Raw genomic sequence first — 56,717 nt, forward strand, 5'->3', positions numbered from 1 at the left:
GGTCAATTAATGATTACTCTCCTACTCGATTTATTTCAACATATAAACTAGACCGACGATGACTAAGACTAATAAAATCGCGTCTACTCCAATCATTAATGCACGACGGTTTGCTTGTTCACCTTGTGCTTTCAAACGTTTGTACATGAGATAGTTTGGTACAAGGTTGATGATAAGGAGCACTATGATAATAATAATTAAGGTAAGCTTCACTCTGATTCTCCTTTATGATCCTTTGATAAATAATCCCAGAGAAAGGCAATGACAATACCAAGTACTAGGCCAAGGCCTACTCCAAGTTTCATATGATTTGTAAAGTGTCCGATAACAATACCGAGTATAACGGTAATCGGTAATACAATCCCGACTTTCATTTTTTTAGCTGGAGAAGTCAATGCGCTAAACAAAGCGACATAGCATACACCGAATACCGCAGCAGCAATTACCGACATAATTAAAGTATGTGTCAGCGATTCTTGACTGGCTGAGCGGTTTAAGAAAAAGAATAACGCACCAAATATAAATGTATATAATAGTCCGCGTAAAACTAATTGTTTAGACAATGTTGACGTCTCCTTTCAATTCAGTTCACTCAAATTATAACATAGTATATTGGTGCGTCGTATGCATATTAAAGCTCGTTCTTAAATTGTTTATGGTCATTCAAGTAAGCATAGAATAGACCGATGATTAATCCGCCGCCGATATAGTTACCGATGAATGCAGCTATGATATTGATGACTGCAGGCCAGAAGTGTAAAACATCTGATTGGTAAATAGCGCCGCCGATAAATAGACATGCGTTGTAAACAACGTGTTCGTAACCCATGAATGCGAAGATAGCAACCCCAAACATCATCACAAACATTTTTGCTAGAATGTCTTCAATTTGCATCGCAATAACTAATGAGATATTGATAAAGAAGTTGGCAAAAATTGCTTTAGCTAATATTTGAGTAAAGTCAGCTGTCATTGTTTTGTGATGTAGCAAGACTTCTAATTGTTTCATCATTTCTGGTGTAACGACATCACTGAAACGTAAGATAATAAAGAAGGCTAGGGCACCTAACATATTACCGATGAAACATAACATAAAGATTTGGAAAGCGCGCCATGGCGAAATAACTTTATAATATAAACCCACTGTGAAATACATAAAGTTACTTGTCAGGAGTTCTGAATTGGTAAAAAGAATCAGTACTAAGGCAAAGCTGAAGGCAACTGATCCGACGATGTTGATAATTCCTGTGTTGATTTCTCCTGTGTGTACTTCTTGTACAAAACCAGCTTTAATGGCTAATACAAAGACTGCAATAATACTGATAATAAAACCTGCCATCATGGCACGTAATAAATAGCGCTTAAAATAAGTCGCTTGTAAGACGTCTTTAGTTTGGATAGTTTTAACAACTTCTTTAACCCATTTACGTCCATAAAATACATTATCCCAACGGATATATTTTTCACTGTTCATTCCTAAAAAAACTCCTCGCTCTAGCAAAATGTTTAATATTAATTCAGGCTGAGAGGGTTATCTCATTTTCTGTAATGCATATAGTATAATCGCATTTCTTATTTTTGTGAATACTTTCACATAAACTTTTTTCATAAATATGACTGTCTCGTGAAAATTATTGAAATACTGCATTTGTATATAAAACAGTGATTGTGTCAAAAAGACAATTGTCTCTATGTACATGACAAAGAATCAGAAAATTATCAAAAGTACATTGCGCTTTTATAAAACTCCGTGCTATAATGTTCAAATAAAATGTATTTACTAAATGGACACTGTTCATTGTGTGTGTTTTAGGAATACAATATTTTATTTGAGTGCGAAATGCATTAAAATGCGCGATGACTGCTTTTGTTGTATTTTAGGAAAAAATAAATGAAAGCGCATACATAAAAGTGTAATTTTTATGTTTTCATCTAGAAATTTTATAGTATAATAGCCTCAATGGGCTTGAAAAGTTACAAATCGATAGCAAAAAGAAACATTGTTAAATTTTTCGCAATCTTTTAAATTTTAGTAAATTGGGACGCTGAAATAGAAAGAGAGAATGGGGCAGCTATCGATAACTTGTAATAGGGCCTGGAAATCATGAAAGAGAAGGGGTATTTTCTAATGGAAGAAACTCAATTACACAGGGGATTAAGTTCTAGACAGATTCAAATGATCGCACTCGGTGGTACCATCGGCGTTGGTTTATTTATGGGTGCGACAAGTACAATTAAATGGACAGGACCATCTGTTATTTTTGCTTATTTAATTGTTGGACTATTTTTATTTTTAGTAATGCGTGCAATGGGAGAAATGGTTTACTTACATCCTACTACAGGTTCATTTGCAAACTTCGCAAGTGACTATATTCATCCAGTAGCAGGATATTTAACAGCCTGGAGTAACATATTCCAGTGGGTTGTAGTTGGTATGAGTGAAGTTATCGCAGTCGGAGAATACATGAGATATTGGTTCCCAGAACTTCCAGATTGGATTCCTGGTGTTATCGTTATTGTATTATTAGCTTCAGCGAACTTAGTATCAGTTAAAGCGTTCGGTGAGTTTGAATTCTGGTTCGCGATGATCAAGATTGTCACTATTGTTTTAATGATTATTGCTGGTTTCGGATTGATTTTCTTCGGACTTGGTAACGGCGGAAATGCCATCGGTTTATCTAACTTATGGTCACACGGCGGTTTCCTTCCTAACGGTTGGCTTGGCTTCTTCTTTGCTTTATCAATCGTTGTAGGTTCTTATCAAGGTGTAGAATTAATCGGTATCACAGCAGGGGAAACTAAAAATCCTCAAAAGAATATTAAAAAAGCAGTTAACGGTGTTATCTGGCGTATTTTAATCTTCTATATCGGAGCTATCTTCGTTATTGTAACTGTTTATCCATGGGATCAACTTGGTACAATCGGTAGTCCATTCGTAGCAACATTCGCGAAAGTCGGTATTACAATTGCAGCTGGTTTAATCAACTTCGTAGTATTAACAGCCGCAATGTCAGGATGTAACTCAGGTATCTTCAGTGCGAGCCGTATGATTTATACATTGGCACAACACAAACAATTACCTAGATTCTTCTTGAAAGTAATGAAAAATGGTGTACCTGTGTACACAGTACTTGCGATTTCAATTGGTATCTTTATCGGTGTTATCTTAAACGTTATCTTACCTTTATTCATTAAAGGTGCAGACAGTATTTTCGTATATGTTTATAGTGCATCAATCTTACCTGGTATGATTCCTTGGTTTATGATTTTAATCAGTCATATCCGCTTCAGACGCCTTCATCCTGAAGAAGTCCAAGGTCATCCATTCAAAATGCCAGGCGGAGCACCAGCAAGTTATGCGACTATTATTTTCTTAATTATCGTATTAATCGGTATGTTGCTTAATAAAGAAACAGTTGTATCAGTTGTTATCGGATTCTTATTCTTAGGTTTCATGACAGCGTTCTACTTCATCAGAGGATACGACAAATTACCTTACAAAGATCAACATTTAGAATAATATAAGACAAATGAAAAAGAGTTGGGCGTTATGCTCAACTCTTTTTTAATGTTCAAATTTAATTTTAGAAAGATGTTTCTTATAGTTGTTTAAAGCCATTTTAGATTGCGTAATTGTATCTAACGCATTTGAAAAGTCCATAGACAAATAACGGTAATACAGCACATTGATAGTAAAGAGCTGGGCTGTCAGAGAAGTAGTAGCCGCCATACGAAACTCATTTTCTTCTGATTCGCTGTAAATCAAATCAATATCACTATAGCGTGTCATCGGATTATGATGTGTACCCATTAAGGTAATCAGGCACAAATGATAATCCGACGCAACACGTGCAATGGCTTCGAGTTCATTGTGTTCACCGCTATTAGAAATTAAGAATAATGTATCACGGGCGTCATGGGTTGCAATTAAACTGATTAACGCGTGTACACTTTCAACGCATTGTGCATTTAAACCAACCTTAGATAGTTTCTGTGTTAAATCTAATGCTGAAACAAAGGAAGCACCAAAGCCAAATAAGAAGATGGTACGTGAACGTTTCAACCTGATACAGACTTGTTCAATCTTCTGTTCATCAACTTCATCTGAAACTCTGCATAATGTTTGAGTGCTGCGTGACAACATTTTGCGTTTAATAGAATCAATCGATTCATTCGGTTGTAATTCAATAGGTTGGGGTTTTGTACGTTTGGAAAGGTATTTTGATACTTCCGTTTTTAATTCTTGAAAGCCGCCATCTGTTACTTTGTAACCGAAGCGGACGACCGAAGAAGGACTGGTATTGGTGCTGTTCGCTAAATCTAAAGTTGTCATATCAATGACTTTTTGTGGTCGTTTTAAAATAAAGTCTGCGATTTTTTTCTCGCTTTTAGTTAAAACATTATATTTTGTTTCTAGTTTAAATAGTATGTTTGTCATCATAATCACCTGCTCTATGAAAAAACAAAGCTGCTTTTTCATTTGTTTTGTAAATCATAGATAGCAGTAAACAGAACCCTTAGTTGCTACAGTTTACTTTGATTATTGTTTGTACGCCTATTAAAGCACGACTCAGACAAACCGACAGTCTCCCAATTATCAGTTCATCTTTATAATGGTTTCTAGTGTACTATAGGATGACAGCTAACACAATTGAGAATTTTAAAAACAACACTCACTAGTATTATCATACCTAACTGATAAAGATTTAAACGATTAACGTTAAAATATTAAAAAATTAGTCAATAATTGAGTGTGAGGTTAAAAGAAAAAGCAAGTGATGAATGGGTTTTTGCCACGTTTTGATCATCACATTTGTATTGCCAGTGTTAAGGATTACTAACGGCTGCAAGATTAATTTGGCTAATAAGTCACAGTAGCGTTGTGTAATAAAAGAAGGGTGTGTTTCAACTAAGCTTTGTGCTTTGTGATAATATGCTTGTAGATATGTTGTGATATCATTTGCAGTCTGTTCAGCAGGCTTCTGTTGATTTAAAGTTATATAGTGATGATAGGTGTCGCTTAAAGTAATCAAATGAATCAGTTGTGCGTAAATATCTGTTTCAATGGTTTGTTTTGTCATTACTAATCATTCCTTAAAAGATAAATTTAATTTGTGATTTGAAAGCCGATAACTTAAGATAAATGCATGAGAAGTTAAATTTTGTATAGAGGAGCATCTTATGGAGTTAAAAAATAATAAGCCAGCATGGAGAGATTTAACGTTAATTCCGATTGGTTTTGTTTTAATCTTTCTATTTACTTTTTTAGAAACGTTAATAGCAGCCAATTTTAATGTACCGATGACCGTTGAAACATTAATTCCAATTTCAGCTATAGGTCAAATCAATACATATATCGCACTTTTAATTATTTACTATTATTTTCACTATAGTGAAATGCCTATGAAATTGTCGTCAGGATGGCATTATGTTAAGAAACATTGGTTGTTCTTGTTAATTATGCTGCTGATCGCAATGGGAGGAGAAACACTCTACAATTATTTGGTTTCGTTCTTGCCTGAAAATTTACAGTATACAGAAACACAAAATGAACAGGAATTAGAATTATTGTTCAGAAATCCGGCATTTTTACCTTTCACATTTATTTTTGTAGTAATTATAGGTCCTGTTGTTGAAGAATTATTCTTCCGTACCATTTTGATTGGAGAGTTAGGGAAGAAGTTGAATTATATTGTCATGGCGATTATTTCGGTTATCGGCTTTGCGTTGATTCATGTCACAGGAGCCGAATCTCCATTTGAAATCGGGTCCTATTTAATTATGGCAATTGTTATTGTTTATGTATATTTCAAATCAGGTAAAAATACTGCAGCTACTATCGCAATTCACATCGCGAATAATTTCGTTTCTTTTATCATCACAATTTTATATCTATAATAAAAAAATCCAACTGAGGTGTATCCCTTAGTTGGATTTTAAAAATTGTTGATAATTATAGATAGTAATATCGTGAGTCTTTAATGTTTTATGGAATGAATAAGAGATGTCTTGAATCGCTTGAATCGGTATTTCTTTTGTATGTCCATGACCAATATCGAAAATAACGACACGCCATTCAGCTTTGCGACATATCAATCCGATAAAGATGACATTTTCAGTATAGGTCTCACTTTCCAAATCATATTCGACTAACATCACATTACGCTCTGCGCAATAAATTAATAAGTCTGAAAAGATTTGCGGTATTGTCTCGTTTGGGTTAGATTCAAATTTAATGTAGCGATCCATGCGTTTTAACAAACGTCTGATATGTGTTGCTGGCTGATTGAGACATTTCTTGATAATTTGTGCAATTTCTTTTTTATAAGGTAAACTAGAATAAGATTGACTCTCGTTTAATGTCATAAATAAAGCTAGCATTTGTGCTTCGTTTAATTCGAGTTGAATCGGTGCAGGATGGCTTTGAATCTGGTATCCGCCGAGCATGCCTTGTTTTGCGATAATTTGGACACCTTGTTTTTCAAGATCTTGGATATCTCTTAATATCGTACGCTTTGAAACTTTAAGTGTTTTCGCAAGTTGTGCTGCAGTGAGTTGATGGTTGGTTTCAATTGCCTGAACAAGTTTATTTTGACGTTCTATTTTATTCAATTAAGCCACCTCCGATATATTACATATTACAATCATTATATCATATCTCTTAAAATTTGATGTTTTTAGGTAATGTACTTGTAGAAAAAATTAAAAAAAGTCGAAAAAATTTCAAGTAAACGCTTACATTTTATAAAATTATGTGCTAAACTATCATTAGTAACTAGGAGATAGCACTTAGTGAACAAAGGGGTAATGATAAATCATGTCGTGTGATTTATTAGAACGTGCGAATCACTAGTTAATTAACATCTTCAATATTATTACTTACTTTCCTTTCTATGCCGACTAGTTAAGCTAGTCGGTTTTTTTATTGATTATAAAGTCGTTAACAGTTCATTTGTGTTCCATGCTAGAATGAAAACATACATAAGAAAAATAAAGGATGAGGTGTGTAATTTGAATCGTAATCAACTGCTTCAATTAGACCAAGCAATCAGACACTGGTTGAAAGGGTTGGATGATATTATTCCTAAACTGATTGCGGATATGCATACAGAAACAAAAGCAAATCAGTTTGATTTAGTAACCAATGTAGATCAAATGATTCAAGATCAATTTGACGCATTTTTAAAAGAACATTACCCAAGTCATGAACTTTTCGCTGAAGAAAAAAATAATGATTTAGTAGATGCGAAACATGGCGATGTTTGGATAATGGATCCGATTGACGGTACTGCGAATTTAGTAAAACAAAAAACAGATTATTGTATTATCTTAAGCTATTTCTCTGAAGGTCAACCGATGCTTGCTTACATTTATGATTATCCGCACCATACACTTTATAAAGCCATCAGAGATGAAGGTGCATTTGAAAATGAAGTACGTATGCCTAAGGTTCCTTCTTTAGATATCAGTGAAATGATTCTGTCGTATAATCCATATGTTTTAAATGATCATACACAAGCAGATTTAAAAGCGGCAGCATTCAGTTATCGATTAATCGGGGCTTGCGGATTAGATTCTTTACGCGTGATGAAAGGTCAATTCGGAGCACACATTAATACAAATGCGAAACCGTGGGATATTTCTGCACAGTTTTTATTTGCGAAAGAACTTGATTTGAAAATGACGAATCTTGATAATGAACCAATTGATTTTGCGGTTGGCGGACCGTTTATTATTAGTAATAAAGGGTGTCATGAAGCGGTCCTTGAAATATTAAATCAAAAAGGCGGTTATCAAGTTAATAAAATAACTAAGACTTAAGCACCATGTTAGTTAAAATCAACTATAATATAATGGATTGAAATGAAAGATGAGGAGTGGTTGGGTGAAGAGAACAGATAAACCTGGTCGTAAAATGGGACTTGTACCAAAAATATTATTATGGGCATTTGGAATTTTAGTAATACTTGCGCTTATTGCAGCAATCTACTTAGCAATTAAGATTTTTGCGGTTGGCGGAAAGATTCATAACCCTCTAGACAGAGACAAATCAGAATTACGAAAAGAAAAAGTAGATTTAAACAAAGGTGATCCATTCACAATTGCTTTATTTGGTGTGGATAGTAATGAAAAACGTCAAAGTGAAGGGGACGGACAACGTTCTGACTCAATCATGGTGTTATCTATTAATCCAGATAAAAAGACAACTGAAATTGTCAGTATCCCACGTGATACACAAGCTGAAATTGTCGGGCATGATTCAGTAGAGAAAATTAATCATGCTTATGCGTATGGTGGTCCGGATATGGCTGTGAAATCACTTGAGAAATTGTTGGATGTACCGATTGATCATTATGCGACAGTTGATATGGATGGCATCAAAGGTATGGTCGATGAAATCGGCGGTGTAGATGTTATCAGTAATGCGACATTTAGTTATAGTGGTTACAGCTTTGTGAAAGGCGAAAAAACACATTTAGATGGTGACAAAGCTTTAGCGTTTATCCGTTCACGTAAAGAAGAAGGTGCAGGCGGTGACTTCGGTCGTCAAGAGCGTCAACAATTAGTGTTACGTGGTATTGCGAATGAATTAACAAGTGTGAAGTCACTAACGAACTTTAATGGTGTGACGGATCAAATCAAAGAGAATGTTACAACTGACCTATCTCTAGGTGAATTAAATACAGTCCGTTCTAAATATCAAAAAGCAAATGAAAATATGAACCGTTTAGAACTACAAGGCGGTGGAGGTATTCAAAGTGATGGCGTTTATTACTTTGTACCTGATGAAAGTTCATTGAATAACGTTTCAAATGCGCTAAGACAAAATTTAGAATTATAAATGAAATGCCGAGGCAGGGTTAATCTTTGTCTTGGTATTATTTTACCCTAAAATTTAAAATTGTATATAAATAAAATACATGTTTTGGGGTAATGATAAACAGAGGGGGAATTTTTTATGACAAATAATAATAAAGATCAAAATAAAGTAGATGAAAAAGAAGTACAAGATGTATCTGAAATGGTTGATGAAGGCGGCTTAGGTGCAGATAATTATTATGGCATCAATGAATTCCAACCGAATGGCAACACTGTAGAAGTTGGAATTGATCAATTCAAATTGAAAGTCAGCGAATATAATGATGCTGATTTAGTCAATTCATTAATTGCACATGCAGATGCAAACCATAATGAAGAAAAATTTGATGAAGCTATCAATATTATTAAACAAGAAGTATTAGGTAGATTACACGATAAGTAAGCAAAATACCGGCATGTGATATGTCGGTATTTTTTAAAAGAAAGTTTAAACTAATTCGTCTATGAAATAGAGTAATACATTATGTTAAATCCTTTAAATCGGCACCAAAAAAAGAGATTCATGAATAAAAAGTTTAATATGTCAACTTTAGAGAGAATATATAAGTATGGGACTTAACATTTAACTTTAAAAGTAATAGAATTAGTAATAAGACTATTTTTTATTGCGTGGGGCAAAAAAAGACTAGTCTTCAATATTTACGGAATATATAAAATAAATAGAGGTTTAGGAAATGAGTTGAATCTTTAGAGGCTGAATGTTTCTAAAGGAAGTGAGATGCAACCGCAAACTTCGTTGCATTGTTCATCTAAAGATTGCTTAATTTCAATAGATATTAATGTTGATACATACATTCGTATCTGTGACGTAAGCGTGACATCGGGGATTTCATGCGACTCTTATACTGTTCTTTTGACCCTCATCAATCAGAATGCAGTATACCTGTCGGTATGTCATCAGCTTAAACACATTTGCAAGACCTCAGAATATAGGGGTGATTACATGCAAGAACATCTTGTCCTTACATTAGACGGGAAAGACTATCTTGTGGAACCAGGTACGAATCTTCTCCAGTTTATTAAATCTAGAGATACATTTGTGCCGTCAATCTGTTATAACGAATCATTAGGGCCGATTGAAACTTGTGATACATGTGCAGTAGAAATCGACGGAAAGATTGCACGTGCATGCGGCACAACAATTGATCGACCAATGGTCGTTAATACGACAAACAGCGATGTTAAAGCATCTCAAAAAGAAGCTTTAGATCGTATTTTAGAAAAGCACATTCTGTATTGTACAGTATGTGACTACAACAACGGTGATTGTGAAATCCATAATACAATGGATGAATTCGGTGTTCAGGAACAATCATATGAATATAAAGACAAAGGTTACGAGAAAGACTTCGGTCCTTTCTATCGTTATGACCCAAGTCAATGTATTCTTTGCGGTCGTTGTGTAGAAGTTTGTCAAGACGTTCAAGTCAATGAAACATTATCAATCGACTGGGAACGTGAACAACCACGTGTTATCTGGGATAACGACGTATCAATCAACGAATCATCATGTGTATCTTGCGGACAATGTGCGACTGTATGTCCATGTAACGCAATGATGGAAAACCACATGGTGGGTGAAGCAGGTTACATGACTGATACTGAACCAGGTACATTAGCAGACATGATTGACTTAACTAAGAAAGCAGAACCAGGTTATGGTCCATTATTCGCAATTTCAGATTCAGAATCTGCATTACGCGAAGAACGTATTGAGAAAACGAAAACAGTATGTACATACTGTGGTGTGGGATGCTCATTTGATGTATGGACGAAAGACCGTGAAATTCTTAAAGTTCAACCGCAACATGATTCACCAGCTAACCGTATTTCATCTTGTGTGAAAGGTAAATTCGGTTGGGACTTCGTCAACTCTGAAGAACGTTTAACGAAACCTTTAGTACGTAAAGGTGACGAATTCGTTGAAGTAGAGTGGGAAGAAGCATTGAACGTAATTAGCGAAAACTTCTTACGTATCAAAGAAGCTAAAGGTTCAGATGCATTATCATTCATTGCATCATCTAAAGGTACAATTGAAGAATCTTACTTGATGCAAAAATTAGCACGTCAAATGGGTACAAATAACGTCGATAACTGTTCACGTTATTGTCAAGCACCCGCAACGAAAGGTTTATTCAGAACTGTCGGTCACGGTGGTGACTCAGGTTCAGCGGATGATTTAATGAAAGCAGGCATGGTGGTATTAGTAGGTACAAACACTGCTGAAGCTCACCCAGTTATTGCTTCTAAAATCAAACGTGGACATAAATTATTCGGTAACAAACTTCATGTATTCGACATTCGTCGTCATGAAATGGCTGAACGTGCAGACAAATTCTATCAACCAAAACCAGGTACTGACTTGGCATGGTTAGCTGCAGTTACGAAATACATTATCGATAACGACCTTCACGATAAAGCATTTATCGATGAGTGGGTAGATCACTTCGATGAGTACTACAAATCATTAGCACCATTCACATTAGAATTTGCGGAAGAAACAACAGGTATTCCTAAAGATGACTTGATTCACTTCGCACATGAAATGGTTGATTCTAATGGCGTATGTATCGCTTGGGCGATGGGTGTTACTCAACAAGACATCGGTAGTGATACAAGTACTGCAATCTCTAACTTGTTATTAGTAACAGGTAACTATAGAAGAGAAGGTACAGGTGCTTATCCATTACGTGGTCACAACAACGTACAAGGTTGTAGTGATGGCGGTAGTATGCCGGATAAATTCCCTGGTTACCAAGATGTAACTGACGATGAAGTACGTGCGAAATTCGAAAAAGCATGGGGTATGGAATTACCAGCTATTGCTGGACGTGATAACCATCAAATGATGGAAGGCATCCATAACGATGAAATCGACGCAATGTACATCTATGGTGAAGACACTGGTATCGTAGATGCAAACATCAACTTTGTACAAGCAGCGCTTGAAAAAGTCGACTTCTTAGTCGTTCAAGATGCATTCTTGACACAAACAGCACGTTTCGCAAACGTTGTTTTACCAGCTAGTCCTTCACTTGAAAAAGAAGGTACTTTCGCAAATACAGAACGTCGTATTCAACGTTTATATCAAGCAATGAAACCATTAGGCGACTCAAAACCTGACTGGGAAATCATTCAATTGATCGCAAACAAAGTTGGATTAGACTGGAACTACTCACATCCAAGTGAAATCATGGATGAAATGGCAAGCTTAACACCATTATTCGCTGGTGTAAGATATGACCGTTTAGAAGGTTACAATTCATTACAATGGCCTGTACATGAAGATGGAACAGATGAACCTACTTTATACTTAGACGGGTTCAACTTCCCTAATAAACGTGCCAAATTATATCCATTAACATTCGACAACTTCTTCAAAGAAGATGAAGAATATGATATCCATGTTAACAATGGTCGTATCCTAGAACACTTCCATGAAGGTAATATGACTTACCAAGTGCCTGGTATCAAATACAAAGTGCCGAATGTTTACGTTGAAATCTCACCAGAACTTGCGGAAGACCGCGGTATTCATGAAGGTGCAGATGTTAGATTAGTTTCTTCAACAGGTCAAGTTGAATTAGTTGTTCACATTACTGACCGTGTTAAAGGTAAAGAAATCTATATTCCGATGAATAATAACGCTGACGAAGATGGTACTGCAGGTGCAGTCAATATGCTGACAAACAGTGACGTTGACAAAGACACAGATACACCATCTTACAAACGTACATCAGCACGTATGGAAGTTATTACACGTAGAGGTAAGTCACCACTTAACCCTTCTAACTTCCGTGTGAATACAGAACGTAACCCGCAATACAGTGTTCAAGTTCAGAAAAAATGGGCACGTCCAGACTACGTGTTCCCAGGAAATCAGGTGAGACACGATGGCTGAAAACATTAGAAAAATCAAACGTATGGAAATTTCACATGAAGAGCAAAAAGCGAAAGATCTTGCAGAGGTTACTGATGCCATTTCAGAAAACAAAGATGTCATCATCAAAGCGATCCGTTTAATGCGTGTCTTAGATGATGCGAAAATCTTAGACGCTGGTATCGGCGCAGTTGAAAAACGTGGCTTCATTACAAACAAGATCACAAAAGAGTTGAATAAAGAGCAATATACTGGCTTATTAAACAACTTAGCACCACTTGTATTCATGCTTGGTAAAGTGGATGTAGCAGGTACAGAAGAAATGTTGCTTAAGTTGAACAAAGGACTTAAAAATGCGAATGCTGCAAGTCCAAATCAACGTACAACAATTTCTAGCTTAGTCGGCTTATTGAAAGACGATGAAGCAAACAGAAGTATTACGTATTTCGTAAACTTATTAAAAGGAATGTCACGCGAAGATTAAGCGTCATTCTATAAGAGCTGTTCTTTTTAGAACGGCTCTTTTTTTACATACAGAATCTATCTGCCGACGCTGTCAGAAATATGATAAACTTTAATAGAATTTAGATGTAGATGATAGAAAGAAGGTGTTGACGATTAACCCGAACATATTAAAAGCTTTAGCACTGATTTCAAATTTATTTGTCGTGCTTGGTTTTATTTTTTTGATTATGATGAAAGCCGTGCTTGCGATTACCATGTTTGCGATCGGTTTAATTATCAGTTTAATGATGTTTAATGTTTTATTCCGTGACAGAACAGGAATGAAGATAATTATCAATCTCTCTTTTACAATTGTGATGATTGTGATCATTGCAGCATACTTTATGTTGAAATAGAAAAAATACATGAGGAGTTCGCATAATGAATCGTAAAGTAAAAACGCGTATTTTCAGGCTGTTTGTCGGCTTAATTCTTTTAACTTTTATTATTCTATTTATCATTAATGAAACGAATTGGTTCAGCAATGATAAGAATTATACATTTGATGAAGCTGTTCAACTTCAAACTTCAAAAGGTGTATTGAATACGAAAGAAAACAATGGTCAATTTGTGAATGCATCTAAAGCAGATGTTGAACAAGCTATGGCAATTAAAAGACAGAATCATAATATCAGTTATATGGATATTTCAGAGCCTGTCTCAATGGATGAAAAAGAAGTGAATCAATTATTAAAAGGCAAAGGCGTGCTTGAAAATAAAGGGGACGCATTTTTAAAGGCACAAGATAAATATGATGTGAATGTTATTTATCTCGTCAGCCATGCATTAGTAGAAACAGGACATGGACGTTCTGAATTATCGAAAGGCATTAAGTTTAAAGGAAAAACATATTATAATTTTTATGGAATCGGTGCGTTTGATGAAGACGCAATGAAGCATGGCCATAGTTATGCGAAAAAGCAGAAGTGGACGTCACCAGAACGTGCAATTATGGGCGGTGCACGTTTTGTACGAGAAGACTTCTTCGATAAAGGACAAATTTCACTTTATCAAATGCGTTGGAATCCTAGCAATCCTGGTCAGCATCAATATGCGAGTGACATCGGTTGGGATCAAAATATTGCAGGTATGATGGATACGTATTATCAAAAATATGGTATTAAAAAAGATGATATTCGTAAAAACTTCTATAAATAACCAAAGAGGGCAGCAGCCCTCTTTTTTAAGCTATCCGGCTAGATACATAGGAAATAGGGAATATGATAGAATAAATAGGAAGTGTTAAAAAGAGGTGGATTATTGAGATGAAAATAGCAATTGTCGGCGGCGGCATTGGCGGACTCACCGCAGCTGCCTTATTACATGAACAAGATCACGAAATACATGTATTTGAACAACAAGATGAAATCAAAGAAATCGGTGCAGGTATCGGCATCGGTGGTAATGTATTAGACAAACTCGGCAATCATGATATGGCAAAAGGAATTAAAAATGCAGGACAAGTCATCAAAGAAATGGAAATTTTAGATGACAAAGGACATGTATTAAATAAAGCAGTGATGAAAAAAGGAACAGTTAATTTAACACTGCCAAGACAAGCTTTATTAGATGTTATCGCATCTTATGTTCCAAAAGAATTAATCCATACAGGAACTAAAATCGTGAAACTCGTACAAAACAGTTCGAAAGTTACTTTAACAACTGCACAAGGTGATACACATTACTTTGATTTATGTATCGGTGCAGATGGCGTACATTCAATTATTCGCGGACAAGTAAACCCTAAAGCCACTGTTAACTACCAAGGCTATACATGCTTCAGAGGAATGGTCGACGATGTAACTTTGAATGATCCGCATACAGCGAAAGAGTTTTGGGGTGCTAAAGGTCGTGTAGGGATTGTACCGATGTTAAATAACCAAGCGTATTGGTTTATTGCGGTTAATGCAAAAGAAAACGATCCTAAATTTAAAGAATTCACGAAACCTTATATTCAAGCATATTACAATAACTATCCAAATGAGGTCAGACGTATTCTAGACCAACAAAGTGAAACGGGTATTTTACACCATAATATTTACGATTTAACACCGCTTCAATCCTTCGTCTATGGTCGCACATTATTACTAGGTGATGCAGCTCATGCGACAACACCGAATATGGGACAAGGTGCAGGACAAGCGATGGAAGATGCGATTGTGTTAGCAAATTGCTTAAATACTTATGATTTCAGAGAAGCTTTAGCACGTTATGATGCGTTACGTGTGAAACATACTGCAAAAGTGATTAAACGTTCTCGCAGTATCGGTAAAAAAGCACAATATCAAAATGGCTTGATGATTGGCTTGCGCAACTTTGTGTTGAAACGCACACCGTCTAAATTGATTTCAAATCAAGCGAAATTCTTATACAAAACGAAATCTGTATAAACAACCAACATCGTTTAAAACGATAAAATAAAGAAATAAAAAAATGAGGTCTGGGATATTTTCCCAGGCCTCATTTTACTTAAGTGTAAATATCTTATTTAACGTTATTTACAACATATTGTGGTGCTTTGTTGTCTTTTAAGACATCTACTGTGTTATTTGCGACAATTTCAGCCATACCGTCACGTGCTTCAAATGTAGCGTTACCGATATGCGGCGTAATCACGACATTATCTAGTGATTTCAAGTCTTCAGTGATTTTCGGTTCGAATTCATAAACGTCTAACGCTGCACCTTCGATGACTTTGTCTTTCAATGCATCAGCAAGTGCTTGTTCGTTTACAATCGGACCACGCGCAGCATTAACTAAATAAGCTGTCGGTTTCATTTGTTTGAATTGTTCTGTATCGAACAAGTGGTGCAATTCTGGTTTGTAAGCAGCGTTGATTGTGATAAAGTCTGATTCTTTTAATAATGTGTCAAAATCAACGTATTTCGCACCTAATTCTTTTTCTTTATCTTCTTTACGATGTGGACCTGTATAAAGGATATCCATATCGAATGCTTTCGCACGTTTAGCGACTGCATAACCGATATTACCTAAACCGAAGATACCGATAGTTTTACCTGATACTTCACGTCCTCTGAAGAATAATGGTGCCCAACCATCGAATCCTTTCGTACGTGATAACTGATCACCTTCAGCAATACGACGTGCCACTGCAAGAACTAACGCAAATGTTAATTCTGCTGTTGAGCGTGTTGAAACGCCAGGTGTGTTTGTCACATAGATGCCTTTAGATTCAGCATATTCAATATCTACATTATTAAAGCCGGCACCGTAGTTTGCGATCACTTTTAAGTTTTCGCCTGCTGCGATGACGTCTTTATCTACGTTTGTAGATAAAATACTGATTAATGCATCCGCATCTTTCACGCCATTTTTTAATGTTTCTTGATCCACAACTCCTGGACCATCGTACATATCGACTTCGATATTATTCTTTTCTAGAATATCAAGTCCTACTTGTGGGATAGGGCCTGCAATATAGACCTTAGCCATACAAAACACTCCCTTTCTTAGTTTATATATCAATTATATTAAAAGGAAGAAGGAGAAACAATGAATACACCGTAAGCGTATGCATGACTATGAAATGAGTTTTAACCCAACAGAAGAAACGACAATTAAGCCGATACAAAGAATACGCCAGATATTTTTGGATTCATTATAAAATATCATACTGATAATTGCACCGCCGCCAGTTCCAATACCTGTCCAAATCGCATAAGCCGTTCCCATCGGGATGGAATTCATAGCGAGTGATAAAATACTGAAACTGAAGATAAAGGCGATACCTAATAACACAATATAAAATTTCTTGCCTGTTCGATTCAATTCATTTAAAAGAATCACGCCAAGAATTTCAAAACAGCCTGCGATAAATAAATATAACCATGCCATCAGTGTGAGCCCTCGCTTTCTGTTTCATCTGTTGATAGTTTCAGTCCAAGAATACCAATCAATAATAAGATGATGAAAAAGAGTTTGGTAAAGCTAAAGGGGTCGCCATAGACCACCATATCTAAAATAATGGTGCCCACTGTACCGATACCTACGAAAATCGCATAAGCCGTTCCCACAGGCAATGATTTACAAGCATTGATTACTAATGCGAAACTGATCGCAATCATAATTAAAGTCAGTCCCCAACTGAGCACTGAATCTGCATTTTTAATACAATTGACCCAAATAATTTCTACTAAGCCAGCTAAAATGACTTTAAACCAGCGCATACACACGCCTCCTTCTTCTTAATTCAGCACTGTCTATTTTCTCAAATTACACACAGAGAAACAATGAATGTGTTTATGAAAAAAGCATCAAAAAAACACACAACGCTGTGGTTGTGTGTGATTAGTTGAAGAAGCGGATAGATAGCGGGATTAGGTATTCCTCGCCATTATATGCTTTGACAGCCGCTATGACTGAGAATACAATGCTCAATATACCGAGAACCGGTAATATTATCATACCAATTAATACGATGCATAAAACTAATGCTACAATCGTCCATATCGTATAAGAAATAACGAAATTAAAATAGTTTTTAGCTGTCTTATTTACAAAATAAGATTCACTGCCTTTGGTTAACCAAATAATTAAGGGTCCGATAATAGTTGTAAAAAAGCTGAGTATATAAATTAAACACGCGAATAAACGTGCATCTTCTGTTGGAAATTGTTGATAGACTTCAGTGTGCTCGGTGACTTGTTCAGGTGAATGTTCCTTAGTCATAGCGCTCCTCCGATATTTAAGATTACTTTAAATATAGCAATAATTGAGTTTAAATGAAACACAATCGGAAAAACTTCAATATTTTTTACCATTTTGGACACCTAACAATAACAATAAATAAAGAGAAGTAGGGTATGAAATATATAGACGTTATTGTTAATAAGTAGCTAACAAATTTTTATTTTATTATTTGTCTAATCATGTTACGATAACTATAATACACTATTTGATGGTCGCAGAAAGCTGTAACTGTGCGTGTTCTAGCATACACAAGTCTCACAAGTTTTCTGTTTTATTTTTCTTTAAGACGGTTAAATAGAATAAATAATATTTTCACACTTCGAGAGACCGTACATCACTTTATTTCTAGCAATAAAGCTATTGTACGGTCTCTCATAATCATGACTAAACAAAGAAAGAAGGTATGAAGCATGAAAATAGCAATTATTGGTTCAGGTAACGGTGCTGTCACAGCAGCCGTTGATATGACAAGCAAGGGCCACGATGTCAAATTGTATTGCCGTAACGCTTCTATCGAAAAGTTCGATAAAGCGATTGAACAAGGCGGTTTCCACTTCAATAATGAAGGTGAAGAAAGCTTTGTGAAATTTACACAAGTCAGCGATGACATCGAAGAGGTTATACAAGATGCAGAAATTATTCAAATGATTATTCCATCAACATTTATTGAATATTATGCACGTATTATGGCGCCGTTCGTTAAGGATGAACAAATTATATTCTTCAACATGGCAGCTGCTATGGGTTCAGCACGATTCCTTAACATATTAGAAGATGAATATATCGATGTATGCCCACGTTTTTGTGAAGCAAACACATTAACGTATGGTACGCGTGTTGACTTTGAAGAGGGTATTGTTGATCTATCTTTAAATGTACGTAAAGTCTATTTCACTTCTTATATTCAAGAACATTTAAGTGAAGACTTTGAAATTGTTGAAAAGATTTATCCTCAAATTATTAAAGAAGAAAACTTATGGAAAACAAACTTAGAAAATGGTAACCCAGAAGTGCACCCAGGACCTACTTTATTAAACGTTGGACGTATTGATTACTCTGGAGACTTCTCATTATATAAAGAAGGGATTACTAAACATACGGTTCGTTTACTGCATGCGGTAGAGCTTGAGCGTCTGTCACTTGGCCGTCGTTTAGGATTCGAACTGCAAACAGCAAAAGAAGCACGTATTCAACGTGGTTATTTAGAAAGAGATCGTGAAGATGAACCGTTAAATCGTCTGTTTAACGAAAGTCCTGTTTTCTCACAAATTCCAGGGCCAAATCACGTGAAGAATCGTTATTTAACTGAAGATATTGCATTCGGTTTAGTCTTATGGTCTAGCTTAGGGCGTGAAATTGGGGTAGAAACGCCGAATATTGATGCGATTATCGTCATAGCTTCTACAATTTTAGAACGTGATTTCTTTGAAGAGGGTCTGACAATCGACGAGTTAGGCAGAGATAAAGTTGGATTAGATTAACAATTAAATAAAGGGGGACATATTATGAAGAGAATGCCGACATTACTTGAATCCATTTCAACCATCGTTGTGATGATGTTATTAGTTATTGTTGGATTTGTGGTATTTGGAATTCCAGTACAACCATTATTAATTCTTTCAGCGGCTTATGCGTCAGTAATTGCCTGGCGTGTAGGATTACGTTGGAAAGATTTAGAAGAGGGGATTACACAGCGGCTGAGTACAGCGATGCCTACGATTTATATTATTTTATGCGTAGGGATTGTAGTTGGGACATGGATGTATTCTGGAACCGTACCTGCTCTGATTTATTATGGATTAAAATTGTTGAATCCAAGTTATTTCTTGGTCTCTGCGTTTTTAATTTCAGCGATAACGTCTATGGCCACTGGAACCGCTTGGGGTTCTGCATCAACAGCAGGAATCGCGTTAATTGCGATTGCACATCAATTACATATTGATGCGGGTATGGCTGCAGGTGCAATTATTGCAGGTGCAGTTTTCGGTGATAAGTTATCACCACTCTCTGATACAACAAACTTAGCGGCAATGGTCACGAACGTGAACATTTTTGCCCATATTAAAGCGATGTTATGGACGACGATTCCTGCGTCGATTATCGGTATGATAGTTTGGTTCTTTGCGGGATTAAATCATAAATCGAGTGCGGATAAAAGCCAAATCAATGCATTATTACGTCAACTCGAAAATGTATATCATATTAATTTCAGTGTATGGATTCCAGCGATTGTTATCATCGCATGTTTATTATTCCGCTTCTCAACCGTACCGGCTATGTTAGTTTCATGTGTGGCAGCGATCTTTGTCGGCGCACTGAATCATGGCTTTAATTTTACAGATGGTTTTAAAGCTGCGTTTGACGGTTTTAAACCAGATATGATTGTCCATCAAGTCAATTTAAATGATAAAGCGACGACTTTGCTTGAGCAAGGCGGCATGATGAGTATGACGCAAGTCATTGTGACAATCTTCTGCGGCTATGCGTTTGCGGGTATTGTCGAAAAATCAGGTTGTTTAACAGTGATGTTGAACACAATTAAAGATAAAGTCACTTCACCAGGTACATTAATTTTAGTTACAGTAATATCTGGTTTGATTATGGTATTAGCAGCAGGAGTAGCATCTGTTGTGATTATCGTAGTAGGTATGTTGTTATATGATATGTATGACGAGATGAAGCTGTCTCGTACAAACTTATCACGTACACTTGAAGACTCAGGTACGATGATTATTCCATTGATCCCTTGGGGCACATCAGGAATTTATTATACGCAACAATTAGGTGTAAACGTCTATTCTTACTTTATTTGGACGGTACCATGTTATTTATGTGTGATTTTCGCTATATTCTACGCCTTTACTGGCTGGTCAGTGAAAAAGGTGAAATCACCAGACACAACACATTATACACAGCACGGTTAAAGATGAACTGTCTCGCTTTTTAAAGTGAGGCAGTTTTTCTTTGACTTTTTACAATTTTTCAGATTTTACACATTAAACGCGTGAATCCAGGGTATAACATACTAATGGTGGAACAATTATAGTTATCTAAGAAGGATTAATTGCAATTCCAATCATTATCATTAAAAAAATAATATTTATTAGGTTTAGTTGTGTACTAAAACGGTTATTAAATATACATGAATGAGGTGATTCCATGCTATATGTAGTAATACTTGTAGCGATATTACTATTGTGTCTAGGAATTCATCGATACTTCAATTTAGATAATTTAACTGTAAAATATCCTTCTATTATCTATTTAGTAATCAGCTTTATATTGTATTTTGTAGCGATTTTGCAATATAGAGTTGATTCTTCTATGTCGGAATTTTTAGCACATGAAATGTTAATGACGTCTATCTTCGGGCTATTAATATTTTGGACATTATCCCAAACTAACAAAACAAAAGATACTGTTGTTTATACAGTAATGATATTAATCTTATCTCTTATTGAGGTTATGACTACGAGTCCTCAGCTTGGGATTAATGCCACAGTAGAAATGTTTGTGGTACGTATTGTCCTAACAGCCGGTATGGCCATAGGTTTAGGAGGCTATGTTCTTTATAGACAACTTAAACGACCCGTATCAGAAAGCTTCCCATTATTATATGTGTTAGCTTTCGCATTCTGGATTATGATCGCATATTGGTTATAACGTAGTAAATAGATAGAAAAGCCGGCAGGCTTAGGTGTAAATTCCTAAGTCGCCGGCTTCTTTGTTATGCGTATAAGTTAGTGGCAGGATAAGCAATAGAAATAAAAAAAGGGTATAAAAAAACCAACTGATTGTAGCTGATCAGTTGGCTTATATCGTAAATTTATTAATTAGTGGATGTAGTTGTATCCGCCTGCTTGGCTAGCTGAGATTGTACGTGTAGTTACAACGCCAGGACCTTGACCGTAGTTCATTTCTGAAACGTTTACTGAACCGTCGCTGTTTACACTTTCAACGTATGCAACGTGACCGAAAGCACCTTGGCTAGTTTGTAAGATTGCGCCAGCTGATGGGTTGTTGTTTACAGTGTAACCTGAAGCTGCTGCTGCGTTAGCCCAGTTATTAGCGTTGCCCCAAGTTGAACCGATTTTACCGCCAACTTTGTCGAATACGTAGTAAGTACATTGACCTACAGTGTATAAGTTAGCACCTGATGATGAACGGTTAGCGAATGTGTTAGTGCTTGTTTTTGGTGCTGAAGTAGTTGTTACTTTAACGTTGTTGTCTGATGTTAAGTATGAAGCACCTAAACCGCCAGTACGTGGAGCAGTTGCTTGTGTATTGTAGCTAGTGTAGTTTGTATAGTTATTGTTAGCTGTGTTGTTGTTATTGTATTGAGCGTAAGTACCATAGTAGTTATTGAATTGATTAGATTTGTTCCAGTTACCTTCCCAAGTGTAGTGGTAGTTACCATCTTGATCAATTGTATATGAGTAGCTGTAAGAATAAGGATCGTTTGAGTTGTATCCGTTATTTTGTGCAGCGTCTGCATCGTGATTAGATAAAGTTAAAGCAGCGATTCCTAAACCTGCTGTAGCGATTGTAGTAGTAGCGATTTTATTCATGATAAAATATCCTCCTAAAGATAATAAGCTAAATTATTTTTTAAGTCTCGTGACTGGATTAACATTTACTAAATTTCATAATTTGTTTTGTTTGTTTCGTTCTCTTAACGACAAGACTTACTCTACCAAAAAAAATTGCACTTGTGTGGTTTGTTATCGTTTTGTAATTTAGTTCTAATAATTATGTATTTGGATGTAATAAGCATGAAAGTAGGACTATAGTCTTAGAATGTTGATGTTATCGCATTTTTAACATTTTTAATTATTTGTAAAGGCTTTTCATATTACAGTCTTGTAATATAACAGAAAACTTTGAAACATAATTTCTAATGAATAAATGTTGCTTTGTAGTTAATATGACGGAGATTTATTTTTAAAATTCTGTCGAATAGATAGTCATCTAATTAAATACAATAGGTGGATGTTAACTATTAACTTTATGTAAAGTTAGGCTTTTCTTCATTAAATGGAAGTTTTTATCTCTTTGTTCAGCTCGAGTTGAAAGTATTGACTTAAGGAAAGAACAGATGTATTATTTAAGTATAAAAATTATACCTAAAGAGGTGAAAAAAGTGAAACTCGAAATTGGAATGACATCCTTTGCAGACAACACTGATATTTATACAGAAAACGGCATTCAAGAAAAATTAACAGCAGCAGAACGTATTAGAAACATCGTAGAAGAAATCCAACTTGCTGATGAAGTAGGGCTGGATGTATATGGATTAGGTGAACATCATCGTTCAGATTATGCAGTTTCAGATCCTGTGACTGTACTTGCGGCAGCAGCGACAACAACGAAACGTATTAAACTTTCATCGGCAGTAACGGTTTTATCATCAGATGATCCAGTACGTGTCTATGAACGTTTTGCGACATTGGATGCAGTATCTAACGGACGTGCTGAAATTATGGTAGGGCGCGGTTCGTTTATCGAATCTTTCCCATTATTCGGTTACAACCTTGATGATTACGATCAATTGTTTATTGAGAAGTTGGAATTATTGAAACGTATCAATCAACATGAGATTGTTAAATGGGAAGGCGGTTTGCGTCCAGCAATTAACAACTTAGGTGTATATCCTAGAGCAGTGCAAGAGGAAATTCCAATTTGGCTCGCAACAGGAGGCACACCAGAGTCTTCTATGAGAGCTGCAGAGTTCGGTTTACCGATTACCTACGCGATTATCGGTGGTAATCCTAGACGTTTCAAACGTAATATTGCAGTGTATCGTGCAGTTGCTGAAAACAGAGGTTATCGCGCAGAAGATATGCCGGTTGCAGTACATTCTTGGGGTTATATCGCAGAGACTGATGAAGCGGCACAACGTGAGTTTTACGCGCCGACTAAAGTCGCACATGATATCATCGCCAGAGAACGTAATTGGCCGCCATACGATCAAGCGCATTTCCAACGTGAAATCAGCGATGAAGGTGCAATGTTTGTAGGAAGTCCGGAAACAGTCGCAAAGAAAATGATTAAAGTAATCGAAGAATTGAACTTGAATCGTTTCATGATTCACCTGCCAGTAGGGTCTATGCCACATGACCGTGTAATGCATGCAATTAAATTATACGGAGAAAGGGTAAAACCTATTGTAGAGGAATATTTTAATAATAAATAAAGGAGATTGTATTATGTTATTACGTTATTTAAACAATATTAAAATCGCTAAGGAATTATTACAGGCTTCAGAGCCAAAATTAAAAGGTGACGCAGGTATGAAAGATACTTTCGCAAATGTGTTCGGCCTTGATTCTAAATGGGTAACAGTTGCAGGTACTTTAGAAGCAGCAAGTGGTTTAATCTATTTACTAAGCTTCGGCAACAAAAAAATGACAAATGTTGCTTCATTATTAGCAGTAGGTGTTTTAGGTGTTGCAGCTTACAAACACTACGAAGCAGGTCATGGTAAAGAAGGCGCTAAACACGCAACTGACTTATTGAAATTAGCTGCATTATCTTCAGCTGATACAATTTGCAGTAAAAAATAATAAATAATCAGTGTATATATGAATAAGGCTCAATCACAAAACTGTGGTTGAGCCTTTTTATTATGCTTGAGTATAACGTTTTAAATGTTTGGCAGTTAAGGTATCTGTTTGTAGGAAGTCTTTAGGCAAGCCGCTGAATAAGATTTGTCCTCCTTCTAAACCTGGACCTGGTCCGACATCAATGAGCCAATCCGCTTCACACATCATGGATAAGTTATGTTCAATCAGAATCACTGTATTCCCAGCTTCAATTAAATCATTGAAGCGTTTCAATAGTAGAGGAATGTCTTCTTCATGTAAACCTGTTGTCGGCTCATCAAAGATATAAACATAATCAGTTGTCGGTTCGACTAAATGCTGACTTAATTTAACGCGCTGAATCTCACCGCCAGATAAGGTGTCTAGCGGTTGACCGAGTGCCATATAATTTAATCCAGTTTGGCTTAATGACTCTAATGCATCTTCAATTTCTTGATGCCCTTTAAAGAATTCTAAACCTTCATCTACAGTTAAGTTTAAAACATCCGCAATATTATAACCGTTAACTGTTGCTTCTAATACTTCAGGTTTATAGCGTTTACCATGACACACTTCACAAGTCTGAGAAAAATCAGCCATAAAGGCTAGTTCAGTTTTAATATAACCTTTACCGCCGCAATTGGGGCATGCACCTTTAGAATTATAGCTGAACATCGCTTTGCTTAATCCGGTTTGTTGGCTGAAGAATTTTCGTACTTGATCAAAGACACCTAAATAAGTCAGTAGATTAGAACGGCTTGAACCTTGAACTGCTTTTTGATCAACAAAGATAGTGTGTTCATTATCTTCAAATCCTTTTTTGACCAAAGTACTTTTACCAGAACCTGCGACACCTGTCATAACCGTCATGACTTGTTTAGGTAAATCAACCGTGACATCTTTTAAATTATTTTCTGTAATTGGTCCGAGATGGAAATATCCTGCAGGTTGACGCACGTCATTTTTAAGGTGATGTGGTTTTCTTAACGCATGACCTGTCGCTGTATCAGATTCTAATAATGCTGGATAATCTCCTTCAAATGTAATTTCTCCACCATTCTTACCAGAACCTGGTCCCATATCAATGACATAATCCGCTTCTTTAATAACATCAGGATCATGTTCAACAATTAAAACAGTATTGCCTTTTTCTTTAAGTGATTGTAAAATAATATTGATTTTTTGTATATCTTCAGGATGCAAACCAACACTGGGTTCATCAATAATATAAACTAAATCAGATAAAGGACTATTTAAATGACGGATTAATTTAAGACGTTGTGCTTCTCCACCAGAAAGTGTTGTTGTGACACGGTCGAGTGTTAGATAGCTTAATCCTATGAAATCTAGGGCTTCAAGTTGTTTTCGAAGCGGCGCAATAATAAATTCTGCAGTTGGTTGATTCAATTGATCTAAAAAAGCCAAGTTCTCTTTAATTGTCATTTTAGTAAAATCAGAAATATTATAGCCATTGATTTTACAACTTAATACCTTTTGATTTAGTCTTTGTCCTTCACAAACAGGACATGTTTTAGTGGTAACGACGTGTTTTAAATGGCGTGCATAACGTTTTTTCGCAAAAGTTTTATCGCCTAAAAAGATACGGCTGAAACGCGGAATCAATCCCACATATTTCGCAGTTTTTCTCCATTCTTTCGGTGGATTTTTAAGCTTTGTCGGCTGTTGATATAAAAATAAATCAAGTTCTTCTTTGGTAAAGTCTTTTAACTTTTTGTCATTATCAAACAAACCGCTGTCGCGATATGCTTTTCCTCTTTCTTTATCCGGACCGAAAGAAGGGAAGTCGATGGCACCTTCATTTAATGACTTATCCCAATCTAACAATTCATCTAAATTAATTGATTCAATGTAACCTAAACCTTCACATTCTTTGCACATGCCTGATGGGCTGTTGAATGAAAAAACATCAGAATAACCTACAAAAGGTGTGCCGATACGTGACCATAATAAACGCACAGATGCGTATATGTCTGAAATTGTGCCGACTGTTGAGCGAGAGTTGCCGTTATAACGTTGTTGGCTGATTGTCATCGCAACAGGCAGATGGTCTATGTGATCGACGCTAGGTCTAGGTTGTTGATTAAGATGAAACTGTATGTAACTTGAATAAGTTTCGTTTAAAAGGTGCTCTGATTCAGCTGCGAGTGTATTAAAAACGAGTGAAGACTTTCCTGAACCAGAACGGCCTGTAAATACAGTTATGAAATGTTTCGGAATGTCTACATCGATGGATTTTAAATTATTCTGTGTCGCACCTTTGACACGGATATAATCTTGTTTCATCCTTTCATCCTCCTTGTTTGTATATGTGATACACATTCATTATGACATTGATTAATTGTATTCCCCAATATTCATTTATTACTACTTTTATTGCTTTTGATTTTTTGAATAGACAGTCATCCTATTAACCCAATTAACCTTAGTGAAAACTTTACATTCGTGATGACTGATTTCAACATTATGACGTTTACTATTTTGATTATTTTAGGAACAAAAATAGATTGTTATTTAATGAGAGTTGTAATAAAATTAGTTTATGTAGGGGCTTGCTTGAAATTATCAGAACAATTCACTAAACATCTTCGAAAAACATCAAGAAGGAGTGAATTTCACTATGAACAATAAAAACATAATTAATGATTTATCAAAATTCGTCACTGTAGCACAAAAAGTAAGAGAGGTCAGTGCTACAATTAAAAGTGAGTTTCAAATCACTTTTGAAGAACTCTTTATTTTAAACTACATTCACAGCAGTGAAAAAGAACGTACAGAGTTCAATGTAAAAGAAATCATTCAACTTTCCAACTTAAAACCATATTTTATTTCTAAAGCGATTCAAAAGCTTAAAGAGCGTAAACTCTTAACTAAAAAAAGAAATAAACATGATGAAAGAACCGTGATTTTAGTAGTTGATCCAGAGCAAAGAAAGGAAATCGAGGCTCTTTGTAAAGCGGTCAGCAAAGTATTTTAATCATAGGAGAAGTTGGGGAATTTAAGATTATTTCAACAGGCACAAAAAATTAGTAATAAAAAAGTGAGTTATTCATTGAGATAGCTCACTTTTTTATTTTTGTTTATTTTGTTCAATCGCATCTAACACTTGTTGGACACAAGCATCCATGTCCTTAAACACTTCATGTTTCTCCCAAAAACGTAAGACAGTATAACCCATTTCTTCTAATTTCTGATTCACTTCTTGATCTCTTTCCATATTGCGTTCTAATTTCGGTATCCAATATGAACGGTTCGTGTGGATTCTTTTTTGTTTAACATTTTCCCAATCATAACCATGCCAGAATTCCCCATCTACAAATACCATTACGTTATATTTAGTGATAGCGATATCTGGAGTGCCGGGTAACTTCTTATAATTCTTAAAATAACGGACACCTTGGTGCCATAAAGCTTTAGCAAGTTGTGTTTCAGCTTTGCCGCCTGTGCCTTTGATTTTAGACATCATCTTAGAACGATACGCTTTAGATTCTGCCATATAAATTCACCTCATACATATAAGATGTTCTATATTGATATTCCCAAAAAAGCCTGTTGTTATGCAGCATCACGCAGATAATAACATAAACATACAACGATGATATTTAATACTTTTTCTAAAGGGTAGATACATAAAGTAAAGAAAATAATTATATGAAACAGAAGGAAGGGATAGTTTGAAACAACCATTCAAAGTTCTGAGAGATATTGTACATTTAATAACGCCGACAGCAGGGGGCACTTTGGTAGCAAAATATGCGACAAACAATGCACGTCAAGTTTATCAAAAAGAAAAGAACCCGCCGTTTTCACCGCCAGGTATTACGTATCCCATTGTCTGGTCAGGTTTGTATCTTGCGATGGGTATCGCATATATGATTGCACGTAACGCAAGTAAAGATAAATCTGTACCGATTTCACACTATACACAACTTGGTTTGAATTTCTTATGGTCTGTATTGTATTTCAAATATAGACTACGTGGAGCAGCGATGGTTGAAAGTTATGCTTTATTCGCATCTGTTGTCGTCACGTCAGTCAATTTCTATAAAGCAGATAAACGCAGCGGCTTGTTAATGGTGCCTTATGCATTATGGTGTGCATTTGCGATCTATCTTGCGACAGGAAGCTGGATTTTAAACAAAGATCAATAATTCATGTCATAATAAAAGTTGAAGGAAGTGAATCATATGGCAACAACATCAGTAATTTTAGGTGCCGGCGGTCAATTCGGCATGGCATGGGAAATCGGTTATTTAAGAGGTTTAGCTGAGAAAGGTTTAGACTTGAGAGATGCCGATGAATTTGTCGGAACATCTGCGGGTGCACAAGTGGGCACAGTTCTCGCATCAGAAGCAGACTGGGAAACAATATGGGAAGAACAACTAAACTATCAAAGAGAAGGTGAAAATCCATTAACGGATGATGATTTAGCAGATATCTTTGCGCAATTTGATCAATTAGAGAAAAATGCGCGTACTGTAGAAGAATGGATTGATGGTATGAGTCAGATGGCTATGCATCCTAAAGTAGATTTGCCTGAAACAGAAAGACTCAATATGATCAGAAACAGCTTAGGCAATGCAGTTTCGGGCTGGACACCTAAAATCAAAATTGTAGTGACAGAAGTAGAAACAAATCAACGTCGTGTATTTGATGAAAACTCTGATGTATCCTTAGTTAAAGCTATTGCGGCGAGTGGCGCATTCCAAGGAGCTTATCCAACGATTCAGCTGCATGATAAACACTATTATGATGGCGGTTCTTATTCTATGGATAATCCAGATGTCAGTGAAGCGGATAAAGTTGTGGTATTAGCTGCGAATTTACCAGTGAAAACACCTTATGCATTATCTGATTTAGTGGACCATATGCAAGAACGAGGTCAAAGTGTGTATACAGTCAAACCAGATAGCACTGTAATGAGCATTCTGGAAAAATATGATTATAATACAATGAATGGTGCATTACGTAAAGAAGTAGCTGAAGCTGCACGCCAACAAGGACATGAAGAAGCACAAGCGCTTAAAGCATTTTGGAATAAACAGTAACTTATAAAATTATGTATGTAAAAAGGACGGTTATCAAAGAATGAATAACCGTCCTTTAGTTTGCAATCAGGTGTATAACTTGATTGTTATTAATATTTTCTTAAGAAATCTACATCTCTGTCATAATGTTTTCTGACAAGTTGTTGTTGCACGTCATTTAGAATATCTAAAATTAAATCAGTTTGATGTGCAAGAATACGGATACTGATACCATGTGTCGCAAGTTCAGTAATACCGATTCTGCAGTCTTCTTGTTTCGCATAAGGTGCCATAATCTCATAAAGTTCTTCAACTGTTTCTTTATTCGCATCTGGATGAATGAAATAACAAGACCCTAGATGAGAATAACCTTCCATATAACCTAAAGCATCTACACGATTTTTATTTGGATCCAACAACAAGTTATCATAGACGACTAATTCACCGTCAACGAAAATTTCATTAAGCAGGTGAAGATAGTCATACGTAAAGTGCGCTTCATCTGGAGAATAACCAGGCGTTAAGATATCGGTATAAAACATTGCGCCGGTTTTAGCCAGATGATATTGATTATGCTGATAAAACTTTGCATCTTTATAAGCTATAATCGGATCGCCTACATATTCCATATAAGCGTTATCTTCAATCGTGAACGTTTGGTACTGTTCAACATGATCTTTCAATGTTTTGTAGATTTTTGTTGCACCTTGCGATGTGAGTGTCGTTGCCGCATTTTCTTTTACTTTAACATTTAAGCGATAACGGTCTCCATCTAAATAGCCGCCGCCGACATTAACAATATAGAATGTCGGGATATTTGAGCCATTTAAATAAATAGGGCGAATCACTTTTAATGCTTGTTCAAAAAAGATATCGCGTGCTACAGAACGTTCACCGTCATTAAAGACGGTGATATCTAACTGTCCTGTCCATTGCTTTTCTTCAGACATTACTCTAGTCCTTTAAGCAGCACATCACGTTCAATCCAGTTAATCACATTGTCTAAACCTTCTTCTGTTTTAAGGTTTGTGAATGTGAATGGACGATCACCACGGAAAGTACGTGTATCTTCAGCCATTTGGTCTAAAGATGCGCCGACATAAGGTGCTAAATCTGTTTTGTTGATGATGAAGAAATCAGATTTAATCATACCTTGGCCGCCTTTACGTGGGATTTTTTCACCTTGTGCAACGTCGATAATATAAATTGAGAAATCTACAAGTTCTGGACTGAATGTCGCAGCTAAGTTGTCGCCGCCTGATTCTACGAAAATCAATTCAATATCTTCATGACGTTCAACTAATTCATCAATTGCCGCAAAGTTCATTGAAGCATCTTCACGAATTGCTGTATGAGGGCAACCGCCAGTTTCAACTCCGATGATACGATCTGCAGGAAGTACGCCAGAATTTACTAAGATTTTTTCGTCTTCTTTTGTATAAATATCATTTGTAATAACACCGATGCTTAATTCTTTAGAAAGATGTTTTACTACTTTTTCTACAAGTTCGGTTTTACCTGCGCCTACAGGGCCGCCGACTCCGATTTTAATAGGTTGAGTCATAAATCTTGCCTCCTAAGAAATAAAGATTCGTACATTCACTTTTTCATGTTCCATTTGATTGATTTCAAGTCCTGGTGCAGTGATGCCGAATTCAGATGCTTTAAGCTCAAAAATATGGTCGCGTGTTTGTTTCATAAAAGGAATCATCTGCGTCACAATACGTTGACCTGCAGTTTGTCCTAATGGAATGGCTCTGACCGCATTTTGAGTTAAAGATGAAACGTTTTGATATAAATAATAATCGATAATCATTTCAATATCGACACCGAGATAATGACCAAGCATTGTAAAGCAGATTGCTGGATGCAATTTCGCTTGTTTTGCTTGATATTGTTCGTGATACCAATGAATCCATTCACTATCGTAAAGTTCATCAGCTAGTTTCACCATACGTGTTCCCATTTGTTTGGTACCGACACGTGTTTCTCTCGGCATATTTTGAACAAATAATAAACGATCTAATTCTAACACTCTTTTTTCATCATTCTGATTCAGTGCTTCGTAAACGAAGCGCATCGCTAATCCATCCGCATATGTGAGTTGTTCACTTAAAAACAGTTTCAACCATTCTTGGAAGGACTGTTCATCATGAACAGTCCCTCTTTGGATATAAGTTTCTAATCCGAATGAATGGCTGAAAGCACCTGTAGGGAATTGCGAATCGCAAAATTGAAACAAGCGTAAAGACGCATGATCAATCATGTGAATGTCCTATATGACGGAAGGCTTTGTTTACTTTGCGATCCTCACGTAAGTGGGGGATGCCTAATGATTTTAATAAATCTTCAACTAAATAATCGTATTGTACCAACATTTCATTTTCTGTGAATTGTGCAGGTAAATGACGGTTACCAAGCTGATGGGCAATATCTCCCATTTCTTGCAGTGAACGTGGTTTGATAACCAAAATATCTTCAGAATTGACATCAACCACGATACGGTTGTTGTCATCTTCATATAAGATGTCGCCATACTGCAAGTCTACAGGGTTTTTTAAGCGGATTCCGATTTCATTACCGTGGTCAGTTTTGACACGTTGGATGCGTTTAACTAAATCAGAGTTTTCTAGATACACTTTTTCAGTGTGCTTTTGTTTTTCTTCAGGTGATAAATTGGCGATATTGCCAAGAATTTCTTCTACTATCATGAAAGCTTGCCTCCTAGAATAAGAAGTAACGTTGTGTTAATGGCAACTCTTTAGCAGGTTCGCTTGTGATTTTTTCGCCATCTACAAACACTTCATACGTTTGTGGATCTACGTCTAATTTTGGTGTTGCTGTATTGTTTTTCATATCTGTTTTACGTAGGTTACGGATATTTTTAACTGGACGGATTAAACGATGCAAGTTCAATTGACGTTGAATATCATTCATATAAGCAATGTTTGATACGAATGTCATGTTTGTACCTGTCATGTTACCGCCAAGTTGACCGTACATTTTACGGAATTTAAGAGGTTCTGAGATTGGGATAGAACCATTTGCATCACCGTTGATTGCTGTACTGATCATTCCGCCTTTTAAGACAACATCAGGTTTTACACCAAAGAATGCAGGTTCCCAAATTACAATATCCGCAAGTTTGCCAGGTTCAATTGAACCGACATATTCAGAGATACCGTGTGTAATCGCAGGGTTGATTGTGTATTTTGCGATATAACGTTTGATACGGTTGTTGTCATTGTATTCTGAGTCGCCATCTAAATAACCGCGTTGTTCTTTCATACGGTGTGCGACTTGCCATGTACGTGTGATAACTTCACCGACACGACCCATTGCTTGTGAGTCAGAGCTGACCATACTGAATACACCCATATCTTGTAACACGTCTTCCGCTGCAATTGTTTCTTTACGGATACGTGAATCAGCGAATGCTACGTCTTCAGGAATAGAAGCGTTCAAGTGGTGTGTAATCATAACCATATCTAAGTGCTCATCAATTGTATTTGTTGTGTAAGGTAGTGTTGGGTTAGTAGATGATGGAAGGACATTAGGATAGCTTGCTGATTTGATTAAGTCAGGCGCATGTCCGCCACCAGCACCTTCAGTGTGGTACATATGAATGACACGGTCTTTGATTGCTTTCATCGTATCTTCCATGAAGCCCGCTTCATTCAACGTATCTGCATGTAATGCGATTTGAACATCATAATCATCAGCTACATCTAATGCATGACTTAGCGCAGATGGTGTTGCTCCCCAGTCCTCATGGACTTTCAAGCCGATTGCGCCAGCGTGGATTTGTTCAATTAATGCTGTGTGGTTGTGTGCTTGTCCTTTACCAGTGAAACCAACGTTGACTGGTAAAGCTTCCGCTGCTTCTAACATACGGTGCATATGCCATGGACCCGGAGCAACCGTAGTGGCTTTAGAACCTTCAGAAGCACCAGTACCGCCGCCGATATGTGTTGTAACACCACTTTCAAGCGCAACCCATGATTGTTCAGGGTTAATAAAGTGTACGTGTGTATCAATACCGCCAGCTGTTACGATCTTACCTTCAGCTGAAATGATATCAGTGTTTGCACCGATAATGATATTAACGTTGTCCATAATATCAGGGTTACCAGCTTTACCATATCTCATGATATAGCCGTTTTTAATTCCGATATCTGCTTTGTATACTTTATCGTAATCAATAATAACTGCGTTTGTAATAACAGTATCTGCAACATTACGGTCATCACGTGTTACGTTAGGGTTTTGAGCCATACCATCACGCACAGATTTACCGCCGCCGAAAGTAGCTTCATCCCCATATGACGCATAGTCTTTTTCTACTCGTGCAAACAAGTTTGTATCAGCTAATCGAATAGAATCGCCGACAGTCGGACCATATAAACTTGTATATTGAGATTGTGTCATTTTAAAGCTCATCGATCATACCCACTTTCTTTATTCGCATTTTTCATTCCTTCGTCGTCTTTAATACCAGCGTTCGGATGATCATCGTCTACACGGAAGACACGATCTTCATCAATCGGTCCATTAACCATTCCTCGGAATCCGTAAATACGACGATTACCGTTATATTCCACAAGTTGTACTTTCTTTTCATCCCCAGGTTCAAAGCGTACAGCTGCGCCAGCTGGAATATCTAAATGTTTACCATATGCTTTCTCTCTATCAAATTTTAAGCCATCATTTACTTCAAAAAAATGATAATGAGAACCGACTTGAATAGGGCGGTCTCCTATATTTTTAACAACGATTACTGTTTCAGTAGAATCAGTACCTTTATTTATTTCTATTTCAGTACGTTTTACTATAATTTCACCAGGTCTCATAATATATAATCCCCCTTTAAACAATCGGATGATGTATCGTAATTAATTTTGTGCCGTCAGGGAATGTAGCTTCAACTTCGATGTCTGTGATCATATCTGCTACACCTTCCATTACATCATCCTTATTTAAAATTTGTCTGCCGTAACTCATAAGGTCGGCAACGCTCTTACCATCTCTTGCACCTTCTAACATTTCGTAACTGATGATAGCTACCGCTTCAGGATAGTTTAATTTTAAACCGCGTTTTTGACGTCTGCGTGCAACGTCATTCGCAATAACCAACATCAATTTATCTTGTTCACGTTGAGTAAAATGCAAAGTAATCCCTTCTTTCATATATGTTAAATAATACTAATCCATTGTAAGACTCGACTTATCGATATACAAGAAATATATATATGTGGTGCCAAATATAATTGCAAATTAACAAGTTAAGGCTTGAATATACACTTTAATTAACCCAAGGGAGTTTTACCTTTTTTGGTACATTTTCAAACAAACGTTGTATTTTAATCTAAAAAATTATAAATAGAGAGCAATAGGTTTTATTCACAATCCTATTTTGTTAAAATTATAACTGTTTATAAATTTTGAGAAATCAGGTGAAGGATCGATGCGTCAATTAGTCGACGTTGTATTAAAGAATATCTCACAAGTATTATTGTTAAATAATGCTTGGACAGGGCTATTCATTTTAGCAGGTTTATTTGTAGCAAATTGGAAAGTAGGGCTAGCAGCATTGCTTTCTAGTTTGATTGCTTATGTATTAGCACCTTATACAAATTATTCCAAAGAAGAAATCAAAGAGGGGCTGGCTGGTTTTAATCCTGTGCTGACAGGTGTGGCTTTAACCATATTCTTAGTGCCAGACATTAAAGGTATTGGTATGACAGCACTTGCGGTTGTATTGACATTACCGCTTGGTGCCGCATTTCGTCATTTATTATCGCGTTTTGACTTGCCGATGTTGACCATGCCGTATGTGTTTATCAGTTGGATGTTTTTATTTATGTCCTTCCAATTCGAACACGTCAATGCTGGGGTTAATATTTTACCTTCTACGGTACGTGAGATTACATTTTCACATCACGCGATTAACGGTGTGATGACTTTCTTAGATGGCTTTAGTGAAATTTTCTTGGTGAAAAGTACAGTAGGGGGCTTATTGATACTGATTGGTATCTTTATTGCTTCTAAACGTGCAGGTATCTTCTCAGTCGTCGCAAATATTATCGGTGTTTTTGTGGTAATGTTATTTGGGGCGAACCATGATGATATAAATACAGGATTATATGGCTATAATGTTATCTTAGTAATATTGGCTTTAGGTGTTACCTTTAAAGAAACTTCAGTATTTAACAAATATTTAAGTATGTTATTTGGTATTTTTATCACAGTGGTTGTACATGCTGGTTTAGTGACTTGGTTAAAACCATTCGGCTTGCCAGTATTCACATTACCGTTCATCGTCGCAACATGGTTGATGTTGATGGCAGGTAAACCAAATGTGATGCCTGTTGAAAGCGAAACTGAAAATAAATAATATATAAAGAAAACGGCTTACACAACCTGTTTACTGTGTAAGCCGTTTTTTCATATTATTTAGATGCTGCTTGTTCGAGTTTTTCTTTTAAATCTTTACGCATGAATTCTAATGTGTAAGGGTCGTTGAACCAGTATGTTTTCGCATCTACTTTGATGACATGTCCTTCTTTAACTGCTGGAAGGTTTTTCCAAAGGTTTGTTTGAGTATAAGATGGTTCAGCTTTGCCGGCACGTGTTGATACAATATAGTCGCCTGCATATTCAGGGATTTTCTCTTGTTTGATTTCTGCCCAACCATCTTTTTTAACTAGTTCTTTTTGTTTTTCTGGCATTTGTAAGCCGAATGCTTGATAAATCACTTCACCGCCACGACCCCAGTTTGGACCGTACGTATAAAGTTTTTTATCGAATTCATCTAATAATGAGATTGTTGAATCTTTACCGATTTTATCTTGAATCTCTTTACCATCTTTTTTAGTTTCTTTTTTCCAATCCTCTGTCCATTTTTTAGCTTCGTCTTCTTTACCTAACAATTTACCTAGTTCAATTTGTTGATCTAAGTACTTATGTTTTGCGTAGTCGAAAACTACAGTAGGAGCTGCTTTTTGATATTTCTTGATGTTTTTATCTGTTGAATAAACAATGATTAAATCTGGTTTTTGTTTGATTACTTTTTCAACATCTTCGCTGCCAGTGGCGCCGATTTTTTCAACACCTTTGAATTTTTCTTTTAAGATAGGGCTGTCATCGACTTGGCTGTTGACTGCTACAACGTTACCGCCTAATTTTTTTACACCGCCAGCGTATGTAGGTGCAACAACCGCAATACGTTTAGGTTCTTTTGGAATATCTACTTTCTTACCGTTATCCATTGTATATGAACGTGTTTCTTTTTTTGAATCTTTTTGATCACTGGATTGTTTACCGCATGCTGCAAGCACAAGGACTAACACAATCAGTGGGATGAGTAATTTTTTCATCTTTATATCTTCCTCCTAATTGAAAACGATTATCGTTTAGCGTTATTCAAAATTATAAAGGGTATTGGCAGAAAGCACAATATAAATTTCTAAATAAATCAACATTTATTATTTGTTTAAAATGAAAAACACTATGTTCGACTATTGAACATAGTGTTAAGTCACTAGAATAAGTTGAGTTCTGATTTGGCAATATTTGTGTAAGCTGCATCTTCCATTGGCGGATTATGCAGACCAGCACGCATGTCACGATAATAGCGTTGAAGCGGGCGATCCATTTCTAAACTTTTCGCACCGACAATGCGCATTGCTAAATCGATGACTTTCAAACCTTGATTCATTACTAAAATTTTACTTGCGGAAGTTTCATTCCAAACAGGTGCATCAGGGGCTTCATGATACGTACGGGCTGTAGACCATAAAAAAGCACGTGCTGAAAGTAACAACGACTCCATTTCACCGATTGATTGTTGGACAGTCGGAAGATGTCCGATAGGGTAATCAATACTATTTGGCTGATGTGTTTTGGCGAAGTCTTTCGCATAATCTGCCGCAGCTTGTGCAATACCTAAATACACACTTGGGATATGCAGAATCCAACCGTTCGGTCCTTTTGAACCGCCCGCAACTTCTACAAAGTTTTCTTGTGGTATATGCACATCTTCTAATACCAGGTCATGACTTTCCGTCGCACGCATGCCGACCACATTCCAAGTTTCAGCAACAGACACTCCAGGCGTTTCTTTTTCAACTAAGAAGAAACCGAATTGGTCTGTGGCTTCATTGTAGCCGCTGACTAAGAAATGGGTTAAAGCTGGCAACATTGAAGTAAAAGTTTTAACGCCGTTTAAAACATATTCTGAACCTGAGCGTTTAGCGTGTGTTGAAGGTTTGCCGCCACGTGTCGGACTTCCAGTATCCGCTTCACTCACCGCTCTATTAATCAACGCACCTTCTTGAATAGCTTGTGCTAATTGATCGAGTAGGTGAGGCTCCCATTTTTGTTCTTCAAATATTTGTCCTGCAGTACTTAAATGCCAACCGATAGATAAAGCTGTGGCACCATCAATAGAACCTAAATAACTTTGGATGATAACCATATCTTCAATTGTCGCACCTTCACCGCCATAAGCTTTCGGCAAGGTTAATAAGGTATAACCTTCTTTAACGAGCCAATCAATATTCTCGTGAGGGAAGCGGCTATGCGCATCATTGTATGCTGCATGTGCTTGAAATTCGTCTTTGACTGATTGTAATTTTGTTAACCATTTACGTTGAATCTCTGTATGAATTAATCCTGATTCTAACAATGTCATTCCTCCTGACGTTTGTTGCCTTGTTAAGTTTAGTGTATCACTCGGAATAGAAAGTTGGTAGTTTTTAGCGGTCTGCATTTGTTTTACGAGAAAAGCTAGACATCATACAATTAAATTTCTGGTTAAATGCTTACTTTACATTTGTTGTGAATTTCAATTTAATAAGTAATATACATAAATTTTGGAGGTAGAACATGAAACAAATATATTTCAACCACGATGGCGGTGTAGATGATTTAGTGTCTCTCTTTTTATTACTACAGATGGAAGATGTTGAATTAATCGGTGTCAGCGCAATTGGTGCTGACAGTTATGTAGAACCCGCAGTGAGTGCGTCTATTAAAATCATTAACCGCTTTTCAGATAGAGATTTAAAAGTTGCCGTATCATCACAAAGAGGGAAGAATCCATTTCCTAAAGAATGGCGTATGCATGCCTTTTTTGTAGATGCATTACCAGTATTGAATGAATCACGTACTGAACAACGAGCATCGCAATCAGAACTTGAAGCATATGAAGATATAATAGAAAAATTAGAAGCGAGTAAGAAACCAGTAACCTTGTTATTTACTGGTCCTCTAACAGATTTGGCTAAAGCATTAGAGGTTGCTCCGCATATTACAGAAAAAATTGAACGCTTAGTATGGATGGGGGGAACATTCTTAACCAAAGGCAATGTTGAAGAACCTGAACATGATGGAACTGCAGAATGGAATGCCTTTTGGGATCCAGAAGCAGTCGCAACGGTTTTTGATACAGATATTGCGATTGATATGGTTGCGTTAGAAAGTACAAATAAAGTGCCGTTAACAATTGATGTCAGACAAATGTGGGCAGATCAACGTGATATTTTAGGTGTAGATTTCTTAGGTGTTTGTTATGCTGCAGTTCCGCCATTAACGCATTTTGTGACGAACTCTACGTATTTCTTATGGGATGTCTTAACAACAGCTTCTGTCGGAAAACATGAGTTAGTACATGTTGAAGAAGTACAAACAGAAGTGATTACAAAAGGACCGAGTCAAGGACGAACTAAACGTGTTCAAGAGGGCGGCCGTACAATCAGATTAGTCGATGATGTGCACAGAGATGCATTCTTTGACTACATGACAAACCTTGCCGCAAAGGTTCGTGTCTAGACGTGTAAAATTATACAAATAAATGTTAACTTATCGTAAATTAAAGTTAACATATGTGATATAATCTTCCATGTAAGATTTTGAGGAGGTTATATTATGACAACAAAACATATCACATTTACTGCGATTATGACAGCTATTATCGCATTGCTTGGTCTGATTCCACCTATTCCGCTTCCATTCATGCCAGTACCGATTGTCTTGCAGAATGTCGGTATTTTTCTAGCAGGTATTCTTTTAGACAAAAAGTATGGTACATTAAGCGTAATTGTATTTTTAATTTTAGCAGCGTGCGGTTTACCTGTATTATCAGGCGGTCGTGGCGGTATAGGAGTTTTTGCTGGTCCATCAGCAGGTTTCTTATTCTTATATCCAGTCGTCGCTTTCTTAATTGGGTATGCGCGCGATAAATCTATAGAACGAATCAATTTCGGTCGTTTATTTTTACCTACATTAATTGCCGGTGTCTTATTATTAGACATTATCGGCACATTAATTATGGGCGTGATTACTCATATGCCATTATCAAAAGCATTCTTTTTATCATTTGTCTTTATGCCGGGGGATATTATTAAAGCGATTATCGCATGCTTAATCGGTGCAGCATTATTGAATCACACACGCTTTAAACAATTGATTCGTTTCTGAGGTAGCAGAAAGAGGGATAAAGATGGGGCCGCTATCCATGCGATTAATTGATCAACCTGGAACGATTGCTTATGAAGATGAACAAAAGACGATTTATTTAACACCACAAGAACCTTTAACGTATTATACGAATAAATGGGTATATCATGACATGCCGACGTTTGAAACTTGGTTAGAAGATGTCAAAACACAAACACACGCACATCTCAAACAAGAGAGCCGCCATTTGGCATTTACTTTTCCAGAAAATACACCTTTAGATTCCACGTTTAGTACATATTTTGAACGAGAGAATTTTGATGTTGTGTTGTTAGAAATGTATGCGATCGAAGCACATGAGCTTGCAGGTGACATTCCAGATGGTTTAGATATCCGTTTTGTCGATATTTATCATTTGGATGATTATTTGAAAATCTGTCGTTATTTTTCACTGGATTACGGTAAAGACTACGCAGACGAAGTGGTTAAAACTTTAAGGCAGCAATTTGACGGCGCAACGAATGTGAAGCGGGTGATTGCTTATAAAGATAATCAACCAGTCGGCACATTAGATATGATTGAATCAGAAGAAACGATTGAAATCGATAGTTTCGGTGTGATCAAAGAAATGCGTGGACAAGGAATCGGACGTGCTATGCAGGGATTTGTCGCAAATTATGCCAAGCATAAACCTTTGATTTTAATCGCAGACGGTGAAGATACTGCCAAGGAAATGTATATTAAACAAGGCTATACCTTCATCAGTTATTGTTATAGTGTGATAAAAGAGAATATATAAGCAAACAAAAAAGCTGTGTTTCACAAGTTAATCTTGTGAGGACACAGCTTTTATTCGTTCTGGGTGACTATAAATATTGAAGTTGCCATCTCTGATAAATCCAATGGCTGTTATGTTTAAGTCATTCGCAAGCGTCACAGCTAACGTAGTCGGTGCGGATTTAGAAAGAATAACACCAACTCCGATTTTAGCCGCTTTAATCAGAATTTCTGATGAAATACGACCGCTGAAAATTAAGACTTTGTCTCGAACAGGAATATGACGTTCAATACAGAAACCATATAACTTATCGAGTGCGTTATGTCGACCGATATCTTGACGGTGTTCAAAGAAAGCATCACCGTCGCTGATGGCCGCGTTATGCAAGCCGCCTGTACGTTTGAACAGTTTACTTGCAGTTTGTAGTCTCGTCATCATATTGATGACCTGTTGAGGTGTGAGTGTGATATTCGACAATGACGTCTTAGCCACCGCCGCATCATTTTGGAAATAAAATTCACGACTTTTACCGCAACATGAAGCAATCATGCGCTTGGTTGAATACTCGAAACGATCCCCTAAGTCTTTCGTTAATTCAACATGTGCAAACCCCTTGCTGTCATCTATTTGAATCGATTTCAATTCACTGCGTTTTAAAATTGCACCTTCAGACGCTAAAAAGCCCAGTACCAATTCTTCCATGTAGTCTGGACTGCAGATGACGGTTGCAAATTCTTCGCCATTAACCATGACAGTTAATGGAAATTCTGTAACATAACTATCAGTTGTTTCAAATAATTCTCCATCTTCAAAGCGGACAATTGTCTGATTCGTTAAAACATCTTTATCTTTATTCATATGCATGACTCCTTAATTTAACAATATACTACATCACTTCAATTTACAAAAAAGATTTGCATGAAATGTTTCATTATTTAAAATGAAAAGTTGTACAAGTAAACAGAGCGTAGTAAACTTAAAGTAAACAAAAGAGAGGTGTCAATTATGGCAAGTATTAGAGATATCGCAAAACAAGCGGGTGTCAGTCCAGGTACAGTGTCGCGTGTACTTAATGAAGATCCGACATTGTCTGTAGCCGACAGTACAAGAACTCGTATTTTAAATACCGCAAAAGAACTTGAATATCACAAAGCAGAACGTGTAAATCGCCAAGTTCAAATCATTACTTATGCGTCTCGTAGACGAGAAATGGCTGACCCGTTTCATCGTGAATTGCGTTTAGCAATAGAGTCTGAAATTAAGAAATTAAATTTAACATTAAAGAAGACACTTAGAATTGAAACAGGATTTAAAAAACAAGATTTACAAGATGTGAAAAAAGCAGGCGCAGTGTTAGTCATCGGTAATTTCTCATTGGAAGCTTTAAAAGAAATTTATCGCCATAACCCTAATATGGTGGTGATTAATAATAAGCAAGTTCCTGATTATATCGATGCAGTGTACTCTGATCTAGAACAAGCCATGTATCAGCTGCTGAATCAAATCAGGGACGCTTATCATGATGCACATATCGCTTATTATGGAGGTATACGCGAAGAACGTAATTTAGATGGGAAAGAAGCGTATGAAAATGATGCAAGATATCACGCATATCTTTCTTGGTGTCAACAACATGATGAGATACCGAATGGCAATTTAATCGGTTGGGAACGAGAAGATGGTTTTGAAGCGATAACAGAAGCGGACACTATCCCTGATGTGTTGATAGCGGGTAATGATATGGTCGCAATCGGTTTAATTCAAGGCCTGCAACAAAGAGGTGTCACAATCCCTAAAGATGCTGGGGTTATCGGATTCAATGACTTAGATGTGAATCAATATGTAACACCATCATTGACGAGTGTGCGTATTGATATCGAGCAGTTTGGTAAAAGTGCTGTCTTAATGGCAAAAGAACGTATTCAAAAAACACGTCAATCTGCCATGCATATTGTGATACAAACGAAACAAATAGAGCGACAATCTTTTTCTTTTAAGAACCAATGAAAGTGTTGACAAAACATTTAGTAAACAAATAAACTTTAATTGTGTTTACTAATAAATTTACCTTGTGAGAGGAGTTATATTATGTTGGCATCTATGCAAACGCAATTTGAAAAGCATTTTGAAACAAAGCCAGATGTTGCCGCATTCGCACCAGGACGTATTAATTTGATCGGAGAGCATACAGATTATAATGGCGGTTATGTATTCCCAGCTGCTATTGAATTGGGCACATACGGTTTAGCACGTAAACGTGAAGATCGTACGATTCGTTTTTACTCTTTGAACTTTGAAGAAAAAGGTATTATTTCTTTTTCATTAGATGATTTAGATTACAATGCTGACCATAGTTGGGCGAACTATCCAAAAGGCATGGTTAAGTTTTTAATTGAAGCGGGTTATAAAATTGACTCAGGATTTGATGTCATCGTTGAAGGTAACATTCCAAACGGTGCAAGCTTATCTTCTTCAGCTTCTATTGAAATGCTGACTGGTTGGTTAATGAAACAACTTTTTAACTTAGATGTAGAGCGCTTAGAATTAATTCAACTTGGACGTAAAGTAGAAAATAAATTTATCGGTGTCAATTCAGGTATCATGGACCAGTTCATTGTGGGTATGGGTCAAAAGGATCAAGCGATTTTATTAGATACGCATACGTTAGAGTATCATTATGTTCCAACTGAATTCGGAGATTACACGATTTCTATTATGAATACGAATAAGCGTCGTGAATTAGCAGAATCTAAATATAATGAACGGTTAGAAGAATGTCAGAAAGCATTAGCGTTACTTCAACAAGAATTGGATATTGAAGCGTTAGGACATATAGACGTTGAAACGTTCGAAAAATATGCGCATTTAATTGAAGATGAAACGATACGTCGTCGTGCACGTCACGCAGTTACTGAAAACGCACGTGTTAAAGAAGCGTATGATGCTTTAGCGCAATCAGACTTTGAACGCTTTGGTGAATTATTAAACCAAAGCCATGCTTCATTGAAGGATGATTATGAAGTGACGGGCAAAGAGCTAGATACTTTAGCAGAATCTGCACAAAATGTTGATGGAGTCCTTGGTGCACGTATGACAGGTGCAGGATTCGCAGGATGTGCGATTGCTTTAGTTCATCAATCAAAAGTTAAAGATTTAGAAGATGAAGTCTCTCGTATTTATACAGACAAGATTGGTTATGCGCCATCGTTTTACCATGTCAATATCGGTGACGGCGTGAAAACAATCGAACTTTAAGGAGGAAAATCATGTCAGTTTTAGTATTAGGCGGTGCTGGTTATATCGGCAGCCATGCAGCGCATCAATTGATAGATGCTGGTTATGATGTCGCAGTGGTGGATAATTTAGGAACAGGTCATAGAGGTGCCGTGCCTAAAGCAGCACGTTTTTATGAAGGAGATATCCGTGACAGCGAATTCTTAAATCAAGTGTTCGCAACGGAAAATGTTGAAGGTGTCTTCCATTTTTGTGCTTATTCATTAGTTGGAGAATCGGTAGAGAAACCTTTAGATTATTTCAATAATAACGTCTATGGTATGCAAGTGTTGCTTGAAGTGATGAAAGCACATGATGTGAATGATATTGTCTTTTCTTCAACAGCAGCAGTTTATGGTGAACCAGATGTTGTCCCGATTACAGAGGATGCGAAAAAAGCACCGACCAACCCTTATGGCGAAAGTAAATTGATGATGGAAAAAATGATGCATTGGTGCCATAACGCATATGGTATGAACTATGCAGCATTACGTTACTTCAACGTCGCAGGTGCACGTGAAGACGGTACGATTGGTGAAGATCATAATCCGGAAACACATTTAATTCCTATTGTATTAGAAGCAGCGTTAGGACAACGAGATGCGATTACGGTATTCGGTGTAGATTATGATACAGAAGATGGTTCATGTGTCAGAGATTATTTACATGTCACAGATTTAATTGAAGCGCATATTTTAGCGTATCGTTACTTAAAAGATGGCGGTGAGAGCGGCGCATTCAACTTAGGCAGCAGTCAAGGTTACTCTGTTATTGAAATTGTGGAAGCAGCACGCCAAGCGACTGGTGAAAAGATTAAATCAGAAATCGGTAAACGTCGTGCAGGTGATCCAAGTAAATTAATCGCTTCAAGTGATAAAGCACGTAACGTGTTAGGCTGGGAGCCGAAACATGATGATATTCATGAAATTATTGAAACTGCTTGGCACTGGCACCGCGCACATCCGAATGGCTACGAAGATAAATAAAAAGGGAGGCCGTATCATGAAGCTGAATCAACAGCTGATACAACGCTTTATTTCATATGCTGTAGAATATGGGGATTTTGAAAAGGAAGATGCTTTCTATATTCAAAACCTAGTGCTAGAGATTACACAAGCAGAAGATATCGAACATGAGGATAGAGATATCTCAGAGCTTGATACACCGAATGCGATTGCACAACACTGGATTAATCGAATGATTGAACATCACTTAATAGAAGATGCGGTATATCAAAAAGAAATGGTTGAAACGAAACTATTAGATTTAATCACACCGAAACCTTCAACTATTAATCGCAATTTTAGACAGTTGTATCAAGACAGTCCAGAGAAAGCGACGCAATATTTATATGATATTTGTATGCGCAACCACTATATAAAGGCAGATGCCATCGCACAAAATATTCATTTCTATACACCAACGAACTATGGTGACTTAGAAATTACAATTAATATGTCTAAACCTGAAAAAGATGCGAAAGAAATTGCGGCAGCAAGAGAAGCAAAACAAACAAGTTATCCTTTATGTGCGTTATGTATGGAAAATGAAGGTTACCAAGGTTCTGTAACCCAAGCAGCACGTCGTAATCACCGAATTGCGCGTATTAAGTTAGATGGAGAAGACTGGGGATTCCAATTTTCACCATACGCTTATTTCCCAGAACATAGTATCGTATTATCTGCACAACATGTGCCAATGAAGATCGGACGACAAACTTTTGTGAATCTATTAGACTTTGTGAAGCAATTTCCGCACTATTTTGCGGGATCTAATGCGGACTTGCCGATTGTAGGCGGTTCAATCTTGTCTCACAACCATTACCAAACAGGGCGCCACACTTTCCCGATGGATAATGCGACAGAAATAGAACGTTTTACTATTGATGATTATCCTGAAGTAGAAGCGGTGTTGTTAGATTGGCCGATGAGTGTAATCCGTTTAAAAGGTAATAATCAAGCACAACTCATTGATGCGGCAGAACATATTTTCAATCAATGGAATGCGTACAGTGATGAAAGTGTTCAAGTCAAAGCACAAAGTGAGGCGGGCGAACGTCATCATACCATCACACCGATTGCACGTTACCGTCAAGAAACAGGTCGTTTTGAATTAGATTTAGTACTAAGAGACAATCAAACATCAGAAGATTATCCAGATGGTATTTTCCATCCGCACCAAGATGTACAACACATTAAAAAAGAAAACATCGGTTTAATCGAAGTGATGGGAACTGCGATTTTACCAGCACGTTTAAAACATGAGCTTAAACAAGTGGAACACTATGTTTTAGGTGAAACTGATATAGATTTAGGTGTGCATCAAGATTTCGCAGATGAACTAAAAGCGAAACATCAATTTACACCTGAAAATGCTGAAGGTATTGTTTTAGATGCGGTAGGTCAGAAATTCAAACGAGTTTTAGAAGATGCAGGTGTGTTTAAACGTGATACTGAAGGCTTAGAAGCCTTTAAACGTTTTGTTCAAATTTTATAATTATAATCAAAAGGTCAATGTCATATTGGCCTTTTTCTTGTGCGAAGACAAAAGATAATGGTTAAATTCAAATTGGAATTTATGGAGCGAAAGCGTATAATCGAGAGTGAATTAATCATTTTTAGGAGGCTTCTTCAAGATGAAGTTGAAATACTTTGCGGTTATATTGTTGAGCGTCTGCTTAGTTGTTGTTGGATGTTCAAATGATAAAAAAGAAACAAACAGTAATCAAAAAGAAAATACTTTACATGTCGCAGCTGCCGCAAGTTTAACGGATGTGACGAAAGATTTAGAAACAGCATTTAAGAAAAAACATTCAGATGTTGATATTACATTTAACTACGGCGGATCAGGATCGTTAAGACAACAAATTGAAAAAGGTGCACCTGTTGATGTGTTTATGTCAGCCAACACAAAAGATGTCCAAGCGTTAAAAGATAAGAAGAAAGCTGATAACACTTATGATTATGCGCGAAATCAACTTGTATTAATTGGTGAACAAGGCACTGATTTAAAATCAGTCAAAGATTTAAAAGATGGACAAAAACTTGCGATAGGCGAAGTGAACTCTGTACCTGCAGGTAAATACGCAGAAGGTTACTTAAAAGATAATGGATTATACAGCAGCGTTAAAGATCATCTTGTCTTTGCGAAAGATGTCCGTCAAGTCTTGAATTATGTGGAAAAAGGGAACGCGCAACTCGGTTTTGTTTATAAAACGGATTTATATAAAAACAAAACTAAAAATGATAAAGTAAAAGAAATCGAATCGGTGAAATTAAAACAACCGATTGTTTATGAAGCCGGAACAACATCTGATAATAAGACGGCGAAAGCTTGGATTGAGTTCTTAAAATCAGATGAAGCGAAACAAATCTTAAAAGATTATCAATTTGAAGCGTAGGAGGAGTGGAAATGCCTGATTTAACGCCATTTTGGATATCAATTGAAGTGGCTGTAATCAGCACGATTATTGTAACAGTACTTGGGATTTTAATTTCAAGACTGTTATATCGACGTCGTGGACGTATTGTGACACTTCTTGAGAGTATTATTATCCTGCCGATTGTGTTACCTCCGACAGTCATGGGGTTCTTATTATTAATTGTTTTCTCACCACGAAGCCCTGTAGGCGCATTTATGACAAATGTTTTACATATGCCTGTCATATTCACAATCACTGGTGCAATTATTGCCTCTGTGATTGTCAGTTTTCCGTTAATGTATCAACATACGATTCAAGGTTTTAGAGGTATTAATCATAAAATGTTGAATACAGCACGAACAATGGGTGCAAGTGAAAATAAAATTTTCTTCAGACTGATTTTACCGCTATCTAAGCGTGCTATTTTATCTGGTGTGATGATGGCATTTGCGCGTGCAATCGGTGAGTTCGGAGCAACCTTAATGGTAGCGGGTTATATTCCAAATAAAACCAATACGTTGCCTTTAGAGATTTATTTCTTAGTTGAACAAGGCAAAGAGAACCAAGCTTGGCTATGGGTATTAGTATTAGTCGCATTTGCGATTACTGTTATTGGTACGATTAACTTAATGAACAAAGATCGTTATTTGGAGGTGGATTAAGATGTTGACCATCCAAATTACACATCAATTAAAAGGACAGTTACTGAAGTTAGATATTCAAGATACAGTACCTAAAATTTATGCGATACGAGGACCTTCAGGAGTGGGGAAAACGACTGTTTTGAATATGATCGCAGGCTTAAGGGCTGCAGATAACGCTTATATCAAAGTCAACGAACGTGTGTTAACGGATACGCAATCATCTGTGAATGTTAAAATTCAAGAGCGTCATTTAGGCTATTTATTTCAGGACTATCAATTGTTTCCGAATATGACAGTTTTTCAAAATATCACGTTTATGGCGCAACCTTCTGAACATATTACAGCGTTGATGCATCAATTAAACATCAGTTATTTACAAAAACAATTTCCAGCTCGATTATCAGGCGGGGAAGCACAACGCGTCGCATTAGCACGTGCATTAAGCACACGTCCTGATTTACTTTTATTAGATGAACCATTTTCTAGTTTGGATGATGCGACTAAAGAAGAAAGTATGCGTTTAGTGAAACGACTCTTTGATGAATGGCAAATCCCGATTATTTTTGTGACACATTCTAATTACGAAGCAGAACAATTGGCGGATGAAATTATAACGTTAAGTTCTGTACCAGCTGAATAATAAAAAGTTTCAATCCGGTCTGTCTTCTATTGGCATGACCGGATTTTAGGTGACATACTACAATTCGAACGATTGTAACACGTCTCTATTCGTCTTATAATAAAGACAATGCACTTTAAGAAAGGAATCGAAAGATGTCAGAACGTTATTCCAGACAAATTTTGTTTAAACATATAGGCAGAGAAGGCCAAGAGAAAATTGCGCAAAAACATGTGCTGATAATCGGCATGGGTGCATTAGGAACACACATTGCGGACGGTTTAGTCAGAGCGGGCATCAAACAGTTAACGATTGTTGATCGTGACTACATCGAGTTCAGCAACTTACAACGTCAAATGTTGTTTACAGAACAAGATGCGACAGACGCGATGCCGAAAGTGATTGCGGCGAAAGAAAAGCTGCAAGAAATCCGAAGTGATGTCATCATTGAGGCGCATATCGCTCAAGTCAATCCCCAGTTTCTAGAAGCGCATGGAACTGAGGTAGATTTAATTTTAGATGCGACGGATAATTTCGATACACGTTTATTAGTGAATGATTTTGCGTATAAATATAATATACCTTGGATATATGGCGGGGTTGTACAAAGTACATATATCGAAGCAGCTTTCATTCCTGGACAAACTCCGTGTTTCAATTGTCTGATGCCGCAATTACCAGTCATTAACATGACGTGTGATACAGTAGGGGTAATTCAACCAGCGGTAACCATGACCACGAGTTTACAAACACGTGATGCATTGAAAATCCTGACTGAAACACCTTTTACGCCTAAATTAACTTATGGTGATATTTGGGAAGGGACACACTATACATTCGGATTCAGTCGTATGTTTAAAGCTGATTGTCATACGTGTAGTGAACATGCGACCTATCCACATTTAAATCATACTGATTTACAGTTTGCGACATTATGCGGAAGAGATACAGTTCAATACAATAATGAGGATATTACCCAGGAAATGTTGAAGGAATATCTTGAAACGCATCATATTAAGTATCATGCGAACCCTTATATGATTCGCTTCGAATTCAACAATCATCGAATCGTCAGTTTCTCAGGCGGACGCATGTTGATACATGGCATGACGAAACCTGAAGAAGCGATTAAATTAATGAACCAATTACTCGGTTGAGTAAATCACATAGGAGGCCTAATGAATGAAAAATGAACACGTGAATGTCAAATTAGATAGAACCATCAACGCAGCAGTCTTAACTGTGTCTGATACAAGAACAAAAGAAACAGATAAAGGCGGTAATTTGGCTAAAGAATTATTATCAGAGATTAATGTGGAAATTACAGATGATCATTACACAATCGTCAAAGATGATAAACAAGCGATTACTGAACAAGTACAACAATGGTTGAATGAAGATGTGGATGTCATTATTACGACGGGCGGTACAGGTATCGCACAACGTGATGTGACGATTGAAGCAGTAACTCCTTTATTAACAAAAGAAATTGAAGGTTTCGGGGAGTTATTCAGATATTTAAGTTATGCTGAAGATGTGGGAACACGTGCTTTATTATCACGTGCTGTCGGAGGTACAGTAGGTGAACAATTGATTTTCTCATTGCCAGGTTCATCTGGTGCGGTGAGATTAGCGATTGAAAAATTAATTAAACCTGAATTGAATCATCTCATTCATGAATTAACAAAATAAAAGGCAAGAAGAAGCGGTTAGATTTTACTCAGGTAGAAGACTAACCGCTTCTTCACTGTACTGTTTGATTGAATAAGGGAAAACACTTAAGCCAATCACTGATTTCATAAGATTTCATCAGTTTTTTCATCCATTCAGCCTATTTAACTTAAAGAATTCGCATTATATAATAGGAGTAACATGAAAAAAAACGGAACGATTGTACGTTGTGACAGTAAAATCACAACGTCAATGGTTCCGTAGTGCTGTTGTGAAGTTCATGTTTACCTATAAAAAGGGTAAAACATGAACAACAATAGTTTATGATCTGCGGTAATCCCCGGATTTTCCGCCAGATTTTGAGATAAGGTAAGTTTCGCCGATGACCATCCCTTTATCAAGTGCTTTGGTCATATCGTAAACGGTTAAAGCCGTTGCTGAAGCGGCTGTGAGAGCTTCCATTTCTACACCGGTTTTCCCTGATGTAGAGACTGTAGCTTCAATATTAAGTGTATATGACGATGTTGTATCCCATTCAAAGGCAATATCGATACCCGTCAGTGAGAGCGGATGACACATAGGAATAATCGTAGAGGTATTCTTAGCTGCCATGATTCCCGCGATTTGGGCAGTATTCAGCACATTACCTTTCTTATTTGTATGTTCTACAATTTGCTTGTAAATCGCTTCGTTAACAGTAATGCTTGAATGTGCTGTCGCAACACGTTTTGTGATGTCTTTATCAGAAACGTCGACCATTTTCGCATTACCTTGAGCGTTGATATGAGTAAATTCAGACATGTTATTCCTCCTCGCTTAGACATTATAGCATGAAATAAAATAGATGTTAGGAGCAGATAGTTTATGCCAGTTGAAAAAAGAAATCCAATTGCGGTAAAAGAAGCAATCAAACGTGTGGTAGCACAAGAATTTCGTACAGAAACACAACAAGTGCCTTTAAATGACAGTTTAGGATATATACTGTCTGAAGATATCGTGGCAACGTATGAAATTCCACGTTTTAATAAATCACCTTATGACGGCTTTGCGTTAAGAAGTGAAGATACAAAAGGTGCAAGCGGTGACAACCGTATTGAATTTGAAGTCATTGATCACATCGGTGCAGGCAGTGTGTCAGATAAAACAGTCGGACCGAACCAAGCTGTCCGTATTATGACAGGGGCAGAAATTCCAGCAGGTGCAGATGCGGTAGTGATGTTAGAACAAACACGTGAAGGTGAACATTCATTTACGATTCGTAAAACCTTCGAACATAATGAAAATATTTCATTAAAAGGTGAGGAAACAGAAGTCGGAGATGTCGTATTAAAAGAAGGCCAACGTATTAATGCTGGGGCTATCGCAGTACTTGCGACCTTCGGTTATACAGAAGTGCCTGTACGTCGCTTACCATCTGCAGCTATTATTGCGACAGGCAGTGAGTTATTAGATGTCGGTGATGAATTAGAACCAGGTAAAATCCGTAATTCTAATGGACCGATGATTCAAGGCTTACTAAATCAATTCGGCTTAGACTGTGAAGTTTATAAAATTCAAGAAGATGATTTCGACAGCAGTTTAGCAGTCGTTAAAGAAGCACTCGCTTCTCATGATATGGTCATCACAACAGGCGGTGTATCTGTTGGTGACTTCGACTATTTACCAGCTATCTACAAAGAAATCGGTGCAGAAGTATTATTCAATAAAGTACAAATGCGTCCAGGCAGTGTCACAACAGTTGCTGTCGCAAATAATCAATATTTATTTGGTTTATCAGGGAATCCATCTGCGTGCTATACAGGATTTGAATTATTCGTAAAACCAGCAGTCTTAAATATGATGGGCGCGATTGAACGTTTCCCTCAAGTTGTAAAAGCCACATTGATGGAAGACTTCAAAAAAGCCAATCCATTCACACGTTTCATTCGTGCAAAAGCTACATTAAATGGTTTACAAACAACAGTAGTACCTTCTGGTTTCAACAAATCAGGTGCGGTTGTCGCGATTGCACACAGTAATGCGATGATTATGTTGCCGAGCGGTACACGCGGCTTTGAAAAAGGCTACACAGTGGATGTCATTCTGACTGAAACAGATACCTTTGAAGAGGAATTAGCACTATGATTTTACAAATTGTGGGATATAAAAATTCTGGCAAAACAACCTTGATGGCAGAAACAGTTAAGTTTCTGAAAGCACAAGGTTATCGTGTAGTGACGATTAAACATCATGGACATGGTAGTGAAGATATTACCTTACAAGCAGCAGAAGTCGATCATATGAAACATTTTGAAGCAGGGGCAGACCAAAGCATTGTGCAAGGTCATGCGTTAAGAGAAACAGTCACACGTACAACAGAACAAACTTTATCCCACATTATTGAATCAGCAGTCACGATTGATTATGATGTGTTACTAGTTGAAGGTTTTAAACAAGCGGATTATGATAAAGTGATTATTTATAGAGATGAAGCGGAATTAGTTTCTTTATCTGAGCTGAGTCATGTACAATATAAGTTACCGTTTCAAAAAAATACAGAGTTAAGTCATTTTAAAAAGTGGTTATTAACTTTTATCGATAGAAAAAAGGATGAGTCAAAATGAAACAATTTGAAGTTGTGACTGAGCCGATTCAAACAGAACCTTATCGAGACTTTACACTGACACCGCATCAGGGTGCAGTAGTGGTCTTTACAGGTCATGTTAGAGAATGGACAAAAGGCATTCGTACAGAACATCTTGAGTACGAAGCTTATGTGCCAATGGCTGAGAAAAAATTAGCTCAAATCGGCGATGAAATCAACGAACAATGGCCTGGCACGATTGTCAGCATTGTTCACCGTATCGGACCATTGCATATTTCCGATATTGCGGTATTAATCGCAGTTTCTTCACCACATAGAAAAGATGCCTATGCGGCAAATGAATATGCGATTGATCGTATTAAAGAAGTAGTGCCGATTTGGAAGAAAGAAATATGGGAAGATGGCGCACAATGGATCGGTCATCAACGTGGTTACCATGAAGATGCCATTGAAAGGGGGCAAACAGAATGAAAGTTCTTTATTTTGCGGAGATTAAAGAAATCTTACAAAAAGGTACAGAAGAATTTGAACTAGAGAATGAAATGACAGTAGAGGCGTTTAAAAAATATTTATTTGAAACGTATCCAGAAATCAGCGGCAAACAATTCCAAATCGCCTTGAATGAAGAATTTGTGCCAAATGATGAAATGATTCAACCTTCTGATGTCGTTGCGTTGATTCCACCGGTAAGCGGAGGTTAAGAAAGTGAAAGCAATTATTTTAGCAGGCGGACGATCAGAACGTTTCGGTTCGCCTAAGGCATTTGCGAGGCTCAATGGTAAAATGTTTTATCAACATATTATCGAAGCCTTGAATGAAGCCAATATGTTTAATGAGATTATCATTAGTTCTAGTGCGGAATTGGCTGATCAATTTGAAGATGTCAAAGTGGTCGTAGATGATGAAGAACATCAAGCGAAAGGACCGCTTTCAGGCATCTACTCAGTAATGAAGCAAGATTTTGAAGCAGAACTATTCTTTGTGATTTCAGTAGATACACCGTTAATCACAGAAAAAGCTGTCAGCACGTTATATCAATTTATGGTTGAGCATGTCATTGAAGACCAGTTAGATATTGCGGGGTATGAAGAAGAGGGGTATCCGATTCCTACTATCGCATTTTATAGTCCGACGTGTTTACCAGTCATTGCACGTGCACTAGAATCCGATGATTACAGTATGAAACATGTTTATAACCAAGTCGCTTCTGATTGGCTGGATGTTCATGAGGTTGATACAAGACCTGATTGGTACCAAAATATTAACTACCAAGATGATTTAGCCAGAGTCAGAGATCAATCGCTTTGATGAGATGTATCAAGCGATAAGAGAGAAAGAAAAGGGGGTCAAAAGATGGTAAAACAAATAACAGATAAATTAGGTCGCCCGATTCGTGACTTAAGATTATCCGTGACAGATCGCTGTAATTTCCGCTGTGATTATTGTATGCCTAAAGAAATTTTCGGCGATGACTTTGTCTTTTTACCCAAAGATGAATTATTGACTTTTAGTGAAATGGAAAGAATTGCTCGCGTATATACTCGCCTAGGTGTGAAGAAGATTCGTATCACTGGCGGGGAACCTTTAATGCGTAGAGATTTATATAAATTAATTGCCGCTCTTAATGAAATCGACGGTGTAGAAGATATTGGTCTGACTACCAATGGTCTATTGTTGAAAAAACATGGACAAAAACTCTATGATGCCGGATTAAGACGTATCAATGTCAGCTTAGATGCTATTGATAACGAATTATTCCAATCTATCAATAACCGTAATATCAAAGCAGATACCATCCTAGAACAAATTGATTATGCGGTATCTATCGGTTTTAAAGTGAAAGTGAACGTTGTTGTTCAAAAAGGTATCAATGATGACCAAATCATCCCAATGATTCAGTACTTCAAAGACAAAAATATTGTTGTAAGATTTATTGAGTTTATGGATGTCGGTAATGACAATGGCTGGGACTTCAGTAAAGTTGTCACAAAAGATGAAATGCTTGCGATGGTCGAAGATGAATTTGATATTGAAGCGGTTGAACCGAAATATTATGGTGAAGTCGCAAAATATTATCGTCATAAAGATAACGGAGCACAGTTCGGTTTAATTACGAGTGTTTCTCAGTCATTCTGTTCAACATGTACGAGAGCACGCTTATCTTCTGATGGTAAATTCTATGGCTGCTTATTCAGCACAGTCGATGGATTTAACGTCAAAGAATTTATGCGTTCTGGTAAAACGGACGATGAATTACAAGCGAAATTCGAAGAGTTATGGCATATTCGTGATGACAGATATTCAGATGAACGAACTGAACAAACGGTCGCAAATCGCAGACGTAAGAAAATTAATATGAACTATATCGGCGGTTAAGTCGAATGAAATATATAATAAAAAGCACGTCTTTCTGATTTTTTTCGGAAAGGCGTGCTTTTTCATAATGATTACTTTGCGAAGGTTTCAAATTCTTTGATGACAGATGCGACGAATTCACGTTGTGTCTTATCTAATAAATAAAAGACTTGGCGTTCATCAGTTTCTGAACGCTCTTTTGCGATCAGTTCTCTTTTATAAAGTTTTCTTATTAATACATCAATTTTACTCGTATTCCATTTCATGTCGTAATGGAGGGTATCCCTCAATACTTTACCTGTAATTTTGTCAGTACCATTGAAGCGGTATAAAATAATGAACTCCTCCATGGTAAGATGATGTTCTGCTTTTAGCCAATATTTAATCTGGCTAAGTTTACATTCTGTCTCAATTAAATGATCAATTGTCTTTGACATTGATATTCCTCCTCTTGCCCTTTCATAGTTGTATTCCCCCAGGAATAATAATTGTTTTACTTATTATATTATATAACGAATTTCAATATAAATCTATTCTCTTTAATTTACTATAATAGTAAAAAAAGTGCGTTATCACGGAAATTATGAACCGAAATTGAATATGTTGAAAGAAAAGTTGATTCAAGTGCTAAAAGTATAAAACAAGAAAATGACAAATGTCATAGAGAATTTATGACAAACGTTACTATGTTTACAATTTTTAAAAATATATCATTAAATCAAGGAAATAAAGAGGTGATTAAATGATAAAAGTAAACGGTGTAACTAAATCATTCCACAATACTAAAGCAATAGATCATGTTTCATTTGAAATAAAAGAAGGAGAATGTATCGCTTTAATAGGCGTAAATGGAGCAGGTAAGTCCACATTGATTGATTTGATTTTAGGTAATTTAGTTCCAGATGAAGGGCGTATTGAAAGGGATTCTGCTATACAAAATAATATCGGCGTATTATTTCAAAAATCAATCTTTAATGAATGGGTCAAAGTAAAAGAACTCTATGCGTTTTATTCATCGGTTTATAAAAAAGCGTTAGATTACAACAAGTTTAAAACATTGACCCAGTTTACTGATAAACAATTAAATCAATACGCGACTAAATTATCTGGAGGTCAACAACGTTTATTAGATTTTATATTGATGTTAACAGGACAACCTTTATTAATATTTTTAGATGAGCCGACGTCTGCGATGGATGCTAAAACAAGACGTTATTTCTGGAACATCATAAATGATTTGAAGGCTCGAGGTATTACCATATTATATACGACGCATTATATTGAAGAAGTAGAGAAGGTTGCGGATCGTGTTAT

Annotated in this window: 63 protein-coding genes (1 of these 63 running past the window's edge); 38 read left to right on the forward strand and 25 right to left on the reverse strand. The window is 36.7% G+C overall.

Annotated elements, in window-relative coordinates:
• Positions 1-30 precede the first annotated feature (30 nt).
• The 3 genes from HMPREF3270_RS03445 to HMPREF3270_RS03455 form a co-directional block, all read right to left on the reverse strand.
• Entirely contained in the window at positions 31-213 is a 183-nt protein-coding gene (locus tag HMPREF3270_RS03445) for a hypothetical protein (protein ID WP_002479655.1), read from the reverse strand.
• The gene (locus tag HMPREF3270_RS03450) at positions 210-563 is read right to left on the reverse strand and encodes a hypothetical protein (RefSeq protein ID WP_070847922.1); all 354 of its coding nucleotides are present in this window, start codon (positions 561-563) and stop codon (positions 210-212) included. The genes HMPREF3270_RS03445 and HMPREF3270_RS03450 overlap by 4 nt, the downstream gene beginning before the upstream one ends.
• A gap of 68 nt (positions 564-631) precedes the next feature.
• Positions 632-1,474, reverse strand: coding sequence for a formate/nitrite transporter family protein (locus HMPREF3270_RS03455; RefSeq protein ID WP_002479653.1), 843 nt, complete (start codon positions 1,472-1,474; stop codon positions 632-634).
• Between the two features lie 654 nt (positions 1,475-2,128).
• Here HMPREF3270_RS03455 and HMPREF3270_RS03460 point away from each other — a divergent pair.
• Entirely contained in the window at positions 2,129-3,520 is a 1,392-nt protein-coding gene (locus HMPREF3270_RS03460) for an amino acid permease (protein ID WP_002479652.1), read from the forward strand.
• A 45-nt stretch (positions 3,521-3,565) separates the two neighbouring features.
• On the opposite strand, the gene HMPREF3270_RS03465 is transcribed toward HMPREF3270_RS03460, so the two are convergent.
• Positions 3,566-4,438, reverse strand: coding sequence for a MurR/RpiR family transcriptional regulator (locus HMPREF3270_RS03465; RefSeq protein WP_002479651.1), 873 nt, complete (start codon positions 4,436-4,438; stop codon positions 3,566-3,568).
• A gap of 298 nt (positions 4,439-4,736) precedes the next feature.
• A complete protein-coding gene (locus HMPREF3270_RS03470; RefSeq protein WP_002479650.1) occupies positions 4,737-5,081 on the reverse strand; it encodes a hypothetical protein in 345 nt (114 codons plus the stop codon).
• A 100-nt stretch (positions 5,082-5,181) separates the two neighbouring features.
• Between HMPREF3270_RS03470 and HMPREF3270_RS03475 the strand changes: the two genes are divergently transcribed.
• Positions 5,182-5,898, forward strand: coding sequence for a CPBP family intramembrane glutamic endopeptidase (locus HMPREF3270_RS03475; RefSeq protein WP_002479649.1), 717 nt, complete (start codon positions 5,182-5,184; stop codon positions 5,896-5,898).
• Between the two features lie 27 nt (positions 5,899-5,925).
• On the opposite strand, the gene HMPREF3270_RS03480 is transcribed toward HMPREF3270_RS03475, so the two are convergent.
• Positions 5,926-6,612 carry a helix-turn-helix transcriptional regulator gene (locus HMPREF3270_RS03480; protein ID WP_070847926.1) on the reverse strand — a complete coding sequence of 229 codons (687 nt, stop codon included), beginning with the start codon at positions 6,610-6,612 and terminating at the stop codon, positions 5,926-5,928.
• Positions 6,613-7,011: 399 nt separating this feature from the next.
• Between HMPREF3270_RS03480 and HMPREF3270_RS03485 the strand changes: the two genes are divergently transcribed.
• From HMPREF3270_RS03485 to HMPREF3270_RS03520, 8 genes are all read left to right on the forward strand, one after another.
• Positions 7,012-7,821, forward strand: a complete 810-nt coding sequence (locus HMPREF3270_RS03485; RefSeq protein ID WP_057509918.1) for an inositol monophosphatase family protein — start codon at positions 7,012-7,014, stop codon at positions 7,819-7,821.
• A 64-nt stretch (positions 7,822-7,885) separates the two neighbouring features.
• Positions 7,886-8,842 (forward strand): LCP family glycopolymer transferase, encoded by a 957-nt coding sequence (locus HMPREF3270_RS03490; RefSeq protein WP_176746711.1) that lies wholly within the window; start codon positions 7,886-7,888, stop codon positions 8,840-8,842.
• A 117-nt stretch (positions 8,843-8,959) separates the two neighbouring features.
• Positions 8,960-9,262, forward strand: coding sequence for a hypothetical protein (locus HMPREF3270_RS03495; protein WP_002479645.1), 303 nt, complete (start codon positions 8,960-8,962; stop codon positions 9,260-9,262).
• A 561-nt stretch (positions 9,263-9,823) separates the two neighbouring features.
• A complete protein-coding gene (fdhF, locus tag HMPREF3270_RS03500) occupies positions 9,824-12,781 on the forward strand; it encodes a formate dehydrogenase subunit alpha (protein WP_002479644.1) in 2,958 nt (985 codons plus the stop codon).
• Entirely contained in the window at positions 12,774-13,244 is a 471-nt protein-coding gene (locus HMPREF3270_RS03505) for a helical membrane plugin domain-containing protein (protein ID WP_002479643.1), read from the forward strand. The genes fdhF and HMPREF3270_RS03505 overlap by 8 nt, the downstream gene beginning before the upstream one ends.
• Before the next feature lie 124 nt (positions 13,245-13,368).
• Complete coding sequence (locus HMPREF3270_RS03510) at positions 13,369-13,620, forward strand: hypothetical protein (protein ID WP_037556062.1); 252 nt, start codon at positions 13,369-13,371, stop codon at positions 13,618-13,620.
• A 25-nt stretch (positions 13,621-13,645) separates the two neighbouring features.
• Positions 13,646-14,422 (forward strand): N-acetylglucosaminidase, encoded by a 777-nt coding sequence (locus tag HMPREF3270_RS03515; RefSeq protein WP_070847932.1) that lies wholly within the window; start codon positions 13,646-13,648, stop codon positions 14,420-14,422.
• Between the two features lie 107 nt (positions 14,423-14,529).
• The gene (locus HMPREF3270_RS03520) at positions 14,530-15,654 is read left to right on the forward strand and encodes an FAD-dependent monooxygenase (RefSeq protein ID WP_057509915.1); all 1,125 of its coding nucleotides are present in this window, start codon (positions 14,530-14,532) and stop codon (positions 15,652-15,654) included.
• 94 nt (positions 15,655-15,748) lie between these two features.
• Here the strand turns inward: HMPREF3270_RS03520 and HMPREF3270_RS03525 are convergent, their stop codons facing one another.
• From HMPREF3270_RS03525 to HMPREF3270_RS03540, 4 genes are all read right to left on the reverse strand, one after another.
• Entirely contained in the window at positions 15,749-16,717 is a 969-nt protein-coding gene (locus HMPREF3270_RS03525; RefSeq protein WP_002479640.1) for a 2-hydroxyacid dehydrogenase family protein, read from the reverse strand.
• A gap of 87 nt (positions 16,718-16,804) precedes the next feature.
• Positions 16,805-17,119, reverse strand: a complete 315-nt coding sequence (locus tag HMPREF3270_RS03530; protein ID WP_002479639.1) for a DMT family transporter — start codon at positions 17,117-17,119, stop codon at positions 16,805-16,807.
• Positions 17,119-17,451, reverse strand: coding sequence for a DMT family transporter (locus HMPREF3270_RS03535; RefSeq protein WP_002479638.1), 333 nt, complete (start codon positions 17,449-17,451; stop codon positions 17,119-17,121). Before HMPREF3270_RS03535 ends, HMPREF3270_RS03530 begins: the two co-directional genes overlap by 1 nt.
• A 121-nt stretch (positions 17,452-17,572) precedes the next feature.
• Positions 17,573-17,953, reverse strand: a complete 381-nt coding sequence (locus tag HMPREF3270_RS03540; protein WP_023015020.1) for a DUF4870 domain-containing protein — start codon at positions 17,951-17,953, stop codon at positions 17,573-17,575.
• Positions 17,954-18,384: 431 nt separating this feature from the next.
• Here HMPREF3270_RS03540 and HMPREF3270_RS03545 point away from each other — a divergent pair, with 431 nt between their 5' ends.
• The 3 genes from HMPREF3270_RS03545 (at position 18,385) to HMPREF3270_RS03555 (ending at position 21,637) form a co-directional block, all read left to right on the forward strand.
• Positions 18,385-19,455 carry an NAD/NADP-dependent octopine/nopaline dehydrogenase family protein gene (locus HMPREF3270_RS03545; protein ID WP_070847935.1) on the forward strand — a complete coding sequence of 357 codons (1,071 nt, stop codon included), beginning with the start codon at positions 18,385-18,387 and terminating at the stop codon, positions 19,453-19,455.
• A 24-nt stretch (positions 19,456-19,479) separates the two neighbouring features.
• Positions 19,480-20,898 carry a Na+/H+ antiporter NhaC gene (gene nhaC / locus HMPREF3270_RS03550; RefSeq protein WP_023015017.1) on the forward strand — a complete coding sequence of 473 codons (1,419 nt, stop codon included), beginning with the start codon at positions 19,480-19,482 and terminating at the stop codon, positions 20,896-20,898.
• A 235-nt stretch (positions 20,899-21,133) separates the two neighbouring features.
• Entirely contained in the window at positions 21,134-21,637 is a 504-nt protein-coding gene (locus HMPREF3270_RS03555) for a hypothetical protein (protein ID WP_002479634.1), read from the forward strand.
• A gap of 170 nt (positions 21,638-21,807) precedes the next feature.
• Here HMPREF3270_RS03555 and HMPREF3270_RS03560 read toward each other — a convergent pair whose 3' ends face one another.
• Positions 21,808-22,542: a CHAP domain-containing protein gene (locus tag HMPREF3270_RS03560; protein ID WP_070847938.1), complete on the reverse strand. Its 735-nt coding sequence runs from the start codon at positions 22,540-22,542 to the stop codon at positions 21,808-21,810.
• Between the two features lie 572 nt (positions 22,543-23,114).
• On the opposite strand from HMPREF3270_RS03560, the gene HMPREF3270_RS03565 reads away from it, so the two are divergent.
• Complete coding sequence (locus tag HMPREF3270_RS03565; protein ID WP_037556060.1) at positions 23,115-24,167, forward strand: LLM class flavin-dependent oxidoreductase; 1,053 nt, start codon at positions 23,115-23,117, stop codon at positions 24,165-24,167.
• 13 nt (positions 24,168-24,180) lie between these two features.
• On the forward strand, positions 24,181-24,537 hold the full coding sequence (locus HMPREF3270_RS03570; RefSeq protein ID WP_023015013.1) for a DoxX family protein: 357 nt from the start codon (positions 24,181-24,183) through the stop codon (positions 24,535-24,537).
• A 60-nt stretch (positions 24,538-24,597) separates the two neighbouring features.
• Here the strand turns inward: HMPREF3270_RS03570 and HMPREF3270_RS03575 are convergent, their stop codons facing one another.
• Positions 24,598-26,859, reverse strand: a complete 2,262-nt coding sequence (locus HMPREF3270_RS03575; RefSeq protein WP_070847940.1) for an ATP-binding cassette domain-containing protein — start codon at positions 26,857-26,859, stop codon at positions 24,598-24,600.
• A 334-nt stretch (positions 26,860-27,193) separates the two neighbouring features.
• Between HMPREF3270_RS03575 and HMPREF3270_RS03580 the strand changes: the two genes are divergently transcribed.
• Positions 27,194-27,550: a transcriptional regulator, SarA/Rot family gene (locus HMPREF3270_RS03580; protein ID WP_002479629.1), complete on the forward strand. Its 357-nt coding sequence runs from the start codon at positions 27,194-27,196 to the stop codon at positions 27,548-27,550.
• 93 nt (positions 27,551-27,643) lie between these two features.
• Here the strand turns inward: HMPREF3270_RS03580 and HMPREF3270_RS03585 are convergent, their stop codons facing one another.
• Entirely contained in the window at positions 27,644-28,069 is a 426-nt protein-coding gene (locus HMPREF3270_RS03585; protein WP_057509910.1) for a very short patch repair endonuclease, read from the reverse strand.
• Between the two features lie 178 nt (positions 28,070-28,247).
• Between HMPREF3270_RS03585 and HMPREF3270_RS03590 the strand changes: the two genes are divergently transcribed.
• Both HMPREF3270_RS03590 and HMPREF3270_RS03595 read left to right on the forward strand, forming a co-directional pair.
• Complete coding sequence (locus tag HMPREF3270_RS03590; RefSeq protein WP_070847943.1) at positions 28,248-28,724, forward strand: TspO/MBR family protein; 477 nt, start codon at positions 28,248-28,250, stop codon at positions 28,722-28,724.
• A gap of 36 nt (positions 28,725-28,760) precedes the next feature.
• Entirely contained in the window at positions 28,761-29,621 is an 861-nt protein-coding gene (locus tag HMPREF3270_RS03595) for a patatin-like phospholipase family protein (protein ID WP_070847946.1), read from the forward strand.
• Between the two features lie 89 nt (positions 29,622-29,710).
• Here the strand turns inward: HMPREF3270_RS03595 and HMPREF3270_RS03600 are convergent, their stop codons facing one another.
• The 7 genes from HMPREF3270_RS03600 to HMPREF3270_RS03630 are packed head-to-tail and all read right to left on the reverse strand — an operon-like array spanning position 29,711 to position 34,769.
• Positions 29,711-30,550 carry an urease accessory protein UreD gene (locus tag HMPREF3270_RS03600; RefSeq protein WP_002479625.1) on the reverse strand — a complete coding sequence of 280 codons (840 nt, stop codon included), beginning with the start codon at positions 30,548-30,550 and terminating at the stop codon, positions 29,711-29,713.
• On the reverse strand, positions 30,550-31,164 hold the full coding sequence (gene ureG, locus HMPREF3270_RS03605) for an urease accessory protein UreG (RefSeq protein ID WP_002479624.1): 615 nt from the start codon (positions 31,162-31,164) through the stop codon (positions 30,550-30,552). Before ureG ends, HMPREF3270_RS03600 begins: the two co-directional genes overlap by 1 nt.
• Before the next feature lie 12 nt (positions 31,165-31,176).
• A complete protein-coding gene (locus tag HMPREF3270_RS03610; RefSeq protein ID WP_002479623.1) occupies positions 31,177-31,866 on the reverse strand; it encodes an urease accessory protein UreF in 690 nt (229 codons plus the stop codon).
• Positions 31,859-32,311, reverse strand: coding sequence for an urease accessory protein UreE (gene ureE, locus HMPREF3270_RS03615; protein ID WP_070847949.1), 453 nt, complete (start codon positions 32,309-32,311; stop codon positions 31,859-31,861). Before ureE ends, HMPREF3270_RS03610 begins: the two co-directional genes overlap by 8 nt.
• A gap of 13 nt (positions 32,312-32,324) precedes the next feature.
• Positions 32,325-34,040 carry an urease subunit alpha gene (ureC, locus tag HMPREF3270_RS03620; protein ID WP_002479621.1) on the reverse strand — a complete coding sequence of 572 codons (1,716 nt, stop codon included), beginning with the start codon at positions 34,038-34,040 and terminating at the stop codon, positions 32,325-32,327.
• The gene (locus HMPREF3270_RS03625) at positions 34,037-34,450 is read right to left on the reverse strand and encodes an urease subunit beta (protein ID WP_023015003.1); all 414 of its coding nucleotides are present in this window, start codon (positions 34,448-34,450) and stop codon (positions 34,037-34,039) included. Before HMPREF3270_RS03625 ends, ureC begins: the two co-directional genes overlap by 4 nt.
• 16 nt (positions 34,451-34,466) lie before the next feature.
• Positions 34,467-34,769 (reverse strand): urease subunit gamma, encoded by a 303-nt coding sequence (locus HMPREF3270_RS03630; protein WP_002479619.1) that lies wholly within the window; start codon positions 34,767-34,769, stop codon positions 34,467-34,469.
• A 295-nt stretch (positions 34,770-35,064) separates the two neighbouring features.
• Between HMPREF3270_RS03630 and yut the strand changes: the two genes are divergently transcribed.
• Positions 35,065-35,994, forward strand: coding sequence for an urea transporter (yut, locus tag HMPREF3270_RS03635; protein WP_002479618.1), 930 nt, complete (start codon positions 35,065-35,067; stop codon positions 35,992-35,994).
• Positions 35,995-36,049: 55 nt separating this feature from the next.
• Here the strand turns inward: yut and HMPREF3270_RS03640 are convergent, their stop codons facing one another.
• Both HMPREF3270_RS03640 and HMPREF3270_RS03645 read right to left on the reverse strand, forming a co-directional pair.
• Entirely contained in the window at positions 36,050-36,976 is a 927-nt protein-coding gene (locus HMPREF3270_RS03640; protein ID WP_002479617.1) for an iron-hydroxamate ABC transporter substrate-binding protein, read from the reverse strand.
• Positions 36,977-37,140: 164 nt separating this feature from the next.
• The gene (locus tag HMPREF3270_RS03645) at positions 37,141-38,292 is read right to left on the reverse strand and encodes an acyl-CoA dehydrogenase family protein (RefSeq protein ID WP_070847952.1); all 1,152 of its coding nucleotides are present in this window, start codon (positions 38,290-38,292) and stop codon (positions 37,141-37,143) included.
• Positions 38,293-38,486: 194 nt separating this feature from the next.
• Here HMPREF3270_RS03645 and HMPREF3270_RS03650 point away from each other — a divergent pair, with 194 nt between their 5' ends.
• The 3 genes from HMPREF3270_RS03650 (at position 38,487) to HMPREF3270_RS03660 (ending at position 40,857) form a co-directional block, all read left to right on the forward strand.
• A complete protein-coding gene (locus HMPREF3270_RS03650) occupies positions 38,487-39,431 on the forward strand; it encodes a nucleoside hydrolase (RefSeq protein ID WP_070867168.1) in 945 nt (314 codons plus the stop codon).
• 96 nt (positions 39,432-39,527) lie between these two features.
• The gene (locus tag HMPREF3270_RS03655; RefSeq protein ID WP_070867169.1) at positions 39,528-40,079 is read left to right on the forward strand and encodes a biotin transporter BioY; all 552 of its coding nucleotides are present in this window, start codon (positions 39,528-39,530) and stop codon (positions 40,077-40,079) included.
• A 22-nt stretch (positions 40,080-40,101) separates the two neighbouring features.
• Positions 40,102-40,857, forward strand: coding sequence for a GNAT family N-acetyltransferase (locus HMPREF3270_RS03660; RefSeq protein ID WP_070867170.1), 756 nt, complete (start codon positions 40,102-40,104; stop codon positions 40,855-40,857).
• A 27-nt stretch (positions 40,858-40,884) separates the two neighbouring features.
• On the opposite strand, the gene fdhD is transcribed toward HMPREF3270_RS03660, so the two are convergent.
• Positions 40,885-41,694, reverse strand: coding sequence for a formate dehydrogenase accessory sulfurtransferase FdhD (gene fdhD / locus HMPREF3270_RS03665; protein ID WP_070847959.1), 810 nt, complete (start codon positions 41,692-41,694; stop codon positions 40,885-40,887).
• A gap of 147 nt (positions 41,695-41,841) precedes the next feature.
• On the opposite strand from fdhD, the gene HMPREF3270_RS03670 reads away from it, so the two are divergent.
• The 9 genes from HMPREF3270_RS03670 to HMPREF3270_RS03710 all read left to right on the forward strand — a co-directional run bounded on the left by HMPREF3270_RS03670 (position 41,842) and on the right by HMPREF3270_RS03710 (position 50,485).
• Positions 41,842-42,843, forward strand: coding sequence for a LacI family DNA-binding transcriptional regulator (locus HMPREF3270_RS03670; protein WP_070847962.1), 1,002 nt, complete (start codon positions 41,842-41,844; stop codon positions 42,841-42,843).
• 81 nt (positions 42,844-42,924) lie between these two features.
• Entirely contained in the window at positions 42,925-44,091 is a 1,167-nt protein-coding gene (locus HMPREF3270_RS03675) for a galactokinase (RefSeq protein WP_070847965.1), read from the forward strand.
• Positions 44,092-44,102: 11 nt separating this feature from the next.
• On the forward strand, positions 44,103-45,095 hold the full coding sequence (galE, locus tag HMPREF3270_RS03680) for a UDP-glucose 4-epimerase GalE (protein ID WP_070847968.1): 993 nt from the start codon (positions 44,103-44,105) through the stop codon (positions 45,093-45,095).
• 16 nt (positions 45,096-45,111) lie between these two features.
• Positions 45,112-46,605, forward strand: a complete 1,494-nt coding sequence (galT, locus tag HMPREF3270_RS03685; protein WP_070847971.1) for a UDP-glucose--hexose-1-phosphate uridylyltransferase — start codon at positions 45,112-45,114, stop codon at positions 46,603-46,605.
• Between the two features lie 139 nt (positions 46,606-46,744).
• Positions 46,745-47,509: a molybdate ABC transporter substrate-binding protein gene (gene modA, locus HMPREF3270_RS03690; RefSeq protein WP_060803660.1), complete on the forward strand. Its 765-nt coding sequence runs from the start codon at positions 46,745-46,747 to the stop codon at positions 47,507-47,509.
• 11 nt (positions 47,510-47,520) lie between these two features.
• The gene (gene modB / locus HMPREF3270_RS03695; RefSeq protein ID WP_002479606.1) at positions 47,521-48,192 is read left to right on the forward strand and encodes a molybdate ABC transporter permease subunit; all 672 of its coding nucleotides are present in this window, start codon (positions 47,521-47,523) and stop codon (positions 48,190-48,192) included.
• 1 nt (position 48,193) lies between these two features.
• Positions 48,194-48,814, forward strand: a complete 621-nt coding sequence (locus tag HMPREF3270_RS03700) for an ATP-binding cassette domain-containing protein (RefSeq protein WP_070625760.1) — start codon at positions 48,194-48,196, stop codon at positions 48,812-48,814.
• 134 nt (positions 48,815-48,948) lie between these two features.
• On the forward strand, positions 48,949-49,950 hold the full coding sequence (locus tag HMPREF3270_RS03705) for a ThiF family adenylyltransferase (RefSeq protein WP_070847974.1): 1,002 nt from the start codon (positions 48,949-48,951) through the stop codon (positions 49,948-49,950).
• Positions 49,951-49,975: 25 nt separating this feature from the next.
• A complete protein-coding gene (locus tag HMPREF3270_RS03710; protein ID WP_002479603.1) occupies positions 49,976-50,485 on the forward strand; it encodes a MogA/MoaB family molybdenum cofactor biosynthesis protein in 510 nt (169 codons plus the stop codon).
• A 300-nt stretch (positions 50,486-50,785) separates the two neighbouring features.
• Here the strand turns inward: HMPREF3270_RS03710 and moaC are convergent, their stop codons facing one another.
• The gene (moaC, locus tag HMPREF3270_RS03715; protein WP_002479601.1) at positions 50,786-51,265 is read right to left on the reverse strand and encodes a cyclic pyranopterin monophosphate synthase MoaC; all 480 of its coding nucleotides are present in this window, start codon (positions 51,263-51,265) and stop codon (positions 50,786-50,788) included.
• A gap of 63 nt (positions 51,266-51,328) precedes the next feature.
• Here moaC and glp point away from each other — a divergent pair, with 63 nt between their 5' ends.
• From glp to moaA, 6 genes are read left to right on the forward strand one after another with little or no spacing between them, the layout of a single operon-like run.
• Positions 51,329-52,588, forward strand: coding sequence for a molybdopterin molybdotransferase MoeA (glp, locus tag HMPREF3270_RS03720; RefSeq protein WP_023014991.1), 1,260 nt, complete (start codon positions 51,329-51,331; stop codon positions 52,586-52,588).
• Positions 52,585-53,067, forward strand: a complete 483-nt coding sequence (gene mobB / locus HMPREF3270_RS03725; protein WP_002479599.1) for a molybdopterin-guanine dinucleotide biosynthesis protein B — start codon at positions 52,585-52,587, stop codon at positions 53,065-53,067. Before glp ends, mobB begins: the two co-directional genes overlap by 4 nt.
• A complete protein-coding gene (locus HMPREF3270_RS03730) occupies positions 53,064-53,519 on the forward strand; it encodes a molybdenum cofactor biosynthesis protein MoaE (RefSeq protein ID WP_002479598.1) in 456 nt (151 codons plus the stop codon). Before mobB ends, HMPREF3270_RS03730 begins: the two co-directional genes overlap by 4 nt.
• The gene (gene moaD / locus HMPREF3270_RS03735) at positions 53,516-53,749 is read left to right on the forward strand and encodes a molybdopterin converting factor subunit 1 (protein WP_002479597.1); all 234 of its coding nucleotides are present in this window, start codon (positions 53,516-53,518) and stop codon (positions 53,747-53,749) included. The genes HMPREF3270_RS03730 and moaD overlap by 4 nt, the downstream gene beginning before the upstream one ends.
• Before the next feature lie 4 nt (positions 53,750-53,753).
• Entirely contained in the window at positions 53,754-54,356 is a 603-nt protein-coding gene (gene mobA, locus HMPREF3270_RS03740) for a molybdenum cofactor guanylyltransferase MobA (protein ID WP_070847981.1), read from the forward strand.
• A gap of 45 nt (positions 54,357-54,401) precedes the next feature.
• Positions 54,402-55,424 (forward strand): GTP 3',8-cyclase MoaA, encoded by a 1,023-nt coding sequence (gene moaA, locus HMPREF3270_RS03745; RefSeq protein WP_023014989.1) that lies wholly within the window; start codon positions 54,402-54,404, stop codon positions 55,422-55,424.
• A 71-nt stretch (positions 55,425-55,495) separates the two neighbouring features.
• Here moaA and HMPREF3270_RS03750 read toward each other — a convergent pair whose 3' ends face one another.
• Positions 55,496-55,840 carry a transcriptional regulator, SarA/Rot family gene (locus HMPREF3270_RS03750; RefSeq protein WP_002479594.1) on the reverse strand — a complete coding sequence of 115 codons (345 nt, stop codon included), beginning with the start codon at positions 55,838-55,840 and terminating at the stop codon, positions 55,496-55,498.
• Positions 55,841-56,145: 305 nt separating this feature from the next.
• Here HMPREF3270_RS03750 and HMPREF3270_RS03755 point away from each other — a divergent pair, with 305 nt between their 5' ends.
• On the forward strand, positions 56,146-56,717 hold the 5' portion of the coding sequence (locus HMPREF3270_RS03755; protein ID WP_023014988.1) for an ABC transporter ATP-binding protein. The gene runs 286 nt beyond the window's last position; the window shows 572 of its 858 coding nt (coding positions 1-572); its start codon is at positions 56,146-56,148; its stop codon lies beyond the right edge, outside the window.

Origin of the sequence: Staphylococcus sp. HMSC65H10 (genome assembly GCF_001839185.1) — a bacterium.
Taxonomy (GTDB): domain Bacteria; phylum Bacillota; class Bacilli; order Staphylococcales; family Staphylococcaceae; genus Staphylococcus; species Staphylococcus simulans.

What these genes read in the sequence shown, in the direction of transcription:
- HMPREF3270_RS03455 (WP_002479653.1), bottom strand. Translation starts at nt 1,474, where the DNA reads ATGAACAGTGAAAAATATATCCGTTGGGATAATGTATTTTATGGACGT.
- HMPREF3270_RS03460 (WP_002479652.1), top strand. Translation starts at nt 2,129, where the DNA reads ATGGAAGAAACTCAATTACACAGGGGATTAAGTTCTAGACAGATTCAA.
- HMPREF3270_RS03465 (WP_002479651.1), bottom strand. Translation starts at nt 4,438, where the DNA reads ATGACAAACATACTATTTAAACTAGAAACAAAATATAATGTTTTAACT.
- HMPREF3270_RS03470 (WP_002479650.1), bottom strand. Translation starts at nt 5,081, where the DNA reads ATGACAAAACAAACCATTGAAACAGATATTTACGCACAACTGATTCAT.
- HMPREF3270_RS03475 (WP_002479649.1), top strand. Translation starts at nt 5,182, where the DNA reads ATGGAGTTAAAAAATAATAAGCCAGCATGGAGAGATTTAACGTTAATT.
- HMPREF3270_RS03495 (WP_002479645.1), top strand. Translation starts at nt 8,960, where the DNA reads ATGACAAATAATAATAAAGATCAAAATAAAGTAGATGAAAAAGAAGTA.
- fdhF (WP_002479644.1), top strand. Translation starts at nt 9,824, where the DNA reads ATGCAAGAACATCTTGTCCTTACATTAGACGGGAAAGACTATCTTGTG.
- HMPREF3270_RS03505 (WP_002479643.1), top strand. Translation starts at nt 12,774, where the DNA reads ATGGCTGAAAACATTAGAAAAATCAAACGTATGGAAATTTCACATGAA.
- HMPREF3270_RS03515 (WP_070847932.1), top strand. Translation starts at nt 13,646, where the DNA reads ATGAATCGTAAAGTAAAAACGCGTATTTTCAGGCTGTTTGTCGGCTTA.
- HMPREF3270_RS03520 (WP_057509915.1), top strand. Translation starts at nt 14,530, where the DNA reads ATGAAAATAGCAATTGTCGGCGGCGGCATTGGCGGACTCACCGCAGCT.
- HMPREF3270_RS03525 (WP_002479640.1), bottom strand. Translation starts at nt 16,717, where the DNA reads ATGGCTAAGGTCTATATTGCAGGCCCTATCCCACAAGTAGGACTTGAT.
- HMPREF3270_RS03530 (WP_002479639.1), bottom strand. Translation starts at nt 17,119, where the DNA reads ATGGCATGGTTATATTTATTTATCGCAGGCTGTTTTGAAATTCTTGGC.
- HMPREF3270_RS03535 (WP_002479638.1), bottom strand. Translation starts at nt 17,451, where the DNA reads ATGCGCTGGTTTAAAGTCATTTTAGCTGGCTTAGTAGAAATTATTTGG.
- HMPREF3270_RS03540 (WP_023015020.1), bottom strand. Translation starts at nt 17,953, where the DNA reads ATGACTAAGGAACATTCACCTGAACAAGTCACCGAGCACACTGAAGTC.
- HMPREF3270_RS03545 (WP_070847935.1), top strand. Translation starts at nt 18,385, where the DNA reads ATGAAAATAGCAATTATTGGTTCAGGTAACGGTGCTGTCACAGCAGCC.
- nhaC (WP_023015017.1), top strand. Translation starts at nt 19,480, where the DNA reads ATGAAGAGAATGCCGACATTACTTGAATCCATTTCAACCATCGTTGTG.
- HMPREF3270_RS03555 (WP_002479634.1), top strand. Translation starts at nt 21,134, where the DNA reads ATGCTATATGTAGTAATACTTGTAGCGATATTACTATTGTGTCTAGGA.
- HMPREF3270_RS03560 (WP_070847938.1), bottom strand. Translation starts at nt 22,542, where the DNA reads ATGAATAAAATCGCTACTACTACAATCGCTACAGCAGGTTTAGGAATC.
- HMPREF3270_RS03570 (WP_023015013.1), top strand. Translation starts at nt 24,181, where the DNA reads ATGTTATTACGTTATTTAAACAATATTAAAATCGCTAAGGAATTATTA.
- HMPREF3270_RS03575 (WP_070847940.1), bottom strand. Translation starts at nt 26,859, where the DNA reads ATGAAACAAGATTATATCCGTGTCAAAGGTGCGACACAGAATAATTTA.
- HMPREF3270_RS03580 (WP_002479629.1), top strand. Translation starts at nt 27,194, where the DNA reads ATGAACAATAAAAACATAATTAATGATTTATCAAAATTCGTCACTGTA.
- HMPREF3270_RS03585 (WP_057509910.1), bottom strand. Translation starts at nt 28,069, where the DNA reads ATGGCAGAATCTAAAGCGTATCGTTCTAAGATGATGTCTAAAATCAAA.
- HMPREF3270_RS03595 (WP_070847946.1), top strand. Translation starts at nt 28,761, where the DNA reads ATGGCAACAACATCAGTAATTTTAGGTGCCGGCGGTCAATTCGGCATG.
- HMPREF3270_RS03600 (WP_002479625.1), bottom strand. Translation starts at nt 30,550, where the DNA reads ATGTCTGAAGAAAAGCAATGGACAGGACAGTTAGATATCACCGTCTTT.
- ureG (WP_002479624.1), bottom strand. Translation starts at nt 31,164, where the DNA reads ATGACTCAACCTATTAAAATCGGAGTCGGCGGCCCTGTAGGCGCAGGT.
- HMPREF3270_RS03610 (WP_002479623.1), bottom strand. Translation starts at nt 31,866, where the DNA reads ATGATTGATCATGCGTCTTTACGCTTGTTTCAATTTTGCGATTCGCAA.
- ureE (WP_070847949.1), bottom strand. Translation starts at nt 32,311, where the DNA reads ATGATAGTAGAAGAAATTCTTGGCAATATCGCCAATTTATCACCTGAA.
- ureC (WP_002479621.1), bottom strand. Translation starts at nt 34,040, where the DNA reads ATGAGCTTTAAAATGACACAATCTCAATATACAAGTTTATATGGTCCG.
- HMPREF3270_RS03625 (WP_023015003.1), bottom strand. Translation starts at nt 34,450, where the DNA reads ATGAGACCTGGTGAAATTATAGTAAAACGTACTGAAATAGAAATAAAT.
- yut (WP_002479618.1), top strand. Translation starts at nt 35,065, where the DNA reads ATGCGTCAATTAGTCGACGTTGTATTAAAGAATATCTCACAAGTATTA.
- HMPREF3270_RS03640 (WP_002479617.1), bottom strand. Translation starts at nt 36,976, where the DNA reads ATGAAAAAATTACTCATCCCACTGATTGTGTTAGTCCTTGTGCTTGCA.
- HMPREF3270_RS03645 (WP_070847952.1), bottom strand. Translation starts at nt 38,292, where the DNA reads ATGACATTGTTAGAATCAGGATTAATTCATACAGAGATTCAACGTAAA.
- HMPREF3270_RS03650 (WP_070867168.1), top strand. Translation starts at nt 38,487, where the DNA reads ATGAAACAAATATATTTCAACCACGATGGCGGTGTAGATGATTTAGTG.
- HMPREF3270_RS03655 (WP_070867169.1), top strand. Translation starts at nt 39,528, where the DNA reads ATGACAACAAAACATATCACATTTACTGCGATTATGACAGCTATTATC.
- HMPREF3270_RS03660 (WP_070867170.1), top strand. Translation starts at nt 40,102, where the DNA reads ATGGGGCCGCTATCCATGCGATTAATTGATCAACCTGGAACGATTGCT.
- fdhD (WP_070847959.1), bottom strand. Translation starts at nt 41,694, where the DNA reads ATGAATAAAGATAAAGATGTTTTAACGAATCAGACAATTGTCCGCTTT.
- HMPREF3270_RS03670 (WP_070847962.1), top strand. Translation starts at nt 41,842, where the DNA reads ATGGCAAGTATTAGAGATATCGCAAAACAAGCGGGTGTCAGTCCAGGT.
- HMPREF3270_RS03675 (WP_070847965.1), top strand. Translation starts at nt 42,925, where the DNA reads ATGTTGGCATCTATGCAAACGCAATTTGAAAAGCATTTTGAAACAAAG.
- galE (WP_070847968.1), top strand. Translation starts at nt 44,103, where the DNA reads ATGTCAGTTTTAGTATTAGGCGGTGCTGGTTATATCGGCAGCCATGCA.
- galT (WP_070847971.1), top strand. Translation starts at nt 45,112, where the DNA reads ATGAAGCTGAATCAACAGCTGATACAACGCTTTATTTCATATGCTGTA.
- modA (WP_060803660.1), top strand. Translation starts at nt 46,745, where the DNA reads ATGAAGTTGAAATACTTTGCGGTTATATTGTTGAGCGTCTGCTTAGTT.
- modB (WP_002479606.1), top strand. Translation starts at nt 47,521, where the DNA reads ATGCCTGATTTAACGCCATTTTGGATATCAATTGAAGTGGCTGTAATC.
- HMPREF3270_RS03700 (WP_070625760.1), top strand. Translation starts at nt 48,194, where the DNA reads ATGTTGACCATCCAAATTACACATCAATTAAAAGGACAGTTACTGAAG.
- HMPREF3270_RS03705 (WP_070847974.1), top strand. Translation starts at nt 48,949, where the DNA reads ATGTCAGAACGTTATTCCAGACAAATTTTGTTTAAACATATAGGCAGA.
- HMPREF3270_RS03710 (WP_002479603.1), top strand. Translation starts at nt 49,976, where the DNA reads ATGAAAAATGAACACGTGAATGTCAAATTAGATAGAACCATCAACGCA.
- moaC (WP_002479601.1), bottom strand. Translation starts at nt 51,265, where the DNA reads ATGTCTGAATTTACTCATATCAACGCTCAAGGTAATGCGAAAATGGTC.
- glp (WP_023014991.1), top strand. Translation starts at nt 51,329, where the DNA reads ATGCCAGTTGAAAAAAGAAATCCAATTGCGGTAAAAGAAGCAATCAAA.
- mobB (WP_002479599.1), top strand. Translation starts at nt 52,585, where the DNA reads ATGATTTTACAAATTGTGGGATATAAAAATTCTGGCAAAACAACCTTG.
- HMPREF3270_RS03730 (WP_002479598.1), top strand. Translation starts at nt 53,064, where the DNA reads ATGAAACAATTTGAAGTTGTGACTGAGCCGATTCAAACAGAACCTTAT.
- moaD (WP_002479597.1), top strand. Translation starts at nt 53,516, where the DNA reads ATGAAAGTTCTTTATTTTGCGGAGATTAAAGAAATCTTACAAAAAGGT.
- moaA (WP_023014989.1), top strand. Translation starts at nt 54,402, where the DNA reads ATGGTAAAACAAATAACAGATAAATTAGGTCGCCCGATTCGTGACTTA.
- HMPREF3270_RS03750 (WP_002479594.1), bottom strand. Translation starts at nt 55,840, where the DNA reads ATGTCAAAGACAATTGATCATTTAATTGAGACAGAATGTAAACTTAGC.